This is a genomic window from Streptomyces sp. LZ34, assembly GCF_053890475.1.
Window position 1 is genome coordinate 5,259,973 of the sequence record NZ_CM132680.1, and the last position, 57,671, is coordinate 5,317,643.

At 72.4% G+C, this 57,671-nt stretch carries 48 protein-coding genes and 1 pseudogene (1 of these 49 running past the window's edge); 18 read left to right on the forward strand and 31 right to left on the reverse strand.

The genetic code is table 11. The features are described from left to right. Positions 1-115: 115 nt before the first annotated feature. Together ACWY4P_RS20975 and rsmI are read right to left on the reverse strand one after the other, a co-directional pair. Positions 116-550, reverse strand: a complete 435-nt coding sequence (locus ACWY4P_RS20975) for a hypothetical protein (protein ID WP_456212078.1) — start codon at positions 548-550, stop codon at positions 116-118. A gap of 161 nt (positions 551-711) precedes the next feature. Beyond that, positions 712-1,599, reverse strand: a complete 888-nt coding sequence (gene rsmI, locus ACWY4P_RS20980; protein WP_456212079.1) for a 16S rRNA (cytidine(1402)-2'-O)-methyltransferase — start codon at positions 1,597-1,599, stop codon at positions 712-714. 131 nt (positions 1,600-1,730) lie between these two features. Between rsmI and ACWY4P_RS20985 the strand changes: the two genes are divergently transcribed. From ACWY4P_RS20985 to ACWY4P_RS21000, 4 genes are all read left to right on the forward strand, one after another. Then, the gene (locus ACWY4P_RS20985; RefSeq protein ID WP_456212080.1) at positions 1,731-3,509 is read left to right on the forward strand and encodes a dolichyl-phosphate-mannose--protein mannosyltransferase; all 1,779 of its coding nucleotides are present in this window, start codon (positions 1,731-1,733) and stop codon (positions 3,507-3,509) included. Between the two features lie 105 nt (positions 3,510-3,614). Beyond that, the gene (locus ACWY4P_RS20990; RefSeq protein ID WP_456212081.1) at positions 3,615-5,255 is read left to right on the forward strand and encodes a penicillin-binding transpeptidase domain-containing protein; all 1,641 of its coding nucleotides are present in this window, start codon (positions 3,615-3,617) and stop codon (positions 5,253-5,255) included. A gap of 203 nt (positions 5,256-5,458) precedes the next feature. Further along, complete coding sequence (locus ACWY4P_RS20995; protein ID WP_456212082.1) at positions 5,459-6,652, forward strand: FAD-dependent monooxygenase; 1,194 nt, start codon at positions 5,459-5,461, stop codon at positions 6,650-6,652. A gap of 168 nt (positions 6,653-6,820) precedes the next feature. Then, the gene (locus ACWY4P_RS21000) at positions 6,821-9,502 is read left to right on the forward strand and encodes a caspase, EACC1-associated type (RefSeq protein WP_456212083.1); all 2,682 of its coding nucleotides are present in this window, start codon (positions 6,821-6,823) and stop codon (positions 9,500-9,502) included. Positions 9,503-9,535: 33 nt separating this feature from the next. Here the strand turns inward: ACWY4P_RS21000 and ACWY4P_RS21005 are convergent, their stop codons facing one another. From ACWY4P_RS21005 to ACWY4P_RS21040, 8 genes are all read right to left on the reverse strand, one after another. Further along, complete coding sequence (locus tag ACWY4P_RS21005; protein ID WP_456212084.1) at positions 9,536-10,318, reverse strand: SDR family NAD(P)-dependent oxidoreductase; 783 nt, start codon at positions 10,316-10,318, stop codon at positions 9,536-9,538. A gap of 67 nt (positions 10,319-10,385) precedes the next feature. Further along, positions 10,386-11,507, reverse strand: a complete 1,122-nt coding sequence (locus ACWY4P_RS21010; protein WP_456212085.1) for an AAA family ATPase — start codon at positions 11,505-11,507, stop codon at positions 10,386-10,388. 83 nt (positions 11,508-11,590) lie between these two features. Further along, positions 11,591-11,911 carry a hypothetical protein gene (locus ACWY4P_RS21015; RefSeq protein WP_456212086.1) on the reverse strand — a complete coding sequence of 107 codons (321 nt, stop codon included), beginning with the start codon at positions 11,909-11,911 and terminating at the stop codon, positions 11,591-11,593. After that, on the reverse strand, positions 11,908-12,414 hold the full coding sequence (locus ACWY4P_RS21020) for a hypothetical protein (RefSeq protein ID WP_456212087.1): 507 nt from the start codon (positions 12,412-12,414) through the stop codon (positions 11,908-11,910). The genes ACWY4P_RS21015 and ACWY4P_RS21020 overlap by 4 nt, the downstream gene beginning before the upstream one ends. Positions 12,415-12,601: 187 nt before the next feature. Then, the gene (locus ACWY4P_RS21025) at positions 12,602-13,552 is read right to left on the reverse strand and encodes a sigma factor-like helix-turn-helix DNA-binding protein (RefSeq protein ID WP_456212088.1); all 951 of its coding nucleotides are present in this window, start codon (positions 13,550-13,552) and stop codon (positions 12,602-12,604) included. A gap of 36 nt (positions 13,553-13,588) precedes the next feature. After that, on the reverse strand, positions 13,589-15,040 hold the full coding sequence (locus tag ACWY4P_RS21030) for a hypothetical protein (RefSeq protein ID WP_456212089.1): 1,452 nt from the start codon (positions 15,038-15,040) through the stop codon (positions 13,589-13,591). Between the two features lie 215 nt (positions 15,041-15,255). Beyond that, the gene (locus tag ACWY4P_RS21035; RefSeq protein ID WP_456212090.1) at positions 15,256-16,092 is read right to left on the reverse strand and encodes an ABC transporter permease; all 837 of its coding nucleotides are present in this window, start codon (positions 16,090-16,092) and stop codon (positions 15,256-15,258) included. Beyond that, on the reverse strand, positions 16,089-16,997 hold the full coding sequence (locus ACWY4P_RS21040; RefSeq protein ID WP_456212091.1) for an ABC transporter ATP-binding protein: 909 nt from the start codon (positions 16,995-16,997) through the stop codon (positions 16,089-16,091). Before ACWY4P_RS21040 ends, ACWY4P_RS21035 begins: the two co-directional genes overlap by 4 nt. Positions 16,998-17,130: 133 nt before the next feature. Between ACWY4P_RS21040 and ACWY4P_RS21045 the strand changes: the two genes are divergently transcribed. From ACWY4P_RS21045 to ACWY4P_RS21060, 4 genes are all read left to right on the forward strand, one after another. Further along, positions 17,131-18,375 (forward strand): sensor histidine kinase, encoded by a 1,245-nt coding sequence (locus tag ACWY4P_RS21045; RefSeq protein ID WP_456212092.1) that lies wholly within the window; start codon positions 17,131-17,133, stop codon positions 18,373-18,375. Further along, entirely contained in the window at positions 18,372-19,034 is a 663-nt protein-coding gene (locus ACWY4P_RS21050; protein WP_456212093.1) for a response regulator transcription factor, read from the forward strand. The genes ACWY4P_RS21045 and ACWY4P_RS21050 overlap by 4 nt, the downstream gene beginning before the upstream one ends. Positions 19,035-19,120: 86 nt before the next feature. After that, entirely contained in the window at positions 19,121-19,321 is a 201-nt protein-coding gene (locus ACWY4P_RS21055; protein WP_456212094.1) for a hypothetical protein, read from the forward strand. A gap of 1,659 nt (positions 19,322-20,980) precedes the next feature. After that, positions 20,981-23,296: an MMPL family transporter gene (locus tag ACWY4P_RS21060; protein WP_456212095.1), complete on the forward strand. Its 2,316-nt coding sequence runs from the start codon at positions 20,981-20,983 to the stop codon at positions 23,294-23,296. A 4-nt stretch (positions 23,297-23,300) separates the two neighbouring features. Here the strand turns inward: ACWY4P_RS21060 and ACWY4P_RS21065 are convergent, their stop codons facing one another. The 7 genes and pseudogenes from ACWY4P_RS21065 to ACWY4P_RS21095 all read right to left on the reverse strand — a co-directional run bounded on the left by ACWY4P_RS21065 (position 23,301) and on the right by ACWY4P_RS21095 (position 30,974). Then, positions 23,301-24,503 (reverse strand): serine hydrolase domain-containing protein, encoded by a 1,203-nt coding sequence (locus ACWY4P_RS21065; protein ID WP_456213006.1) that lies wholly within the window; start codon positions 24,501-24,503, stop codon positions 23,301-23,303. A gap of 73 nt (positions 24,504-24,576) precedes the next feature. Further along, positions 24,577-25,365, reverse strand: a complete 789-nt coding sequence (locus tag ACWY4P_RS21070) for an energy-coupling factor ABC transporter ATP-binding protein (protein WP_456212096.1) — start codon at positions 25,363-25,365, stop codon at positions 24,577-24,579. Further along, positions 25,362-26,126, reverse strand: coding sequence for a cobalt ECF transporter T component CbiQ (gene cbiQ, locus ACWY4P_RS21075; RefSeq protein WP_456212097.1), 765 nt, complete (start codon positions 26,124-26,126; stop codon positions 25,362-25,364). The genes ACWY4P_RS21070 and cbiQ overlap by 4 nt, the downstream gene beginning before the upstream one ends. A gap of 1 nt (position 26,127) precedes the next feature. After that, complete coding sequence (locus ACWY4P_RS21080) at positions 26,128-26,976, reverse strand: PDGLE domain-containing protein (RefSeq protein ID WP_456213007.1); 849 nt, start codon at positions 26,974-26,976, stop codon at positions 26,128-26,130. Further along, positions 26,977-27,747 (reverse strand): annotated as a pseudogene (locus tag ACWY4P_RS21085) (energy-coupling factor ABC transporter permease); the annotation flags it as partial. It abuts the gene before it with no gap. A gap of 217 nt (positions 27,748-27,964) precedes the next feature. Continuing rightward, the gene (locus ACWY4P_RS21090) at positions 27,965-30,217 is read right to left on the reverse strand and encodes an MMPL family transporter (RefSeq protein WP_456212098.1); all 2,253 of its coding nucleotides are present in this window, start codon (positions 30,215-30,217) and stop codon (positions 27,965-27,967) included. A 151-nt stretch (positions 30,218-30,368) separates the two neighbouring features. Beyond that, entirely contained in the window at positions 30,369-30,974 is a 606-nt protein-coding gene (locus tag ACWY4P_RS21095; RefSeq protein WP_456212099.1) for a TetR/AcrR family transcriptional regulator, read from the reverse strand. Between the two features lie 207 nt (positions 30,975-31,181). Here ACWY4P_RS21095 and ACWY4P_RS21100 point away from each other — a divergent pair, with 207 nt between their 5' ends. Continuing rightward, positions 31,182-34,637, forward strand: coding sequence for a S41 family peptidase (locus ACWY4P_RS21100; protein ID WP_456212100.1), 3,456 nt, complete (start codon positions 31,182-31,184; stop codon positions 34,635-34,637). A 49-nt stretch (positions 34,638-34,686) separates the two neighbouring features. On the opposite strand, the gene ACWY4P_RS21105 is transcribed toward ACWY4P_RS21100, so the two are convergent. From ACWY4P_RS21105 to ACWY4P_RS21120, 4 genes are all read right to left on the reverse strand, one after another. Then, positions 34,687-34,899, reverse strand: coding sequence for a hypothetical protein (locus tag ACWY4P_RS21105; RefSeq protein WP_456212101.1), 213 nt, complete (start codon positions 34,897-34,899; stop codon positions 34,687-34,689). Between the two features lie 87 nt (positions 34,900-34,986). After that, the gene (locus ACWY4P_RS21110) at positions 34,987-35,898 is read right to left on the reverse strand and encodes an SDR family oxidoreductase (protein WP_456212102.1); all 912 of its coding nucleotides are present in this window, start codon (positions 35,896-35,898) and stop codon (positions 34,987-34,989) included. Then, entirely contained in the window at positions 35,895-36,896 is a 1,002-nt protein-coding gene (locus tag ACWY4P_RS21115; protein WP_456212103.1) for an alpha/beta fold hydrolase, read from the reverse strand. Before ACWY4P_RS21115 ends, ACWY4P_RS21110 begins: the two co-directional genes overlap by 4 nt. After that, on the reverse strand, positions 36,893-38,458 hold the full coding sequence (locus tag ACWY4P_RS21120; protein WP_456212104.1) for a flavin-containing monooxygenase: 1,566 nt from the start codon (positions 38,456-38,458) through the stop codon (positions 36,893-36,895). The genes ACWY4P_RS21115 and ACWY4P_RS21120 overlap by 4 nt, the downstream gene beginning before the upstream one ends. A gap of 146 nt (positions 38,459-38,604) precedes the next feature. Here ACWY4P_RS21120 and ACWY4P_RS21125 point away from each other — a divergent pair, with 146 nt between their 5' ends. From ACWY4P_RS21125 to ACWY4P_RS21135, 3 genes are all read left to right on the forward strand, one after another. Next, positions 38,605-39,408: a MerR family transcriptional regulator gene (locus ACWY4P_RS21125; protein WP_456212105.1), complete on the forward strand. Its 804-nt coding sequence runs from the start codon at positions 38,605-38,607 to the stop codon at positions 39,406-39,408. A 25-nt stretch (positions 39,409-39,433) separates the two neighbouring features. Then, on the forward strand, positions 39,434-40,303 hold the full coding sequence (locus ACWY4P_RS21130) for a YwqG family protein (protein WP_456212106.1): 870 nt from the start codon (positions 39,434-39,436) through the stop codon (positions 40,301-40,303). A gap of 126 nt (positions 40,304-40,429) precedes the next feature. Further along, positions 40,430-41,305: an SDR family oxidoreductase gene (locus ACWY4P_RS21135; protein ID WP_456212107.1), complete on the forward strand. Its 876-nt coding sequence runs from the start codon at positions 40,430-40,432 to the stop codon at positions 41,303-41,305. 7 nt (positions 41,306-41,312) lie between these two features. Here ACWY4P_RS21135 and ACWY4P_RS21140 read toward each other — a convergent pair whose 3' ends face one another. Then, a complete protein-coding gene (locus ACWY4P_RS21140) occupies positions 41,313-42,986 on the reverse strand; it encodes an immunity 49 family protein (protein WP_456213008.1) in 1,674 nt (557 codons plus the stop codon). Between the two features lie 139 nt (positions 42,987-43,125). On the opposite strand from ACWY4P_RS21140, the gene ACWY4P_RS21145 reads away from it, so the two are divergent. Continuing rightward, the gene (locus ACWY4P_RS21145; protein ID WP_456212108.1) at positions 43,126-43,584 is read left to right on the forward strand and encodes a pentapeptide repeat-containing protein; all 459 of its coding nucleotides are present in this window, start codon (positions 43,126-43,128) and stop codon (positions 43,582-43,584) included. Between the two features lie 49 nt (positions 43,585-43,633). Here ACWY4P_RS21145 and ACWY4P_RS21150 read toward each other — a convergent pair whose 3' ends face one another. The 6 genes from ACWY4P_RS21150 to ACWY4P_RS21175 form a co-directional block, all read right to left on the reverse strand. Further along, positions 43,634-44,272: an NADPH-dependent F420 reductase gene (locus tag ACWY4P_RS21150; RefSeq protein WP_456212109.1), complete on the reverse strand. Its 639-nt coding sequence runs from the start codon at positions 44,270-44,272 to the stop codon at positions 43,634-43,636. Positions 44,273-44,360: 88 nt separating this feature from the next. After that, positions 44,361-46,553 (reverse strand): glycoside hydrolase family 9 protein, encoded by a 2,193-nt coding sequence (locus tag ACWY4P_RS21155; protein WP_456212110.1) that lies wholly within the window; start codon positions 46,551-46,553, stop codon positions 44,361-44,363. Between the two features lie 61 nt (positions 46,554-46,614). Then, a complete protein-coding gene (locus tag ACWY4P_RS21160; RefSeq protein WP_456212111.1) occupies positions 46,615-47,541 on the reverse strand; it encodes a carbohydrate ABC transporter permease in 927 nt (308 codons plus the stop codon). Further along, entirely contained in the window at positions 47,538-48,524 is a 987-nt protein-coding gene (locus tag ACWY4P_RS21165; RefSeq protein ID WP_456213009.1) for a carbohydrate ABC transporter permease, read from the reverse strand. The genes ACWY4P_RS21160 and ACWY4P_RS21165 overlap by 4 nt, the downstream gene beginning before the upstream one ends. Before the next feature lie 237 nt (positions 48,525-48,761). Beyond that, the gene (locus tag ACWY4P_RS21170; RefSeq protein ID WP_456212112.1) at positions 48,762-50,006 is read right to left on the reverse strand and encodes a sugar ABC transporter substrate-binding protein; all 1,245 of its coding nucleotides are present in this window, start codon (positions 50,004-50,006) and stop codon (positions 48,762-48,764) included. Positions 50,007-50,142: 136 nt separating this feature from the next. Continuing rightward, positions 50,143-51,192: a LacI family DNA-binding transcriptional regulator gene (locus ACWY4P_RS21175; protein WP_456212113.1), complete on the reverse strand. Its 1,050-nt coding sequence runs from the start codon at positions 51,190-51,192 to the stop codon at positions 50,143-50,145. A 131-nt stretch (positions 51,193-51,323) separates the two neighbouring features. On the opposite strand from ACWY4P_RS21175, the gene ACWY4P_RS21180 reads away from it, so the two are divergent. The 4 genes from ACWY4P_RS21180 to ACWY4P_RS21195 all read left to right on the forward strand — a co-directional run bounded on the left by ACWY4P_RS21180 (position 51,324) and on the right by ACWY4P_RS21195 (position 55,387). Continuing rightward, positions 51,324-53,465 carry an amylo-alpha-1,6-glucosidase gene (locus ACWY4P_RS21180; RefSeq protein WP_456212114.1) on the forward strand — a complete coding sequence of 714 codons (2,142 nt, stop codon included), beginning with the start codon at positions 51,324-51,326 and terminating at the stop codon, positions 53,463-53,465. 71 nt (positions 53,466-53,536) lie between these two features. Continuing rightward, positions 53,537-53,995 carry a winged helix-turn-helix transcriptional regulator gene (locus ACWY4P_RS21185; RefSeq protein ID WP_456212115.1) on the forward strand — a complete coding sequence of 153 codons (459 nt, stop codon included), beginning with the start codon at positions 53,537-53,539 and terminating at the stop codon, positions 53,993-53,995. Continuing rightward, entirely contained in the window at positions 53,992-54,234 is a 243-nt protein-coding gene (locus tag ACWY4P_RS21190; protein WP_456212116.1) for a hypothetical protein, read from the forward strand. The genes ACWY4P_RS21185 and ACWY4P_RS21190 overlap by 4 nt, the downstream gene beginning before the upstream one ends. Positions 54,235-54,304: 70 nt before the next feature. Beyond that, a complete protein-coding gene (locus ACWY4P_RS21195; protein WP_456212117.1) occupies positions 54,305-55,387 on the forward strand; it encodes a helix-turn-helix domain-containing protein in 1,083 nt (360 codons plus the stop codon). 6 nt (positions 55,388-55,393) lie between these two features. Here ACWY4P_RS21195 and ACWY4P_RS21200 read toward each other — a convergent pair whose 3' ends face one another. Beyond that, entirely contained in the window at positions 55,394-55,687 is a 294-nt protein-coding gene (locus ACWY4P_RS21200) for a barstar family protein (RefSeq protein ID WP_456212118.1), read from the reverse strand. A gap of 218 nt (positions 55,688-55,905) precedes the next feature. Here ACWY4P_RS21200 and ACWY4P_RS21205 point away from each other — a divergent pair, with 218 nt between their 5' ends. Next, positions 55,906-56,544: a hypothetical protein gene (locus ACWY4P_RS21205; protein WP_456212119.1), complete on the forward strand. Its 639-nt coding sequence runs from the start codon at positions 55,906-55,908 to the stop codon at positions 56,542-56,544. On the opposite strand, the gene ACWY4P_RS21210 is transcribed toward ACWY4P_RS21205, so the two are convergent. Next, positions 56,508-57,014, reverse strand: a complete 507-nt coding sequence (locus tag ACWY4P_RS21210) for a tetratricopeptide repeat protein (RefSeq protein ID WP_456212120.1) — start codon at positions 57,012-57,014, stop codon at positions 56,508-56,510. The two genes, ACWY4P_RS21205 and ACWY4P_RS21210, sit on opposite strands and share 37 nt — an antisense overlap. 32 nt (positions 57,015-57,046) lie before the next feature. Further along, positions 57,047-57,671, reverse strand: partial view of an exodeoxyribonuclease III gene (locus ACWY4P_RS21215; RefSeq protein WP_456212121.1) — the 3' portion only. The gene runs 173 nt beyond the window's last position; the window shows 625 of its 798 coding nt (coding positions 174-798); its start codon lies off the right edge, out of view; it ends in the stop codon at positions 57,047-57,049.

A 57,671-nucleotide genomic window follows, 5' to 3' on the forward strand; every position in this document is an offset into this window, starting at 1 on the left:
TTGGCGAAATGCGGAGAATCGCACTCATGGCGCTCATTCGGATACGGCCCGGCTCATGTGCGTGTGGCCGGACTCACATCCGGTGGTTCACTTCCGGCGGTTCACCACCGGTGGTTCACTTCCGGCTCTGGAACGGGTGCAGCAGATCCGACAGATGCCAGTGGTGACCGCGCCGCCCCCGCGGCGCCGGTGTGGCGTCGGGCGTCTCCGCGTCCGCCCGCCGGGTGCGCCGCCGGGGCTCCGTGCCCAGGCTCCGCAGAGCCGTCGACACCTGACCGGACCTCATGATGCGCACGAGGTCGGCGCCGCAGTTGTGGCAGTTGGGGCTGGTCAGCGGGGACCGTACGCGCATGCCGTCGGTGAAGTAGATGACAAACGCCCTCCCCTCGGCGTCCACGTGGTGCTCGATGTCGTACGACTGCTCCCAGCCGTGCCCGCACTTCATGCACGCGAAGGCGTACGCCTCGTGGGCGACCTCCCCGTCCGTCGCGTCGGTGGTGGTGTGGGCTATCGGGCGAACGCCGCTCGGGGTACCCGCAATTTCGCTCATGGCAACTCCTCTTGTCCGCAGGACAAGTCTTCCGGGACTGGACGTCCCACCTCCAGTGGACGCCTTTACCGGCCCGGAGTGCAGCTGCCCTTCCACCTCTTGAGGGAGATTTGGCGGCCGGATGCCTCAACGCCCCCACCACCCGGCCTAACCTTTGCTTTTCAGCCTTTCCCTTTACCTTCGCGTGGCTCGGTTCGTGCCGCGTTCTTTGCCGCCACGACGGCGTCGAACACATCCCTCTTGGGCAGCCCCGCCTCCTGTGCGACCGCCGCGATGGCCTCCTTGCGGCGCTCCCCGGCCTCCTCGCGGACCGCGACCCGGCGGGCCAGCTCGGCCGGGTCGGCGGCGCCGGGCTCCGGCTCGGCGGCGCCCTCGACCACCACCGTGATCTCGCCCCGTACGCCCTCGGCCGCCCAGGCCGCCAGCTCCTTCAGGGGGCCGCGCCTGATCTCCTCGTAGGTCTTGGTCAGCTCGCGGCACACGGCGGCCCGCCGGTCCGCGCCGAACACCTCGGCCATGGCGGCCAGCGTGTCGTCCAGGCGGTGCGGCGCCTCGAAGTACACCAGCGTGCGGCGCTCGGCCGCGACCTCGCGCAGCCGCCCCAGCCGCTCGCCCGCCTTGCGCGGCAGAAAGCCCTCGAAGCAGAAGCGGTCCACCGGCAGCCCGGAGAGCGCGAGCGCGGTGAGCACGGCCGACGGCCCGGGCACCGCGGTGACCGTGATCCCCCGCTCGACGGCCGCGGCGACCAGGCGGAAGCCGGGGTCGGAGACGGACGGCATGCCCGCGTCGGTGACCAGCAGCACCCGCGCGCCACCGGCCAGCGCCTCCACCAGCTCGGGCGTACGGGCCGACTCGTTGCCCTCGAAGTAGGACACCACCCGGCCGCGCGGCTGCACGTCCAGCGCCTGGGTGAGGCGGCGCAGCCGCCGGGTGTCCTCGGCGGCCACCACGTCGGCGGCCGCGAGCTCGGCGACCAGCCGCGGGGGCGCGTCCCGCGTGTCGCCGATGGGGGTCCCTGCCAGTACCAGCGTTCCTGTCACGCGATCCATCCTCGCAGCCCGGCGGGCGGCCCCCGAAACCCCGACGGGCGGTCCCCGGAAACCCCGACGGACGGCCTCTGATCCCCAGCCGGACGACTTGGCTCGCCACTCTCATAGTCCGCTTCCCTACGATGGGCCGGGTGACGAGTGACACCGCGACCCACGCCCAGCCGGGCCGAGCCGCCGGCCAGCATCCGCCCGCCTGGCAGCGGCGGCTGCGCCGCTTCGGATACGCGGGCCGGCCGCGGTCCGACGTACGGGAGCGGCTGGTGCCCCCCTACCCACAGCCGGGGACCCGGCTGTGGGAGGCGCTGGGCGCGGCTCCGCCGGCGGCGTCGCGGATCGCCCGCTGGACCGGCTGGGGCGGGCCGCTGCTGGTCGCGCTGTTCGCCGGGCTGCTCCGCTTCTGGCGTCTTGACCGCCCCGGCAAGGTCATATTCGACGAGACGTACTACGCCAAGGACGCCTGGGCACTGCTCCGGCTCGGCTACGAGGGCACCTGGCCGAAGAACGCCAACGCCAAGATCATCGGGGATCCCCAGCAGATCCCGCTGAGCGACGCCGCCGGGTATGTCGTCCACCCGCCGGTGGGCAAGTGGGTCCTCGCGGTCGGCGAGCAGCTCTTCGGCCTGACCCCCTTCGGCTGGCGGTTCATGGTCGCCCTGCTCGGCACGGTGTCGGTGCTCATGCTGTGCCGGATCGGGCGGCGGCTGTTCCGGTCCACCTTCCTGGGCTGTCTGGCGGGCCTGCTGCTGGCCGTGGACGGCCTGCACTATGTGATGAGCCGCACCGCGCTGCTCGACCTCGTCGTCATGTTCTTCGTCCTGGCCGCCTTCGGGTGCCTGCTGATCGACCGGGACCAGGCGCGGGCGCGGCTCGCCGCCGCCCTGCCGGTCGGCCCGGACGGCACCGCCCGCCCCGACGCGGAGATCGCGGCGCGGCTGAAGCTCGGTGTGCGGCCGTGGCGGATCGCGGCCGGGGTGTGCCTGGGCCTGGCGGCCGGCACCAAGTGGAACGGCCTGTACGTGCTGGCGGCCTTCGGTGTGATGACGGTCCTGTGGGACATGGGCGCCCGCCGCACGGCCGGCGCGCGCCGCCCCTTCCGCGCGGTGCTGCGCCGCGACACCCTGTGGGCCTTCCTCACGACCGTGCCTGTGGCGCTGGTCACCTATCTCGCCAGTTGGTGGGGCTGGTTCACCACCACCGGCCGCTACAGCGACCGGACCGGCTGGACCCACAGCGGCTACTTCCGGCACTGGGCCGAGACCCCGAAGGCGCAGGGGGGCGGCGGCTACAGCGACCACGGGCTCTGGGCCTGGCTGAACCCGCTGCGCAGCCTGTGGCACTACGAGAGCGAGGTCTACAAGTTCCATGTGAAGCTGGACGACCCGCACCCGTACCAGTCCAATCCGTGGAGCTGGCTGGTCCAGTCCCGCCCGGTCTCCTACTTCTACGAGTCCCCGTCCCCCGGCGAGGCCGGCTGCCCCAAGGACGCGACCGAGAAGTGCGCCCGCGAGGTGCTGGCGCTGGGCACCCCGCTGCTGTGGTGGGCGGCCTGCTTCGCGGTGGTGTATCTGCTGTTCCGGTGGGCGCTGCGGCGGGACTGGCGGGCGGGCGCGATCCTGTGCGGCCTGGCGGCGGGCTATCTGCCGTGGTTCCTGTACCAGGAGCGCACGATCTTCTCCTTCTACGCCGTGGTCTTCGTGCCGTTCCTGTGTCTGGCGGTGGCGATGATGGTCGGCGCCATCGTGGGGCCGCCGGGGGCCTCGGACAACCGGCGGGTGGTGGGCACGGTCGGCGCGGGAGTGCTCGTGCTGCTCATCATCTGGAACTTCATTTACTTCTTCCCCCTCTACACAGGTCAGACCCTGCCGATAGACCAATGGCGGGCCCGGATCTGGCTCGACACCTGGATCTGACGGCCCCGCAGGGCGCAAGGCCGCCGCGCTCGATGCCGGTAGAGTGCCCGGACCACGACCTCCATCGAACGGTGGAGGCCTTCGAGGGACTGTGGGGGTTCTGCAATGCGGAGTGGCGCGAGAGCCGCGGTCATCGGTGCGGTGTTCGCCGCCATGGTCGGGGTCGCCGGTTGCGGTGGCGGACAGGACAGCTCGACCGGTTCGAAGGACGGCGCGGACACCGGGGCGAGCGACGACAAGCCCGTGGTCAAGAAGGTGAAGACCGGCCCGCCCAGCGCGGCCGAGGTCAAGGCCACGGCCCGGGACTTCCTGGCCGCCTGGTCCGCGGGGCAGACCGCGAAGGCCGCCGGCCTGACGGACGACGACAAGACCGCCACCACCGCGCTCACCGCCTACCGTGACAAGGCCCACATCGGCAAGGTGACGCTGGCGGCGGGGCAGCGGACCGGCCGGACGGTGCCGTTCACGGTCAACGCGCAGATCTCCTACGGCGGGCGGCAGGTCCCCTGGACGTATGAATCCTCGCTGACCGTCACCCGCGACAAGACCAGCGGAGCGGCGGTCGTCGACTGGAAGCCGTCGGTCGTGCACCCGAAGCTCCAGGCCGGGGACGCCCTCAAGACGGGCCCGGCCGACACGCCCCCGGTCAAGGCCGTCGACCGCGACGGCGCGGAGCTGCGCGCCGCCGACCACCCGACGCTGAAGGCGATCCTGGACGGCCTGCGGGAGCGGTACGGCAAGAAGGCGGGCGGCACGGCGGGCGTGGAGACGTGGATCTCCCGCGCCAAGGGCTCCAAGTCCCCCGACGAGACGCTGAAGGTGCTCTCCAAGGGCAAGCCCGGCACGCTCCACACGACGATCGACGCCAAGCTCCAGGCCACGGCCGAGCAGGCGGTCAGCAAGCGGTCCAAGGCGGCGGTGGTGGCGGTCAAGCCCAGCACCGGCGAGGTCCTCGCGGTCGCCAACTCCCCGGCCCAGGGGTTCAACACCGCCTTCCAGGGGTCGTACGCGCCGGGCTCGACCATGAAGGTCATCACCTCGGCGCTGCTCATCGACAAGGGCCTGGCGGGCTACGGCAAGCCGCACCCGTGCCCGAAGTACTTCTCGTACGGCGGCTGGAAGTTCCAGAACGACGACAAGTTCGAGATCAAGGGCGGCAGGTTCGAGCAGAGCTTCGCCCGCTCCTGCAACACGGCCTTCATCAGCCAGGCGCCCAAGCTGGCCGACGACGACCTCACCAAGGAGGCCCGGGACGTCTTCGGCATCGGGCTGAACTGGCAGACCGGCATCGCCTCCTTCGACGGCGCGGTGCCGGTGCAGTCCGCCGCCTCCAAGGGCGCGTCGCTGATCGGGCAGGGCGGGGTGCGGATGAACCCGCTCAACATGGCGTCGGTCTCGGCGACCGTCTCCAGCGGCGTCTTCCGCCAGCCCTACCTGGTCTCCCCCTCCCTGGACGGCCGGACCCTGGCCAAGGCCGCCCGCGCCATGAAGCCGAGCACCCGGCAGCAGCTGAAGAGCCTGATGAAGCTGACCGCCACCGCGGGGACCGCCGCCCAGGCGATGTCCGGGATGAGCGGTGACTTCGGCGCGAAGACCGGCTCGGCGGAGGTCGACGGGCAGAAGCAGCCCAACGGCTGGTTCACCGCCTACAGCGGCGACCTCGCGGCGGCGGCCGTGGTCCCGCAGGGCGGCCACGGCGGTGACTCGGCGGGGCCGATCGTGGCCTCGGTGCTGCGCGCGGGCTGACCCGGGCGGCACCGTCCGACGAACGACTGACGCATGACCGACTGACGCATGAACGACGCGGCGTCGGCGCGGCCTCAAGGGCCGTGTCGGCGCCGCGTCGGCGTTGGCGTGCGGGTGTCGGCTCCGCGTCGGTGGCGCGTCGGCGGCCCGGACCAGCATCGGGTTGTCCGACCAACCACTCGATGCACCGATGGGGAGCCACCATGCGTCAGAAGAAGCGTCAGCAGAGCGTTCTGATATCGGGGGCCGGCATCGGCGGGCCCACGCTCGCCTACTGGCTGGACCGGTACGGATACGACGTCACGGTCGTCGAGCAGGCCGCCGGACCGCGCCCCGGCGGACACGCGATCGATGTCCGCGGCCCCGCGCTGGAGGTGGCCGAGCGCATGGGCGTACTCGACCGGATCCGCGGGCTCAGCACCGCCCTGCGGGGGATGTCGGTGGTCGACGACGCGGGCCGGGAGCTGTACCGCACCACCGAGCGCACCGTCAGCGGCGGCGACCTCGACAGCCCCGACGTGGAGATCCTGCGCGACGACCTCGCCGCGATCGTCGCCGACGCGGGCGGAGCCGGGATCGAGTACGTCTTCGGCGACTCCATCGACCGGCTGGAACAGGACGCGGACGAGGTGCGGGTGGTCTTCCGCGACGGTACGAAGCGCGGCTTCGACCTGGTCGTCGGCGCCGACGGGCTGCACTCCGACACCCGGCGGCTGGCCTTCGGGCCCGAGGAGGACTATCTGCACCACCTCGGCACCTCGCTGGCCGTGTGGACGGCGCCCAACTACCTCGGCCTCGACCGCTGGCAGGTCATCTACCGGATGGACGGCAAGCTGTGGGGCGGGATGGTGATGAGCGTCCGCGACAACCAGGAGGTCCGCGTCTACGTCGGCTTCGACTGGGACGAGCCGCCGGCCGAGTCCCACTCCCGCGACCCGCGCGCGCAGAAGCGCCTGGTCGCCCGGGAGTTCGCCAAGGCCCGCTGGGAGATGCCCCGGCTGCTGGAGCACATGTGGGGCGCCCCGGACTTCCTCTTCGACTCCATGGCCCAGATCCGCATGGACTCCTGGTCCCGCGGCCGGGTGGCGCTGCTCGGCGACGCGGGCTACTGCGGCTCGCCCATGTCCGGCCAGGGCACCAGCATGGCCCTGGTCGGCGCGTACGTCCTGGCGGGCGAGCTCAAGGCCGCCGACGGCGACCACGAGGCCGCCTTCGCGGCGTACGAGCGGGAGCTGCGCGGGTACGTGACCGCCAACCAGGAGCTCGCGCTGACCAACAAGGCCGTGATGGACGCCCGGGAGGCGATGGACCTCGGCGAGGTGGAGGGGGAGGAGTTCGCCGCCGATCTCCGGTCGGACCTGGACATCGCCAACTCCTATCCCCTCAAGGACTACTGACGGTGCACGCCGCTCGGGCCGTCCCGGCTGCCCTTGAGTAGTGCAGAATATGAGACCGTCGTCACTCAAAGGGGGCCCGTTGCGTATCGGCGTTGAGGCGAGCGGTGCTGGGCAGGGGCAGAGGCGGCTCATCGCCGCGCCCGCCGGTGCGAAAGAGGGGCGGCAGCGGTGACGGTCCTGCCCGACGCGGCCACTTCACGGGCGGTGCTCATCGGCACCGGCCGCTACGACCACATGGAGCCGCTCCCGGCGGTGGCGAACAACCTCCGCGCGCTCGCCGCCGCCCTGTGCTCCCCGCATTCCTGGGGGCTCGCCCCCGAACACTGCACGGTGATCGAGGACCCCCAGGCCGCGGTCGAGGTCCTGGACGCCGTCCGGGCCGCGGCCGAGGAGGCCACCGACACCCTGCTGGTGTACTTCGCCGGCCACTGCCTGGTCGAGCCGCGCCGCGGTGAGCTGGTCCTCGGTCTCACCGGGTCGCTGCGGCAGCGGTCCTATACGGGACTGCCGTACGGCACCCTGCGCGACCTCGTGCACGACGGGCGGGCGAACCGGCGGGTGATGCTGCTCGACTGCTGCCTCAGCGCTGAGACGCCCGGCTTCGTGGACGGGATCGAGGCGGTGGTCGACCGCGCGGAGATCGAGGGCGCCTGTCTGCTGGCCTCCGTCCCCGACAACAGCTTCGCGCTCCACCCGCCCGGCGGACCCCACACGGCGTTCACCGGCGAGCTGCTCAGGCTGCTGAACGAAGGGGTGCCGGGCGGGCCGGAGTTGCTCGACCTGGACACCGTCTACGCGCAGGTGTACGCCGCGCTGGGCGCGAAGGGGCGGCCGCTGCCGCACAAGCGCGACCACGGCGGCACGGCGGGCGGCCTCGCCCTGGCGCGCAACGCGGCGCCCGTCATGCCCGTCTTCGGCCCCCCGGCCCCGCCGTACGCGCCCGGCGCCACCCCTCCCCCGCCGCCGTACGCGCCGCCCCCGCCGCCCGCCTGGCCCCCGGCATACGCCCCGGCACCCGGCAGCGGCGGGCCGGGCAACCGCCGGCTCCTGGTGCGCTCCGCGGTGGCGGTGGCGGTCGCCGCCGGCCTGCTGGCCGCCGGCATCCCTCTGGTGAACAACTGGATGGAGGACGACTCCCCCAAGAAGCCCGTGGCGAAGCCGTCGCCGACGGCGAAGAGCACCCCGACGAAGAAGGCCCCCGCCCCCGGCCCCGGCGACGCCACCAAGGGCGTCGTGAACGCGTCGAAGACCAGGGGCGGCACGCTGAAGTTCGTCGGCAGGAGCGACGCCGACTCCTGGGATCCGCAGCGCAGCTATTACGGCTTCGCGTGGAACTTCTCCCGCTACTTCACCCGTCAGCTGGTCACCTACGCCCCCAGGCCCGGCGAGGACGGCTCCGAACTGCTCCCGGACCTCGCGGCGAGCAGGGCCAAGGTGAGCGAGAACGGCAAGACGTACACCTACACCCTGCGTGACGGGATCACCTGGGAGGACGGCTCGCCCATCACCTCCGAGGACGTCAAATACGGCATCGAGCGGGCCTGGGCCCCCGATGTCATCTCCGGCGGCCCGACCTACCTCAAACAGGTCCTCGACCCCGGCGGAACGTACAAGGGCCCCTACAAGGACGACAAGCTGGGCCTGAAATCCGTCGACACCCCCGACGACAAGACCATCGTCTTTCATCTGGCCGAGCCGAACGGCGACTTCGAGCAGATGCTGGCGATGCCGGCCGGCTCGCCCGTGCCGAGCGCGAAGGACACCAAGGCCAAGTACACCGAGCGTCCGTTCTCCTCCGGGCCGTACAAATTCGACTCGTATACGCCGGGGAAGTCGCTGGCGCTGGTCCGCAACACGGAATGGAACCAGAGTTCCGACCCGGTCCGCGCCGCCCTGCCCGACCGGATCACGGTCGACATCGTCCCGGACGACACGGCCAGAGGCCAGCAGCTCCTCGGGGGCGCCTACGACGTGGACCTCGACCCGACCACGCTTTCCAAAGAGGCCAGCGCCAAGGCCCAGGCCAGCCAGCTCAAGGCCCAGCTGGACGACCCGTACACCCTGGGCCTCCGCTATCTGGCCCTGCCGCGGACCGTCAAACCGCTGAACAACATCCACTGCCGCAAGGCAATCGTCTACGGGACGGACCGGCGGTCCGTGCAGACGGCCCTCGGCGGCCCCGTCAGCGGCGGTGAGATCGCCACGAACATGCTCCCACCGGGCATCGAGGGAGCGGACCCCACCGACGACCCGTACGACGTCCTCGCGAACGGCGGAAAGGCGGATGTCCTCAAGGCGAAAAAGGAACTGGCTGCCTGCGGCAAGCCCAACGGCTTCCGGACCACCCTCGTGGTGCGCGCCGGCCGGTCCGACGACATCTCCGCCGCTGAGGCGCTGAAGTCCTCGCTGTCGTCCATCGGGATCACGATCACCATCGAGCAGATCGAACTCAGCAACTACTACACGGCCGTGGGCTCGCCCTCGACCGTCAAGAAGAAGGGCTACGGCATCATCCTCGGGCGGTGGCTCCCCGACTTCCCCACCGGCCAGGGATTTCTGCAGCCCCTGGCCGACGGCCGCTTCATCGTGCCCTCCGGCAATTTCAATTTCGCCCAGGTGGATGACAAATCCATCAACGGCCTCTTCGACAAGGCGATCGCCGAGCAGGACCCCCAGAAGGCCGGGGAGACCTACGCGCAGATCAACAAGAAGGTCTCCGACACCGCCGGCTATGTCCCCCTGCTCTTCCAAAAGGGCTACAGCTGGCGCGGCACCCGGCTGACCAATGTCTATACGACCAATGCGTATTCGGGCAGTTACGACTTCGCGTCGCTGGGTGTATCCCCATAACCGGGGAGGACCCGTCGGCCTCGAGGTGGCCGGTCACTCGCCCGCGAAGGCGGCCCGCAGGCCCAGGTTGCTCATCAGCAGGCCGCCGTCCACGGGGAGGGTGACGCCCGTGATCCAGGCGGCGTCGGTGGAGGCCAGGAAGGTGATGGCGGCGGCGATGTCGGCGGGTTCGCCGACGCGACCCAGGGGGTAGACGCGGGCGGCGCGGTCGAGGGCGTCTTCCCTGCCGTCCCAGTTGGGGGTGCGGATGGTGCCGGGGGCGACGAGGTTGACGCGGACGCCACGGCGGGCGGCGTGCCCCGCGAGGGTGCGGGTGAGGCTGGCCAGGCCCGCCTTGGCGGCGCTGTAGGCGTGGTTGCCGAAGTCCTGCTCGCCGTTGACCGAGCCGACGTTGACGATGGCGCCCCGGCCGCCCGCCGCGGCCAGGTGGGGCAGCGCGGCGCGGGCGCAGCGGAAGGCGCCGGTCAGGGTGATGTCGAGGTCCTGGTGCCACCCGTCGTCCGGCTGGTCCTCGAAGAGCGGGGTGTCGGGGGTGCAGGACAGGGCGTTGTTGACGAGTACGTCGAGCGCGCCGAAGCGCTCCACGGCGTGCGCGACGGCGGCCTCCACCGCCGTACGGTCGGCGACGTCGCAGGCCAGCGACTCGGCCTCGGCGCCGTCGGCCCGTATCGCCGCGGCCGCCTTCGCGGCCCGCTCGCCGTCGAGGTCGGTGATCAGCACCCGGGCGCCCTCGGCGGCGAAGCGGCGGGCGGTGACCTCGCCGATGCCGCGGCCCGCGCCGGTGAGTACGACCGCATAGCCCTCGAACCGCCGCACCTTGTGCTCCTTCCGACACCGGGCCAGCACCCGTGACGCGCCCCGCGGTTGCGGGGCGTCGTCATGGTCACTGCCCGGTCGGGGGCGGGTGCAGTCGTCCCGGTGGCGCCGGGGGTGTCTCCAGGGGCTGAACGGACGCCGGGCGCTGGGGACGGCTCGCCTTGACCCGTTCCACCGCGGCCAGCAGATCCGCCTGGCCGACCCGGCCCCGCCCCGTCAGCAGCGCCTCCGCCGCCGCGTCGATCACCGCGCGGCGGATGTCCCGCCCGGTGACGTCGGCGACCCCGGCGAGGACCTGCGGGGAGACGCCGGCGGCCAGGGGCAGCGTCTCGGGCAGGTGACGGCGCCAGATCTCGGCGCGGGCCGCCTCGTCGGGGACCGGGAAGCGGACATGCCAGACGCGGCTGTCGAAGGCGGTGTCGTAGCTGGACACCAGGTTGGTGGCGAACACCGCCAGCCCCTCGAACCGGTCGAGTGCGGTGAGCAGTTCACTGCGCATGGCGTTCACCGCGTACTCGGAGCCGTGGCTGGTGGTCTCGAAGCGGGCGGACATCAGCCCGTCCGCCTCGTCGACGAAGAGCACCGCGCCCTGGGTCCTGGCGGCGTGGAAGAGCGCGTCCAGGTTCTTGGGCCCCTCCCCGTGGTACTTGCTCTCCAGCTGTGAGGCCCGGGCGGCGATCAGCGGGCGGCCCAGCCGGTCCGCTATGGCGTGGGCGGCCATCGTCTTGCCGGTGCCGGGCGGGCCTTCGAGGTTGACCGCCGAGCTGGGGTGCGGCTGGATGGTCCGCAGCCCCCACTCCTCGAACAGGGTCCGGCGCCGCTCCACGATATGGATCGCGCGCAGCAGTTGCTCCCTGGTCCGGTCGGGGAGCACCAGCCGGTCGAAGGTGTACAGCGGGGCGGCGGCGGTGAAGTGCTCGGCCCGCTCCGCCACCGACGGGCTGTCCGCCACCTCCGTCTCCGCCCTCGCGGGTGGCCGGTCCGCGGGCCGGTTGGTGATGGTGACGGTGAGCGGCTCCGGCCCGTGGCGGCCGCCGAAGGCGTCCACGGCGGCGATCAGGCGGCTGCGCAGCAGGGCCGCCTCGACCTCGTCGGTGCCGCCGGGGATGCCGGTGACGGCGAAGGCGGTGCGCGGCGCCGCTCCGCCGGGCCGTACGGGGTGGCTCTCGGGCCTGATGTTCCTCTTCACTGCGGTCCTCCTCTCGCCGCGTGGACGGCGGGCGTCGGCAGGCGTCCGCGGTCGTCGGCGGTCGGTCGGCGGTCGGTCGGCGGTCAGCCCCAGACGGCGACCTGGTGGGTCCGGTGGGCGCCGCGCACCCGCTCGTCGGCCCGTTCGCCCTTGACCCGGCGGCTCTCCACGAACTGTTCGCGCGAGGTGTCGAAGACTCCCTGGATGTAGCTGACCTTGCCGTCGCGGATGGACTCCGCGACCGTGACGCACCGCAGGTCGGTGTCGAGCTGTAACCGCTCGCTGCGGGCGCGGAACCAGTCGGCGAGGTACTCGATGGTCACGATCACCACGTACACCACCGCGATGGCGCCCAGCCCGCCGAGCCCGAGAAGGACGGTCGTCAGCAGACTCAGCACGGTCACGCCTCTCCCTCGAAGACGATCAGGTCCGTGTCGCCGAAGGCGGCGGCCAGCTCCTCGTCGAGCCGCTGGGCCCGGCAGACCCAGACCGGGACGTCGGCCGCCCCGGTGCCGCGCAGCGGGGCGCCGTCGGCGTCCAGGTAGAAGGTCTGCACGAGGTATTCGCGGCCCCTGCGGCGCCGGAGCACCGCTCCCCCCGCCGCCTCCGGCACCGCGGCGCGGTTGCGCACCAGGAAAGCCACCACGTCGGAGTAGCCGAGGACCGGGTGGAGCGGCACCCGCTTGGCGCTGAGGCCGCTCCTGGCGTCGTCGACCCGGTCGCCGAGCTCGACGAGCCGGATGATCCGGCGGAGCATCCGGTCGGCGGTCTCCAGCAGCCGGTCACCCTGCGCCGCCCCGACCGGCGCCCCGACCGCGGCCCCGCCTGTCACCCCACCTGTCACCCCACCTGTCACCCCGCCCGGCGCCCTGCTCCGCGTCCCTCGGACGGCCTTCTCGTCGGACATGCGTGTCTCCCCCCGGCTCCCCGAACCCCCGCACCCCGCGGGGGCCTGCCTCGATGCTCCTCGCTGTGCCTGTCACTCTTCGTCCCCCGGGCGGGCGGGCAATCGCGCCTGCCCGTGTCGTCCTCCGATACGACAAGGCCCGGCTCGGATAGGACGGAATCCGACGCGCCGCCCGGTCGCCGCCCGGTCATCTCTCCGCCGTGAGCTTCCGGGGCGGGTGCGCGCCCAGCGCGTTGAGCCTGCGCAGCAGTAAGTCGGGGTTGGTGTGCCGGGAGCACACGTACATCGCGAACATCATCCGGATGTCGGCGGGCTTCGAGCTGATCCCGCACGCCGTCATCGCCCGGTCGATCTGCGTCTTGACCGTCGAGACCTTCACATTCAGCGCGGCCGCGGTCTCCTCGTACGAGTAGCCGTCCGCGTACCACTCCAGCACCCGGACCTGGCCATCACTCAAGCCGGCCGCCCAGTCGGAGAACACCACGGGCTCGCGGGGCGGCGCCTGTTCGGCCGACGCGGCCATGTACAGGGCGTCCAGCAGGGTGAGCTGGCCGAGGCCGGCCTGGACGCACTGCTGCCGGAAGTCGGACAGGTCTTTGCGGTACTGGTCCTCCTCGACGCCCAGCTCCTCCAGGATCCACGGCACGCGTCCGCCCCGCGCCGTCTGGACCAGCACCTCGGCGAGGTACGGCGGGAGGGTCAGCCCGCACTCGCGCACCGCCGTCTCCAGGGCGGAGGCCAGGTGGGGCTTGAGCCAGTACGGGTGGTGACGGGCGTCCCAGACCGCGTTGGCCAGCACGGCGGGCCCCACGGTCTTGCCGAACACCGCCTTCGCCCCGCATACCCAGGGGGCCACCCGCTGGCGCCACTGCTCGGCCGCGGTGCACACCACCACGTCGGAGCGGCGCACCAGCTCGGCGAACTCCTCGGCCGTCGCCACGCCCATCAGGTCGGCCACGCACACGTCGTACTCCGCGCCGCTGATGCGCAGTTTCCTGACCGAGTCGACCTCGCTGACGACGGTGAGCCGCGGGTCGTCGTTCAGCGCGTCCACCAGGCCGCGTCTGGTCATCTCGTGGTCCTCGACCACCGCCACCTGGAGCGGCTGCCGATCGTCCCGTTCCGCTTCCAACGCCATACGGATCCCCCTTGTTCGACTGGCTCGACATGTGCGCTATGCCTTCTTCCGGGCGGCCGACGCGATCGGGAGGGTGAGCGTCACCTGCGTGAGCCCGCTGACCGACCGCACTCGCAGCGCCCCGCCCCGCTCCCGCAGCAGCCGCTCGTGGACGGCGAGCGACCTCATCCGGCTGACCCCGGCCGCCATCACCTCGGCCGGGAACCCGGCGCCGTGGTCGGTGACCACCAGCTCCACCACATCGCCGCCCTCCCCGCCTTCCCCGGCTTCCCCGACCTCCCCTCCCGCCTCGCCCTCCGGCCCGGGCATCACATCCACATGCAGCACCGCGTCATGCACCCCCGCGCTGCGCGGCACGTTGATCAGCAGCGCCCGCAGGGCGGGCTCCAGCAGCTCCACCTCCGACGGCGGGATCCGGGCCGCCGCCTCGACCACGCGGTCGGGGATGATCGGCTCCACGGTCAGCCGGTCGTTGGTGGCCAGGGCGACCTGTCGGTGCACCATGCCGATCAGCGGCACCGACTCGCTGAACCGCCCGGTGGCGATGAAGGTGGCCAGCCGCTCCCGGGCCACCACCGCGGACTTGCGCAGCGAGTCGAGCTGCCCGGGGTCGGTGATGTCGACCCGCTGGAAGGCGTTGAGGGTGTGCCCGAGGTGGTTGTGCAGCTCGATGGCGAGCAGTTTCCGCTGCTCCTGTTCATGCAGCTGGAGGCTCATATCGCCGAGGTCGGCGGACAGTTGCAGCAGGAAGATGCCGCCGCGCCGGATGAGATAGGCCAGCGCCACATAGCCGGTGAGCCCGATCAGCACATCGGAGCGGCCCAGCGCCGACGGGTCGCCCAGGGCGATGACCGCGGCGTACGAGGCGGCGATGGCGGCCGTGCCGCCGACGAGCACGCGCAGTCGCTGGCCGAGGGCCGAGCCGACGCCCGCGCCGGAGATCTGCTCGGTGGTCAGCACCAGCAGCGGGGCCATGTCCGCGGCCCGGTTCTGCCCCACGATCAGGGCACAGGCCCATAAGAAGACGACGGCGGAGCCCAGTTCGACGGCCGCCGTGGTGGAGTCGTACACCGTGGGCCCGTGCGCCGTCGTTCCGTGCTCCGTCGGTCCGGCGGGCCGCGCCGCGTCCGGCTCCCCGCCGGTGTCCCGCGCGAGCACCCGCCGATGCTTCCGGAAGATGTGCTGGGCGAACCACAGGGACTCGGCCACCACCGCGAGCAGCAGCGTCAGCGCGCGGCCGCGGTGCTCGGTGTGCCCGGCGATGCCGGGCACGGTCACGGCCAGCTGGATGCCGTGCATCAGCCGGAAGATCAGCAGGATGCGGAGCATCTGCCATTCCATGTCGCGCCAGGCCAGCCGGTGCCGGTCGGCCGGCGGCGCGGCGCCCGGCCCGCGCCGCCGGTACGGCACCTTCGCGCCGGGCGCACGACGCCCCTCTTCCAGCCGCTCTTCCGGCCGCGCAAGCGACCGCCCCCGATGCAGAGCCACGCGGTTTCCCCCGCTTCCCCCGAACCCCCCTGCCCCCGGCGGCCACACGGCCCGCGAGGGCGCCGACCAGCCGGAAGGCCTTCCAGTGTGGAGAAGCAAGTGGCGGTGGCATAGGGACCCTTGGCCCCTGGAACCCGCTTGTGCGGGTGCCCGGCGGCGCGCGGAGTCAACAGGGGGCGTACGGCGCATTCACCGCGCGCCGGTCACGCGTGCGCTCACTGGTCGCGTCGGTGCACACTGCCGACGGTGATCGCGGCCGCAGCGAGCGCCCACACCGCGTAGACGGTCCAGGCTCCCCCGATGGTCCACGGGTAGTGCAGCACCTTGTAGTCAACCGCCACCAGCCGACGCCACGCCTGGAGGACCGTGGCGTGTGAGGCGGTCGCCGACCAGTGGCGGCCGTCGGTGAGAACCATCGGCAGCACCAGAAGGACCAGGAAGGAGGCGATCATGGCGCCCGCGGTCTGCCGGACGACCGTGCCGAGCGCCAGGCCGGTGAGTGCGCTCACCGGCGCGAGGAGCGCGGATGCCACCACCACGCGCAGCGCGCCCGGGTCGGCGATGGAGACCCCCGCGCCCCGCTGGTCGAGGATCGCCTGGGTCGCGGCGAACGAGAGCACCGCGACGAACGTGCCGAAGACGGCCGTGACCGCCGTGACCACCACCGCCTTGGCCGCCATCACCGAACGGCGGGCCGGAACGGCCGCGAACGTCGTACGGATGGTGCCCGAGGCGTACTCGCCGACGATCGCCATGGCACCGAGGGCACCGAGCGCGAGCATCATGACCGTGGCGGCGTTCGTGGTGAAGGCCTCGTCCAGCGGAATCCCGGCCCGGATGAAGCCGGCCCGCGCCGCCGCGTCCTGCTTCGACCAGTAGCGGTAGGTGTCGTAGGCGGTGCCCACGTTGAACGCGATGACGGCCAGGGCGGTCGCCCCGTATCCGAGCCAGGTCGAGCGCAGCGACCGGAGCTTGATCCACTCGGCGGCGACCAGATCGCCGAACCGGGCCCGGGGCTCTACGAGATGGGCGTGCGCGGCGGTCGCGGTCATCGGGACTCCCCCGCGAGGTACTGGACGCTGTCGGCGGTGAGCTCCATGAACGCCTCCTCCAGCGAGGCGGACCGGGCGCTCAGGTGATGCACCGGGACGCGGTGCACCAGGGCGATCTCACTGATCCGGGCCGCGCTCAGCCCGGTCACGGTGAGCATGTCGCCCTCGGCGCGCACCGCCGCGCCCTCGGCCGTCAGCAGGTCCCGCAGGACCTCGGCGTCGGGCGTGCCCACCGTCACACTCTGCCGGGTGCCGCGGGCCGAGAACTCCTTCAGGCTCTCCGCCGCGATCAGCTCGCCCCGGCCGATGACGATCAACTGGTCGGCGGTGTGCTCCATCTCGGACATCAGATGGCTGGAGACGAACACGGTGCGGCCCTCGGCGGCGAGCCCCCGGAACAGCTCGCGCACCCACTTCACGCCCTCCGGGTCCAGGCCGTTGAGCGGCTCGTCGAAGAGCAGCACCGGCGCGTCCCCGAGCAGCGCGGACGCAATGCCGAGCCGCTGCTTCATGCCCAGCGAGAAGCCGCCGATGCGGCGCCCGGCGACCTTGTCGAGGCCGACCTGCTCCAGCACCTCGTCGACCCGGCGCCGCGGGATGCGATTGCCGCGCGCCAACGCGGACAGATGCGCCACCGCGCTGCGCCCGCCGTGCACCTCCTGCGCGTCGAGCAGCGAGCCGACGTGGCGCAGCCCGCGGGGGCGGGAGCCGAAGGGGCGGCCCTCGACGGTGACGCTGCCGCTGGTGGGCTCGTGCAGGCCGAGGATCATCCGCAGCGTGGTGCTCTTGCCCGCGCCGTTCGGCCCCAGGAACCCGGTCACCTGACCGGGATCCACGGTGAAGGTCAGGTCCTTGACGGCCGTCGTGCCGCCGTATCGCTTGGTGAGTTGGTTGACTTCGATCACGGGGGCCACGGTGCCGGTGAGCGGCCCCGCGCGTCGTCGGACCACCGCTGACAATCGCGGGCACGGGTGTCGACCCTGGTTGTACAGCCGTGGTCCGATGCCCGGCCCCAAGCCCCGTGGTTACGATCTGGCCATGTCCGCCTCACCGCCGCTGCCCCTGCTCAAGCGCATACCGCCGGGCCTGTGGGCGGGGCTGGTGTGGTTCGCGGCGGCGTTGGGCCCCCTCGTGAAGTACGTCCTGATGTCCCCGCGGCGGGAGTACTCGCTCAGCTACCCCCGGCAAGGTCTGGACCCGCTGTCCGCCAAGCTGCTGCTCGCCATCGCCTTCGCGCTGGTCCTGGCCGGAAGTGCGCTGCTGCGCCGCAGGACTTCGCTGGGGTACGGGCTGCTGCTCGCCGGCACGGTCGCCTCGACGCTGGCGTGGCGCCAGGACGAGATCCCGCCCGCGCAGTACCTGGGAGTGGACGTCGCCCTCTGCTACGTCGCGGCCACCCGCCCCCGGCGATCCTCGCTCAGCGCCGCCGCGGCGGCGCTGGCCACGCTGCCCTGCTATGTCGTCCTGAGGTTGGGCCTGGGCATCCAGGACAGTGGTGTCATCCCCGAGCCGTACATCGCCCTGACCGTGGTCATCGGCTGGCTCGTCGGCAATTCGGTGCGCCAGTCCCAGGTCCACACCGAGGAGTTGCACGCCCAGGCCGCCGCCCAGGCCGTCACCGCCGAACGGCTGCGGATCGCCCGCGAGATGCATGACACGGTGGCCCACAGCATCGGCATCATCGCCCTTCAGGCCGGCGCCGCGGCCCGGGTCGTCGAAACCCAGCCGGACAAGGCCCGCGAGGCGATGCTCACCGTGGAGAAGACGGGCCGCGAAACACTGTCCGGGCTGCGGCGGATGCTGGGCGCGCTGCGCGAGGCCGACCGGGCGCAGGAGCCCGCGCCGTCCCCGCTGCGGCCGGCCGCCGGGCTCGCGGACATCGAGCGGCTCGCCGCGACGACCACGGCCGCCGGTGTCCGCGTCGAGGTGTGGTGGCAGGGCAGGCGCCGCCCGCTGCCCGCGGACATCGACCTCGCGGCGTTCCGCATCGTCCAGGAGTCCGTGACCAATGTCGTACGGCACTCGGGGGCCGACTCCTGCCAGGTGAGCGTCGACTACGGCGAGGACGAGCTGGCCGTCGAGGTCAGCGACCGCGGGACGGGCGGCGGGGCGTACGGCTTCGGATACGGACTGGTCGGCATGCGCGAGCGGGTCGCCCAGTTGCACGGCGACTTCACCGCCGGGCCCAGGGCCGGCGGCGGCTTCCTGGTGGCGGCCCGGCTGCCGCTCCCGGCGGCGACCGCGCCGGCGATCGAGACGAAAGCAGAGGCCACAGCCGGATGACCATCCGTGTCGTACTGGCCGACGACCAGCCCCTCGTCCGCGCCGCCCTGCGGATGGTCATCACCGACATCCCCGACCTCGAGGTCGTCGGCGAGGCCGAAGACGGCGCCGAAGCGGTCCGGCTGACCGGCGAACTCACCCCGGACGTCGTGGTGATGGACATCCGGATGCCCGGCATGGACGGCATCGAGGCCACCCGGCTGATCACCACGGGCTCCGGCCCGACCCGCGTGGTCGTCCTGACGACCTTCGACGACGACGATTACGTCTACGGGGCGCTGCGCGCCGGCGCGTCCGGGTTTCTGGTGAAGGACATGGCCCTGGACGACATCCTCGCCGCGGTCCGTGTCGTCGCCGCCGGGGACGCGCTGATCGCACCGGGCGTCACCCGCCGACTGATCAAGGAGTTCGCCGCCCGCCCCACGGCGACGCCCCCGCGCCGGGCGGAGCTGGGCGGCATCACCGAGCGGGAGCGCGAGGTGCTGACCCTGGTCGGCAGCGGCCTGTCCAACGCCGAGATCGCCGACCTGCTGTGCATCAGCGTCGCCACCGCCAAGACCTATCTGACCCGGCTGCTCGCCAAACTCGACGCCCGCGACCGGGTGCAGCTGGTGATCCTCGCCTACGAGGCGGGCCTGGTGGCCCCGTCGGGATCCTAGGCGCGCACATCACGTCCGGGAGGGGTCCCGGTGGCGCTCGCGGATGATGTGCCGACAGTCACCGAGGTGGAACAAGGAGATCCGCGATGACGCCCGTGCAAGTTGATTGGCTGTCCCTGGTGCTCGGTCCCATCGTCGTCGTCACGTTGGCGATCGCCTTCTTCGCCGCCCGTTCGGCGTCCAAGAGGGGCGAGCCGATGCCCGGCTGGGCGAAGGCCGTCCAGGGTGTGGGGATTGCCGGCGCACTGTTCGTGGCCTTCATCAACATGACCGGGGGCGGTTCGTAAGACCGGAAGCGAGAGGTGCTGCCCCTGGTCGGCGGTCCGTCGGGGGCCTGGAGGCGGCTATCCACAACGACGCGATTGCATAGGCGGCCGACCTGGTGCCCCGATTCCTTGGCCCAGCGGGTGGCTGGGCTCCAGACAGGCTCCGCTGCGCTGCGCCGCGACTGCTGCCGCGCGGTGGCCGACCGGTCAGCCCAGCGGTGCGCTCGACTGGAGACGCGGGAGCGCGACGAACGGGCCAACGCCGCTGGACGGCATGGCCCGGTCGCCGAAAACAGGCATCATCTCGCGCCTTCGGCGCAACGCGGCCAGCAGCGGGAAGGGGAGGGGGTGCCAGAGGCATCGTAGCCGTCCCGCCCACGGGGTCGTCACCGGTTGGCGGGCGGGGGAACGGTAGATGGTCGCCCCGGAGCGGTAGACGCCGGTCCGGTTAAGGGCCTCCCTCCACCCCCTCTCAAAAAAATGCTTGCTCTACATCAAGCGCTACATCAAACGTTTTTCCATGAGGGGGTGGGGGAGGCCCGATCCCGTCCGGTAGCTCGCCCGTCCGTCGTACTCCCACGCCCCGACTCCGCGCACCGCTGGACTGACAGACCGGCCACCGCGCGGCAGCAGTCGCGGCGCAGCGCAGCGGAGCGTGTCGTGAGCCCAGCCACCCGCCGGGCCAAGGAATCGGGGCACCGGGCCGGCCGCCCCCCCCTTCCCCCTTCTCGCTGGCGCTTTGGACCCGGAGGGTCCGAGACGAAACCCGCACCCGCGCGAGCCGAATGGCGCGAGACGGCGCATAGGCACAGCGAAGCGAAGCGCAGCCACCGCGCAGCGAAGCGCACCTGCACCCGCGAAGCCCAACGCAGCGAGCCGCACCCACCCCCGCCAAGCACACCCGCACCCGCATCGGCTGCAGATCGGTGGCCGCTCAGACCTGACCGTCTACACCATGCCGCAGGATGCGGAAAAGTTCGCACGCTTCCTTGCCGGGGAGAAATCCCCGGACAACTAGACCTCGGCCTGGATGGACTAGGTGCAGCAATGAGCCGGGCGGGGGTTCGAGCGGGACCTCCGCCGACGCCTCGAAGGGGCGAGGCCAACGACTCCGAGGATCTGTACTGGGCGCGTCCATGAGCGGGCCTCCTACGCCACTCCCGACCTCGGCGAGTTCGTCGCCACCCTGGAGGCGTGGATGTGGGTGATCACCCAGCGAGGGAAGCTCCCCAAGTCGTGAGCCGGTCCTCCGGAGAATCTCCCAGCGCGGTGTTAGTGCCGCATCAGGCGGCTCGGCCCGAGGGGATCCGGCAGGCCGTTGCCGGGTCCCCTCGGGATTTGTGGTGGATGCCGAGCACCGCCCGCTGGCCGTTCAGCGTTTCATCGTCTCCGCGGCAGGCGCCGGGCGCCAGTTCGTTCACTGGTTGCGCCGAGCCGAAGGACCGCGGGTTCGGGACCGCGGGGTCGGGCCGCACAGCGGGCGTCTGCCCTGCGGAAAACCGGAGGGTCGGGGCTGCGGCGCACACCGTCCAGCTGGACGGCAAACCTCATACCGCTGCTGAACTGCGGTTTCTAGCGTAGCCCGGGAAGTCGGGGCGCTCGCCCCGCGACCGGACCGCCGTCTTGGAGACCCCCCATGCGCCGCGCGGACCGTTCGGACAGCGAGGGAAGGAAGCAAAGGTGCGCAAGAAACCGGCAACGGTACGGATGGCGCGGTGGAGTGCCACGCATCCGTGGTCCGCGATGGGTCTGTGGATCGCCTTCGTCGCCTTGTGTCTCTTCCTTGGCGGGGCGGCCGGTACCAACGCGATCAGCGACGAGGAGTCGGGCGTCAGGGAGTCGGGCCGCGCGGGCAAGATCGTGCACTCGGGGGACTTCCCCGAGAAGCCCGAGGAGAACGTCCTCATCACCGCCGAGTCCGGCGGCAGGCTGGATAAGAATGCCGCCGGCCGGGCCGCCGCTGATGTGGCCAGGCGGATGAAGACGCTCTCCGGCGTGGAGAGCGTGGGAGAGCCGGTCGCCTCCCCTGACGGCAAGGCGCTGCTCGTCCCCGTGACGATGAAGGGCGACACCGAGAACGCCGACACCCGTGTCCAACCGCTGCTGGACGCCAGCGCGGCGGTTGAGAAGGCCCATCAGGGCCTCAGGGTCGAACAGGTCGGCACGGGTTCGACGGCCAAGGGCCTGACGGAGACGCTGGGCGAGGACTTCGAGAAGGCGGAACTCATCAGCCTTCCGCTGACGCTGCTGATCCTGCTTGTCGTGTTCGGCGCGGTCATCGCGGCCGGTGTGCCCGTGGTGCTCGCCCTGTCGTGTGTGGGGGCCGCGATCGGCCTTTCGACGCTCGCCTCGCATGTTCTGCCGGAGACCAGCGCGGTCAGCAATGTCATCTTGCTGATGGGCATGGCAGTGGGCGTGGACTACTCGCTCTTCTACCTCAAGCGGGAACGCAAGGAACGGCAGAAGGGCAGGTCCCACATCGACGCGATCGAGATCGCGGCGGAGACCTCAGGGCATACGGTCGTGGTGTCCGGCACCACCGTCATCGTGTCGATGGCCGGGCTCTACCTGGCCAACGAGGCCACGTTCGCCTCGCTCGCCACCGGCTCGATCATCGTCGTGGCCGTCGCCGTCCTGGCTTCCCTGACCGTGCTTCCCGCGCTTCTCGGCAAGCTGGGCCGCTGGGTGGACCGTCCGCGGGTGCCGTTCCTGTGGCGGCTGACGATGCGGTCGAACGAGTCCCGCCTGTGGCCCGCGCTGCTGCGTCCGGCGCTGGTGAAGCCCGTGGGCACGCTCGTCGTCTCGGTGGGCGCGCTGGTCCTGCTCGCGCTTCCCGCGCTGGACATGCAGTTGAAGCAGCCCGGTTCGGACGACCTGTCGCGGGATATCCCGGTCGTACGGTCGATGGACCGGCTGACCGCCTCCTTCCCGAGCAAGGGCACGGTGCATCAGGTGGCGGTGCGGGCCCCCGCGGACGAGGCGGGGGAGGTCAAGGCCGCGCTGAAGGGCCTGCTCGCGCGCACGGCGGAGAACGACCTGTTCGCGCACGACCAGACTCCGGCCATCAAGGAGTCGGGGGACCGCAAGGTACACACCGTGGACGTGGGCACCCCGTACCAGCCCAAGAGCGATGGCGCGAAGCGGTCCCTGGACGTCCTTAGGAGCTGGGTGCCACAGGCTCTGGGCGACGTACCGGACGCGGAGGGTGCCGTGGGCGGCAAGGTGGCCCAAGGCGTGGACTTCACGGGGCATCTGGAGGAGCGCATGCCGTGGGTGGTGGGCTTCGTCCTGCTCCTCACCTTCGGCATGATGGCCGTGATCTTCCGTTCGCTCGCCGTGGCGATCTCCGCGATCTTCCTCAACCTGCTCTCGGCCGCCGCCTCCTTCGGCGTCCTGGTGTCCGTCTTCCAGCACACCTGGGCGGAGGACCTGCTGGACTTCCACAGCTCGGGAGCGGTCGTCTCCTGGCTGCCGCTGTTCCTCTTCGTGGTGCTGTTCGGCCTGTCGATGGACTACCACGTGTTCGTCGTCAGCCGGATCCGGGAAGCCGCGCTCGGCGGCGCGGACATCAAGGACGCCGTCCGCGAGGGCATCACGCGCTCGGCGGGCGTGGTGACGAGCGCGGCGATCGTGATGGTCGGCGTGTTCTCGATCTTCGGCACGCTGAGCATGGTCGAGTTCAAGCAGCTCGGAGTGGGCCTCGCGGCGGCGATCCTGCTCGACGCGGTGGTGATCCGGATCTTCGTCCTGCCGGCCTTGATGGCGGTGCTCGGTACGTGGAACTGGTGGCCCGGGCGCGTCTCCGGCTCCGGAAGCCGCCGCCGACCGCATGCGGTCCCTGGCCGGGACGGCCTGACCCCGGCGCACCACCAACCGGCCCCGGCGCACTACCAACCGTCGTACGGGCCGCAGCAGGGCCCATGGAGCGCGCAACCGCCGGTGCGCGGTACCACGCGATCCGACTACCCCCGGGACCCCCGGGGCCCCCGGGAGTAGCGCGTCACCGGAGAGCCGCCCGCACCGCCCGCACCAGCGCCTGCGCCCGCGGGTCCGCCGTGACGCCGCGCTGCATCCCGTTGGTGACATAGCCGAAGCCGATGCCCGCCTCCGGGTCGGCGAAGCCGAGGGAGCCGCCGCGGCCCGGGTGGCCGAAGGAGCCGGGGGCGAGAAGCGGAGAGGCCGGGCCGTGCAGCATGTAGCCGAGCCCGAAGCGGGTGCCGACGACGAGCACCTCGTCCGGCCCCGCGGACTCCTCCGTACGGGCCTGGGTCACCGTCGCGGGCGCGAAGAGGCGGCCGCCGGACCGCAGGGGGCGCGCCGAGGACTGTGGGCCCGAGGGCAGCGGGCCGATCAGCGCCGCGTAGAAGCGAGCCAGCGCGTCGGCGGTGGCGACACCGCCCGAGGCGGGCAGCTCGGCGGCGAGATAGGCGGGGTCGTTCTCGTCCGGCATCGGGCTGATCGCCCCGAAGGCGCGCCGGGTGAGCGAGTCGGGGTTCTGATACGCCTCGGCGACCGACCGCTTGGGCCGCAGCCGCGGACCCTGCGCGGCGGGCACGGGCGGGGCCTCCACGGGCCCGATCCGGCCGACGCGGCCGCGCTGCCCGTCCGGCAGCCCGAGCCACAGGTCGAGCCCGAGCGGCCGGGCTATCTCCTCGGCTATCCAGCGCCCGATGGTCCGCCCGGTGACCCGCCGGACCAGCTCGCCGACCAGCCAGCTGTAGGTCTGCGCGTGGTAGCCGTGGGCGGTGCCCGGCTCCCATACGGGCTGCTGGGCGGCGACCGCCCGCGGGCCGTGGAAGCCGTCGATGGCCTGGACGGGGGCCAGCGGGGTGTCCAGCACGGGCACCCCGGCGCGGTGGCTGAGCAGATGCCGTACGAGTACCCGCTCCTTGCCGTTCGCCTTGAACTCCGGCCAGTACGTGCCGACCCGGCCGTCCAGGTCGAGCTGGCCGCGCTGGTGGAGCAGCAGCGGTACGGCGGCGGCGACGCCCTTGGTGACGGACCGGACGACCTGCGCGGTGTCCTGGGCCCACGGCTCGCCCTCACCGTCAACGTCCTTCGTGCCACCCCACAGGTCGACGACCTTGTGGCCCTCCCGGTACACCACCACGGCCGCACCGCGCTCGCCACGCCGGGCGAAGTTGTCCACGAAGGCGTCCCGGACCGGTTCGAATCCGTCCGCCACCGTGCCTTGGACGTCCACCACTGATCCGTACTCCCACCATGCCGAGGGCGAAGTGTGCTCCCCCCATGGTGCATCGCCCCCGCCGGACACCTCAGACCGGGGCCGTCACCGAGCGGGGGTCGAAACCGAAGGGCAACTCGAGTCGATGTTCCCGCATCAGGGCCTCGTCGCACAGCAGGTCCTGGGTACGGCCGTCGGCGGCGATCACCCCGCCGCTGAGCACCACGGAGCGCGGGCACAGCTCCAGCGCGTACGGCAGGTCGTGGGTGACCATCAGCACCGTGACGTCCAAGGAGCGCAGGATATCGGCCAGTTCGCGGCGCGAGGCGGGGTCCAGGTTGGAGGAGGGCTCGTCCAGCACCAGGATCTCCGGCTCCATGGCCAGGACGGTCGCGACCGCCACGCGCCGCCGCTGCCCGAAGGAGAGGTGGTGCGGCGGGCGGTCGGCGAACTCCGCCATGCCCACCCGCTCCAGGGCCTTGACCACCCGCTGCTCCAGCTCCGCGCCGCGCAGCCCGGCCGCGGCCGGGCCGAACGCGACGTCCTCGCGCACGGTCGGCATGAACAGCTGGTCGTCGGGGTCCTGGAAGACGATGCCGACGCGGCGGCGGATCTCGGCCAGATTCCGCTTGGAGACCGGCAGCCCGGCCACCGTGACCGTCCCCGCGCCCGCACCCAGGATCCCGTTGAGGTGCAGGACCAGGGTGGTCTTGCCCGCGCCGTTGGGCCCGAGCAGCGCGACGCGCTCGCCGCGGGCGACGGTCAGGTCGACGCCGAAGAGGGCCTGGTGGCCGTCGGGGTAGGCGTAGGCCAGGCCGGACACCTGGAGGGAGGGCGGGGCGGTCTCTGGAGTGGCCTCCACGGGAGACGAGCCGGTCATATCAACATCCATCCGGTCAGGCAGACCACCAGCGCGGTCAGCGGGAGGGCCGCGGCGGACAGCCACTGGGCCCGGGTCGCCGTCATATCGTCGATCACCGGCATCGCGCCCGCATAGCCCCGGCTGATCATCGCCAGGTGGACCCGCTCGCCGCGCTCGTACGAGCGGATGAACAGCGCCCCGGCCGACTTGGCGAGCACGCCCCAGTGGCGCACCCCGCGCGCCTCGAAGCCGCGCGACTGGCGGGCGATCCGCATCCGCCGCATCTCGTCCGTGATGACGTCCCCGTAGCGGATCATGAACGACGCGATCTGGACCAGCAGCGACGGCATCCGCAGCCGCTGGAGCCCCAGCAGCAGGGCGCGCAGCTCGGTCGTGGAGGCCAGCAGCACGGACGCGGCGACCCCGAGCGTGCCCTTGGCCAGAATGTTCCAGGCGCCCCACAGGCCGGGGCGGCTCAGCTCCATCCCGAGCACCGCCACGCGCTCGCCTTCCGCGACGAACGGCATCAGCACGGCGAAGGCCACGAAAGGGATCTCGATCAGCAGCCGCCGCAGCACATACCCAGCCGGGATCCGCGCCACCGCCGCGACCGCCGCCAGCGCCGCCGCGTACACCCCGAAGGCCCACACGGCCTCGCGCGGGGTGGAGACGACGACCAGCACAAAGCAGAGCACCGCGGCGATCTTGCATTGCGGGGGCAGGGCGTGCACCGGCGAGCGGCCCTCCCGGTAGAGCTTGTGGGCGTGGCCCGCGCCCACGTCAGACCGTCTCGGAGTCGTGCGCGGACGGGATGGCGGCGGGCGACGTGGCGGCGGGCCCGGCGGCCTTCTTGGCGCGGCGCCGTACGACGACGAACAGCCCGGAGCCCACGGCGAGGGTCGCGCCGACCCCGATCACCCCGGCCAGGCCGCCGGAGAGCCGGGCGTCGGTGATGTCCTTGACGCCGTAGTCGGCGAGCGGGGAGTCCTTGGTGGCGTGGTCCTCGGTCTTCTTGTCGATGCCGTTGTCCTGGGCGACCTTCTCCAGGCCGTCCGGGCTGGCGGACGCGTAGAAGCTGACCACCCCGGCACACAGCAGCGCCGCCGCGACCCCGACCGCCCACACCCGCCGCGTCGCCCGCCGCGCGCCTGGCGCCGGGGCCAGGCCCCCGGCGCCCAGCGGGGTTGCGACGCCCCCCGACGCCGCAACCCCTGCTTCCGCAGCGGTGCCGAGCGCCGTCGCCGCGGAGGCCGCGTCCGCCTCCGCCCCGGGCCCCACGCCCGGCGCGGCCGTCGCGGGTACGGTCGCCGCTCCGAGGCCGGGCGCCGCCGCACTCCCCACCTCACCGCCGGTGCCCCGGCCGGCCGCGGGCGCCCCGGCCTCGCCACTGAATCGCGCCGCCCGCCCGGCGGCCTCCCCCACACCGGCAGCCGCCGACGCCGGGCCACCCGGCGCGGCGCCCGCCTCCTCGTCGCGTTCAGAGACCCGAGCCGCGACGCCGCCCGCGACCGACGCTGCCGTCGCCGCGGAGGCCGCGCCCGAGGGGGCCGACACCGCGTCATCGGCGTCCGCTCCGGGCCGCGCCGACCCGGGCGCGCTCGGCGCCGCGCCCGGCGCGGCCGCCGACACCGCCGTCGCCGCGAGGCCCGGCGTCGCCGGGGCGGCCACCGCCCCGGCGCGGATCTCCAAGGTGCGCGTCAGCCCACGTGCGCCGTACACCAGGTCGGGGCGTACGGACGCCACCGCGCTGACTGTCAGGGCCGTGATCACGGCCTCGCCGATGCCGATCAGCACATGGACGCCGACCATCGCGGTGAAGACCTTGCCGAGCGAGACATGTGTCGTGCCGCCGAGCGCGTAGATCGCGGTGAAGGCGACGGCCGCGGCCGGTACGGAGAGCAGCGCGGCGGCGAAGGAGGCGACGGTCACCGAGCTGCGCCGTCGGGGCGCGAGCTTCAGGATGCCGCGGAAGACGGCGTACGCGACCACCGTGGTGACCACCGCCATGTCCGTGATGTTGACGCCGAGCGCGGTGAGGCCGCCGTCCGCGAAGAGCACGCCCTGCATGAGCAGCACCACGGAGACGCACAGCACGCCCGTGTACGGGCCGACGAGTATCGCGGCCAGCGCCCCGCCGAGCAGATGCCCGCTGGTCCCGGCCGCGACCGGGAAGTTCAACATCTGTACGGCGAAGATGAACGCGGCGACGAGACCGGCCAGCGGCGCGGTGCGCTCACCCCCCGAGCCGACCGAGTCGCCCATGCCGCCCGAGCCACCCGCGCCCCCGGCCTCCCCCAGCTCTCGCCGGGCGCCGCGCAGGCTGACGGCGACCGCCGCCGCCGCGACCACACCCGTCGCCACGGACACCGGGGCGTCGATGAATCCGTCGGGGACATGCATGGCGGGGCTCCGCTTCTACGCCGGGGGTGTCCGCTTCATCCGCGGAATCCGCCAATCCGGTGATCCGCCCGATGATGGTAACCCGTTATTGCAACCAATTCGCAAGAGCGCTCTACCCGCGAAAACCACCGCACACACCCGCCCCACACACCCACCGCACACACGACGGCGGCCCTCCGCGCACTCGCGAAGGGCCGCCGCAACACCGGGGCCGGGCTTACACCCGGGTCAGATCCGCGTCGGGATCCCGCTCGTCCACCGCGTCCCGCTCCTCACGCACCGCGGCGCCCGGGTCGAGCTGCTTGCGCAGTCCCTCGCCCTCCACGTCCACGTTCGGCAGCGCCTTGTCCAGCCAGCGCGGCAGCCACCACGCGGACTTGCCGAGCAGCGCGAGCACCGCCGGCACGATGGCCATTCGGACGATGAACGCGTCGAAGAACACCGCGATGGCGAGGCCGAAACCGATCATCTTCACCATCGACTCGGACGAGCCGATGAACCCGGCGAAGACGCTGATCATGATGACCGCGGCCGCGCTGACCACCCGGGCCCCGTGCCGGAAGCCCGTGACCACGGCCTGCCCCGGCCGCTCGCCGTGGACGTACGCCTCGCGCATCCGGGTCACGAGGAAGACCTCGTAGTCCATCGCCAGGCCGAAGACCACACCGATCATGAAGATCGGCATCATGCTCATGATCGGGCCGGGCTCCTCGACGTTGAACAGGCTCCCGCCCCAGCCCCACTGGAAGACCGCGACGACCGCGCCCAGCGCCGCCACGACGGACAGCAGGAAGCCGAGGGCCGCCTTGAGCGGCACCAGCAGCGACCGGAAGACCACCATCAGCAGCAGGAAGGCCAGCCCGACGACCAGCCCCAGGTAGGGCAGCAGCGCGTCGTTCAGCTTCTGCGAGACGTCGATGTTCATCGCGGTCTGCCCGGTCACCAGCATCTCGGCGCCGGTCCCGGACTTGATGGACGTGGCCTCGTCCCGGATGTGCTCCACGACACGCTCGGTGTCGACGCTGCTCGGCTTGTACTTGGAGATCACCGTCAGCGTCGCGGCGTCACCGGGCTTGTTGAACTGGGGCTTGCTGACACTCGCGACGCCGTCCACGTCGTGGATGGTCTTGCGGACCTCCTCGGCGGCGCCCTTGGGGTCGTCGCTGCCCTTGGTGTCGACGACCACCATCAGCGGCCCGTTGAAGCCCGGGCCGAAGCCGTCGGACATCAGGTCGTACGCCTTGCGCTTGGTGGTGCTGGTCGGCTGCGAGCCGTCGTCGGGCAGGCCGAGCTCCAGGCCGGCCGCGGGGAGCGCGGCGGCGCCGAGGCCGAGCACGCCCACCAGCAGCACCGTCACCGGACGGCGCAGGACGAAACGGGCCCAGCGGGTGCCCGCGTTGGGCTTCTCCTCGCCCGCGCCCTGGCCCGCCGCGCCCTCCTTGGCGGCCTTGCGGACCTTGCGGGGGAGCACCTTGCTGCCCGCGAACCCCAGCAGGGCCGGGATGAGGCTGATCGCGATGAGGACGGCGATGACCACCGTGCCCGCCGCGGCGAAGCCCATCTTGGACAGCATCGGGATGTTGACGACCGCGAGGCCGGCGAGGGCGATGACGACGGTGAGCCCGGCGAAGACCACCGCGGATCCCGCGGTGCCCACCGCGCGCCCGGCGGCCTCCTCCCGCTCCTGCCCCTCGGCCAGTTCGGCCCGGTAGCGGGAGACGATGAACAGCGCGTAGTCGATGCCGACCGCGAGGCCGATCATCATCGCCAGCGTCGAGGTCGTACTGGAGAGCCCGAGGGTGGTGGCGAGCGCGGTGATCCCGGAGATGCCGATGCCGACCCCGATGATCGCGGTGAGCAGCGGCAGTCCGGCGGCGACCAGCGAGCCGAAGGTGATGAGGAGGACGACCGCCGAGATCGCGATGCCGATGACCTCGGTGGCGCCGGTCTCCGGCATCTCCTGCAGCGCGTCACCGCCGATCTCGACCGCCAGCCCCGAGTCGCGGGCGTCCTGGCCCGCCTCCTTCAGCGCGTCCCGAGTCTTGTCCTCCAGCTCCATGGCGCTGACCTTGTAGGAGGTCAGGACGTACGCCGTGGTCTTGTCCTTGCTGACCCCGCCCGTCTTGTACGGGTCGGCGACGGAGGCGATCTCGTCCGAGCTCGACTCGAGTTCGCGGACGGTCTTCTCGACCGCGGCCTTGTTGGCCGCGTCGGTCATCTTCTCGTCGTCCGGCGCCCGGAAGACCACGCGAGCGGTGGCACCCTGCGCGTTGCCACCCGGGAAGCGCTGCTCCAGCAGGTCGAAGGCCTTCTGGGCCTCCGTGCCCGGGATGGAGAAGCTGTCGTTGGAGGGTGGTGAGGCGGTGGCGGCCCCGACACCGGCGACCGCGAGGAGCGCCACCCATATCAGGGCGACGAACCGGCGTCGCCGGAAGGCGAATCGGCCGAGTTTATAGAGGAACGTGGCCACGAGGAGAGGTGCTCCCGTCGAGTAGGCGTTACTGGGCAGGGGTGGGGAACCAGACGGCGACGAGAGCGGCGCGCCGGCTGGAGCTCTATGAGGTTGTGGGGTGCGGGGGGGGGAGTGCCCTGCGAGTGGGGAAAGGGGAGGGAGGGGTGCCTCAGGGGGAGGCTGGGGACCGGACGCCGAGGGCGGGGAGGATCACGGCGTCGATGTAGTCGAAGAGATAGGCGGTGTCCGGCTCCTTGGCCTCGACCAGAGACCGGGTGGTGAAGGCGCCGAGCATCAGGTGCGCGGTGTATTTGAGGGCGGGGCGGTCCGGAGCGACCTCACCGCGGTCGACAGCGCGCTTGAGCAGCGCTTCGAAGGCGCCGAGCTCATGCGTGATCATGAGCTCGCGCAGCGCCTCGAGCAGATCGGGGTTGTGGTGGACGGCCAGGGCCAGCCCCCGCATCAGGGCCGCGTCCCGCTCCCGGGCCTCGTCGCCGCACCGCACCATCTCGCGCAGATCGCCGCGCAGCGAGCCGGTGTCGATGTCCTCGACCGAGACGGGCTTGGTGTGGCGCAGCGCGGTGGCGACCAACTGCGGCTTGCTCTTCCACTGCCGGTAGAGCGTGGCCTTGCTGGAGTGCGTACGGGCCGCGATCGCGTCCATGGTCAGCGCGTCGTAACCGACTTCGGTCAGCAGGTCCATGACGGCCTCGTACAGCTCGCGCTCCCGCTCGGGGGACAGCCTGCTGCGGCGTCGGTCCAGTGCCTGCATCATGCCCTCCTTCCGAACCTGGGAGCCCGAACGAACCCGGGAAGCCCGAAGATGGGAGCCCGAAGAACGTCTTCGCGAACGAAACGGTTTCGTACACAACAAGGGTAAGCGCAGTTCTGTTCGACGCCACACGAAACGGGCTCGTTTCGCTCGTGGTATGCGTCACAAGACCGAGTTGCCCTGAAGAGGCCGCCCCGGAAGGATGGTCAGGTGAGCGATGTTCTGTCGAACGCGTCGGGCCCAGGCGACGGCGCGTATCTCCGGTTTCCGCACCTGCACGACGACTTGCTCTGCTTCGCCGCCGAGGACGACTTGTGGGTGGCGCCGCTGACCGCGCCCGGCGAGCCCCCCGGGCGGGCCTGGCGGCTGACGGTCGACCGCACCCGCGTGGGGCACCCCCGCTTCTCCCCCGACGGCTCGCACATCGCGTTCACGACCTGGCGCAGCCTCGACCCGGAGATCCATCTCCTCCCGGTCGACGGCGGCGCGACGCGCCGCCTGACCTACTGGGGCAGCACGGACGCCCGCGTCTGCGGCTGGACGCCCCCCGACCAGGACGGCACCTCCCACATCCTGGCCGTCTCCTCCCACGACCAGCCGCTCTCGCACTTCTCCTGGGCGTACAGCCTGCCCACCGACGGCAGCCCCGGCGGGCGGCTGCCCTGGGGCCCGGTCTCCGACATCGCGGTCGCCGACGCCGACGGCGAGCGCCGCACCCTCCTGCTGACCGGCACACCCCCGCACGAGCCCGCCTCCTGGAAGCGCTACCGGGGCGGCGCGACGGGCCGACTGTGGCTGCACGGCACGCGCCTGGTGCCGGAGTTGAACGGGCACCTGGACTCGGCGATGTTCGTCGCGGGCCGGATCGCGTTCCTCTCCGACCACGAGGGCATCGGCAACCTCTACTCCTGTCTGCCCGACGGCTCCGACCTGCGGCGCCACACCGACCACGCCGACTTCTACGCCCGCCACGCCTCGACCGACGGCTCGCGCGTCGTCTACCAGTGCGCCGGCGACCTGTGGCTGGTCGACGACCTGGGCCCGCGCGCCGAGCCGCGCCGGCTGGACGTGCGGCTCGGCGGGGCGCGCACCGGGCGCCGCCCGTACCAGATCCCGGCCGCGTCGCACGTCAACTCGCTGTCCGTGGACACCACGGGCCGGGCGAGCGCGGTGTGCGTACGGGGCAGCCTGTACTGGCTGACCCACCGCGACGGCCCCGCCCGCACCCTCGCCGACACCCCGGGCGTACGGGTCCGGCTGCCGGAGATGCTGGGCGACAGCGGGCGCGTGGCGTATGTGACGGACGCCGAGGGCGAGGACGCCATCGAGATCGCGTATCTGCCGCGCGCGAGCGGTCCGGAGGAGCGGCGGCGGCTGGCGGTGGGCCGGCTCGGGAGGGTGCGCGAGATGGTCGCGTCGCCGGACGGCACGCGGCTGGCGGTGGCGGCGCACGACGGGCGGCTGCTGTTGGTGGACACCTCCCCCGACGACGCAGCTGACGCCTCCCCCGACGACGCACCCGACACCTCTCCCGACGCCGCATCCGACGACGCACCCGACGCCTCCCCCGACGCCTCTCCCGACGACGCATCCGACACCGCATCCGACGCCTCGGAGGGCGAACCCCTCGACGAGGTCAGCGAGTTGGTCCGGTCGACGAACGGCCCGGTGCGCGAGCTCGCGTTCTCCCCCGACTCCGCGTGGCTGGCCTGGTCGCACCCCGGTATCGGCCGCTCGCTGCGCCAGATAAAGATCGCGCGACTCGCGGACCGCACGGTCGTGGACGTGACCAGCGGCCGGTTCGAGGACGAGGAGCCGGTCTTCACGCGCGACGGCCGGTATCTGGCGTTTCTGTCCTGGCGCGGCTTCGACCCCGTCTACGACGTGCACACCGGCGACCTGTCCTTCCCGCTGGGCTGCCGCCCCTACCTCGTACCGCTGTCCTCCGCGACCCCGTCCCCCTTCGCGCTCTCCCCCGAGGGCCGCCCGGCGGCGGGCGGCCTCGACCTGGACAGCGCGTACCCGGGCGGCGACAGCGGGGACGGCGAGGCCGAGGGCACGGTCACGATCGAGGTGGAGGGCCTGCCGAGCCGGGTCACGGCCTTCCCGGTGGCCGCCTCGAAGTACTCGGCGCTGTACCCGGTCAGCGGCGGCGGCCTGGTGTGGCTGCGCTGGCCGATCTCCGGCGCGCTCGGCGAGACCTTCGCCAACCCGGCCGAGACCTCCTCCCGCCCCACCCTCGAACACTTCGACCTGGTCAAGGCCAAGCGCACCGAACTCACCAGCGACCTGGACTGGTTCGCGGTCAGCGGCGACGGCACCCGGCTGGTGGTCAACGACGAGGGCGATCTGCGGGCGGTGCCCGCCACGGAGACCGCCGACAGCGACGCCACCGTCCACATCGACATGCGGCGCATCCAGCACACCGTCGACCCGGCCGCCGAGTGGCGGCAGGCCTATGACGAGGCGGGCCGGATCACCCGCGCCTACTACTGGGAGCCGGGGATGTGCGGCGTCGACTGGGACCGGGCGCTCGACCAGTACCGCCCCCTGGTCGAACGGGTCGCCTCCCCCGACGAGTTCGCCGACCTGCTGCGCGAGGTGCAGGGCGAGCTCGGCACCTCGCACGCGTACGTCATCGCGGCCCGCCGCAACGAGGGCCCGGCCCACTACCAGCGCCCCATCGGCCTGCTCGGCGCCAACTTCGCGCGCACGAAGGACGGGCGCTGGACCGTCTCCCGCATCCTGCCCGGCGAGTCCTCCGACTCCCGGGCGCGTTCGCCGCTCGCCGGCACCGGCATCCGCGAAGGCGCCACGCTCACGCATGTCGACGGCCGCCCCGTGGACCCGGTGGCCGGCCCCTTCCCCCTGCTCACCGCCGCCGGCGGCACGACGGTCGAGCTCACCTTCCAGCCCGCCGGGGGCGAGGGCCCGCCGCGCCGCGTCGCGGTCCAGCCGCTCATCGACGACCGGCCGCTGCGCTATCAGGACTGGGTGGCCAAGCGGCGCGCGGTGGTGCGCGAGTTGAGCGACGGGCGGTGCGGCTATCTGCACATCCCCGACATGGGCGGCTCCGGCTGGGCCCAGTTCAACCGCGATGTGCGCAGCGAGGTGTCGCTGCCCGCGCTGATCGTGGACGTACGGGGCAACGCGGGCGGCAACATCAGCGAGCTCGTCGTCGAGAAGCTCACCCGCACCATCATGGGCTGGGACCTGACCCGCCACGCCGAGCCCGTCTCGTACACCAGCAACGCGCCGCGCGGCCCGATCGTCGCGGTCGCGGACGAGGCGACCTCCTCCGACGGCGACATGATCACGGCGGCGTTCAAGATCCAGGGCATCGGCCCGGTGGTGGGGTTGCGCACCTGGGGCGGCGTGGTCGGCATGACCGGCCGCCACCGGCTCGCGGACGGCACGTCGATCACGGTGCCGATGAACGCCGCGTGGTTCGACGCGTACGGGTGGGGGGTCGAGAACTACGGCGTGGAGCCGGACATCGAGGCGCTGCGCTCGCCGCTGGACTGGGCGGAGGGCCGCCATCCGCAACTGGGCGTCGCGGTGCGTACGGCGCTCGACCTGCTGGAACGCCACCCGGCGGCGACGCCGCCCGACTACTCGGACGTACCGGACCTGCGGCGCCCGAAGCTGCCGCCGAGGAGCGGCTGAGCGCAGCGAGTGGGGCGCACCCATGGCTTATGGGTGCGCCCCACCGAGGTCACTTCTCCTCGAAGGGCTCCTGTTCCTCGATCCCTTCCTCCCGGTCCCGCAGCGGGAGCTCATGGGTCTCGCGCGGCGGCCGCTCGCGCGGCGGCTGCTCACGCCGCTGCTGCTGCGGCTGCCGACCGGGCTGCGCGTTCTCGCCCCGGTCGTCCTGCGCCTTACGCCTGTTCTGCCGGGCCTTCTCGTTGAACTGGTCCTTGCTGGCCATGGGTGTCACTCCTCATGGGGTGGCGGAGGACGGGCCCGACCAGCGTGACATGCGGGAACACACCCCGCATGTCGGCCGCGGAGCGGATCATTCCGTCCGCGCCCGGTCATCCGCCTCGCCGCCCGCCCGGTCATCCGCCTCGCCGCCCGCCCCCGCCAACCCGCCCCGCCGCTCACGCGTCGCCGCGAGCCGGCTCTCGAAACGGCGCATGTCGCGCTGCGCGAAGGTGCCGATCAGCGCGGGCAGGGCGCCTCGTACTGGCTGCATGCCGCGCAGCCACCACTGCCCGTACACATGCGCCGACCGGCGCTCGATCCCGGCCACCAGCCGGTCTGTGGCCGGGCCGAGCGGACAGACGCGGCTGACGGGCCAGGGCAGCCGCCGCCGCAGCTCCCACAGCACGTCGTCCCGTTCGAAGCCGCGCACCATGTCCGTGTCGGTGAAGCTGAGGTAGGCCACGCCGACCCGTACGCCGCGATGGCCCACCTCGGCGCGCAGACAGTGCGCGAACGCCTCGACTCCGGATTTGGACGCGCAGTACGCGGACATCATCGGCGCGGGCGCGATCGCGGCCAGCGAGGCGATCTGGAGCAGATAGCCACGGCGCGCGACGAGCGCGGGCAGGAACGCGCGGGCGGTGGTGGCGCTGCCCACCAGATTGACCTCGATGACCCGCCGCCAGGCCGTCTCGTCGGTGTCGGCGAACGGACCGGCCTGGGCCACTCCGGCGTTGGCGACGACGATGTCCACGCCGCCGAAGCGCTCGGTGACCTCCCCGGCCACGCGGGCCATCGCCTCGGGGTCGGTGACGTCGGCGTGCCAGTGCGCGGCCTCGGTCCGAAGCCCCGCCGCCACCCGCCGCAGCTCGTCGGGTTCCAGGCCCACCAGCGCCACCCTGGCGCCCCGCGCGGACAACTTCCGGGCCAGCGACTCCCCCACGCCCCGCGCCGCGCCCGTCACGACGGCGACCCGGCCTTCCAGACTCCCGCGCGCTCTCATGTCGTCGGCTCCTCGACGGTGTCGTCCGTGGCGCCCCGCGCCGTCCGCGCCGTGCCCCGCGTGCCCTCCGTGCCCCGCGCTGTGGCCTCCCGCCCGTACGCCGCCACCAGCCGGCGGATCACCCCGCTCACCGCCACCGGATCCTCCACCGGCGCCATGTGCCCGAGCCCGTCCAGCTCCGTGAGGCCGACGCACCGCGGCAGCCGGGCCGACAGCGCTCGGGCGTGGTCCAGTGGGGTCAGCCGGTCGGCCGTCCCGGCGAGGACGGCGGTGGGGAGGGCCAGCCGGCCGACTTCCGCGTCGAGATCGAGGTCGCTCATGACCCGCGCCCACGCGGCCCGTACCGCGCGTGGGCAGGCGTGCACGATGCGCGCGCACGCCTCCACCACGGCGGGGCCCGCCGCCGGGCCCATCGTCACGTACTTCAGCAGGCGTTTGGAGACCGGTGTCACCGGCCCGAGCGGGGCGCGCGAGCACAGGAGCGCGCGCTGCACCCGCGTCCGCAGGCGCTCGCCGCGCAGCGGCACGACGCGGCCCCGCGCGATCAGCCGCGAGGCGCCGGTGTTGCACAGCAGCACGGCCGCCGCGCGCTCGCGCAGCTGCGGCCGGTCGGCGGCGGCCATCAGCGTCATGCCGCCCATGGAGTGACCCGCGACGACGGCCCGCTCCCTGGGCGCGAGCGTCTGCTCGAGCACCGCCGCCAGGTCGTCGGCGAGCGCGTGCGTGCTGTAGCCGCCGGGGCCGACGGCCGGGCTGCGGCCGTGGCCGCGCTGGTCGTACAGGACGATCCGGTGGTCGGCGGCCAGTTCGCGGACGATCGGCGCCCAGAAGGCCGTCGAGCAGGTCCAGCCGTGCACCAGCACGACGGCCGGGGCGCCCTCGGGCCCGTGCAGTTCGGCGTGCAGACGGGAGCCGTCGGCGGAGATGACGGTCAGTTCGCTCACGGCGGCGGGCGGCGCGTACGGCCCCGGGGCGAGCCGCGCCGGACGGCGGCTCACCGGGCACCCCGCCCGGCGCCGGAGCCGACACCCGCACCCACCACGTCCGGTGGGGCGCCGGCCCCCTCCCGCCCCGGGCGCAACACCCGGTACTCCGTGACGTCCACCCGCCGCGTCACCCGGCGGAACTCCGTCGTCGTCCCCGGCCACACCGTCGTATTGCGCCCTTTCTGCAAGTACCAGCTGTCGCAGCCGCCCACGTTCCACACCGTACGGCTCAGCCGCTCCTGCATCCGGTCGGTCCAGGCCCGCACCGCCGACGGCCGGGCGTCCAGGGCCACCTTCCCGCCCAGCACGTCCAACTGCCGCATGAAGTCCACGAGGTACGCCAGCTGCGCCTCGATGATGAGGATCATCGAGCTGGTCCCGAGCCCCGTGTTCGGCCCGATGATCGTCAGGAGGTTCGGAAAGCCCGCCGCGCTCGTACCGCGCAGCGCCGCCATGCCGTCCCGCCACTCCTCCGCGAGCGTCGTCCCGTACGCCCCGGTCACCCGCCGCGCGATCGGCATGTCGGTCACCTGGAAGCCGGTCCCGAAGATGATCGCGTCCGCCTCCGCCTCCGTGCCGTCGGTGGCGACGAGCGTGGCGCCGCGTACCTCCTTCAACCCCGCCGCGACGACCTCGACCTGCGGCTGGGCGAGCGCCGGGTAGTAGTCGCCCGACAGCAGGATGCGCTTGCAGCCGATGCGGTAATCGGGCGTCAGCCTGGCCCGCAGGGCCGGGTCCTCGATGGCCCGCCGCATATGGCGGCGGGCCATCCGCTCCACCAGCCGCAGCGCATCGGGCCGCTTGGTGAAGGCCCCGGTCTGCAGCTCCCGCACCCCCCACAGCACCGCCCGCCGCAGCGCGCCGGTCGCCGGGACCCTGGTGTGCAGCCAGTGTTCGACGGCCGAGATACGGCGGTCCATGCGCGGCAGCACCCAGGGCGGGGTGCGCTGGAAGAGGGTGAGCCGGTCCACCTCCCGGTGGATGGCGGGCACGATCTGAATGGCCGAGGCACCGGTGCCGACCACCGCGACGCGCTTGCCGCGCAGGTCGTAGCCGTGGTCCCAGCGCGAGGAGTGGAAGACCTGGCCGGGGAATCCCGCCAGGCCCGGGATGTCCGGGATCTTCGGGTCGGAGAGCGGCCCGGTGGCGCTCACCACGACATCGGCGGTGAGCGGACCTGACCCGGTGTCGATCTCCCAGTGCAGCGCGCGCGAGTCCCAGCGCATGGCCCGCACCTCGGTGTCGAGGCGAAGGTGCGGCCGCAGCCCGAACGTGTCGGTGACCCGCTCCAGATACGCGCGGATATGCGGCTGTCCGGAGAAGTTGCGCGGCCACTCGGGGTTGGGCGCGAAGGAGAAGGAGTACAGGTGGGACGGCACATCACAGGCACAGCCCGGATAGGTGTTGTCCCGCCAGGTGCCCCCGACCGCCCCGGCCCGCTCCAGGACCACGAAGTCGGTGATCCCCGCCCGGCGCAGCCGTACGGCCGCCCCCAGCCCGCCGAATCCGGCTCCGATCACCGCCACCCGTACGTGCTCTCGCGTCACCTCAGCGCCTGCGCCAGCGCCAGTCATACGGCCGCCTCTCGCAACACTCGGAACGATGCCAGCAATCACTGGCATGGTTTGAGCGTAGGACAGGGTGCTACCGAGCGGTAGGGGCCGGGCGAGGGGAAGTTACCGGCGGTTCACCCCCTCCGGCACGGGCATAGGCTGCCGACGTGGCGACGAGCGAAGAACCCAGGGATCCGGACGGCCCGGACTCGGACGGCCCGGACTCGGACGGCCCGGACTCGGGCAGCCCGGAGGAGACCCGCGAATACCGCATCGCGGAGCTGGCCGAGGAGGCCGGCATCACCGTGCGCACCCTGCGCTTCTACCGGGAGCGCAAGCTCATCCCGCCGCCGCGCCGCGAGGGCCGCATCGCCTGGTACAACGGCCACCACCTCGCCCGGCTCCGCACGATCGCCGCCCTGCTGGAGCGCGGCCACACTCTCGGCGGCACAGCCGAACTCCTCGCCGCCTTCGACAGCGGCGCCCGCGACGTCGCCGAACTCCTCGGCCTGCCCGCCACCCCCGTCCCCGTCCCCGCCTGGTCACAGGAGACCCCGGTCCGGCTCACCCCGGAGGCCCTGGCCGACTACTTCCAGGGCCAGGCGACGCCGGAGAACCTCGCCGCCTCCCTCGACCTCGGCTATCTCGCGGTCGACGGCGACCAGTTGGTCCACGTCAGCCGCCGCCTTCTGGACACCTCCCGCGATCTGGTCGACCGGGGCCTCCCGCTCGCCGCCGTCCTGGAGGCGGCCCGGGACGTACGCCATCACGTGGACGCGATCGCCGAGGTCTTCGCCGCCCTCCTGCGCACCACGGTCCTGGCCGAGCCCGCCTCCCGGATCGGCACGACGCTGGAGGAGCTGCGGCCGATGGCCAAGGGTGTCGTGGAGGCCGAACTGTCGATGGCCATGGACCGCCGCATCCGCGCGGAGCTGGCGGCGTGGGCCGACGGAGACCAGGACCGGAGGTGACAGTGGCCCCTGGCATCATCGGCCCATGCTCAGCCTTCCCCTCCTCAGCGAGTTGGCGCACGAACGGCTCCCCTCCGGTCTCGCGGACCGGTTCTGCTCCCTGCTGGAACCGAGAGGTCAGATCCTCTCGGCCGCCCGCCCCGGAGACGAACACGTCGGCGTACTCGGCGGTGAACCCCTCCTTCCCGAGGCCGTCGACTGGCCGGTGTGGGAAGGACACGGCCCCCTGTCCTTCATCGCCTCGCTCGACTGCGGACCGCTGTCGGCCGCCGCCACCGGGCTGACTCTGCCGACCGACGGGACCCTGCTGTTCTTCTACTTCGACGGACAGGCCGACGACCACGAGGCGTGGGTGAGCCCCTCGAACCCCGAGTCCGGTCCCGGGTCCCGCGTCCTGTACGTCCCCGCCGGCACGCCCGTCCTGCCGCGTCCGACCCCGGCCCCGCTGAAGCCGTACCGCCGCGTACCGCTGCGCACCGACCCGGCCGTCCACCTGCCGCAGCTCACCAACCCCGAGCTCCACATACCGCTCGGCCTCGACTACGAGACGGTGTCCACCGATCCCGTGTACGTCGCCCTCCAGGACGCCGTGTGGAACCTGCGCCGCGTCCGCCACCAGGTAGGCGGCGAATCCGACGGCGTCCAGGGCGAGGTCGAGTACGAGGTCGCCGACTTCCCGGACGACTGGGACCTGGACGAGTTCGATCCCGACAACCCCCACTACGACGACATCATCGCCGAGGCGGCACGGTGGCGGCTCCTTCTCCAGATCGCCTCCGACGACGACGCCGACATGCTGTGGGGCGACGCGGGCGCCCTCTACTGGCTGATCAGCCGCGAGGACCTCGCCGCCCGCCGCTTCGACCAGGTCCGCTTCACCTGGCAGTGTCACTGACGGCATCCGTCAGGTCGAGCGCATCGATGACGGTTTCCTGCACCTGAGGCCCACTGGCTGGCACCGCTCTCCTGGCATGCCGATCGTGAAGCCGTCGGAACGGACGTACAGGCAAGGAGAGCGCAGATGGCTGCCGAGAGGACGATCCTCGTCACGGGGGCGACCGGGAACGTGGGGCGGCAGGTGGTGTCCCAACTCATGGCCGCACACGCGGGCGAGGTACGGGCGCTGACCCGCGACCCCGGCGTGGCCGCCCTGCCCGGCGGGGTCGACGTGCGCCAGGGCGACCTGGCCGACCCGGCCGCGCTGGAGGCGGCGTTGAAGGGAGCGGACGCGGTGTTCCTGATGTGGCCCTTCCACGGCACCGATCCGGCCCCCGCCCTCGTGGACGCGATCAAGTGGCATGCCGGCCGGGTGGTGTTCCTGTCGTCCGGCGCCGTCCAGGAGGGCATGGCGCCCGAGCGGCAAGCGCACCCCGTGGGCCGGTCCCACGCGCGCGTCGAGCAGCTCATCGAGGGGTCCGGACTCGTCTGGACCCATCTGCGCCCGTGCACCTTCGCCGCGAACACCCTGTGGTGGGCCGGCCAGATCCGCGCCGGGGACGTCGTGCGGGGCGCGTACGGGGCCGTGCCCATGGCCCTCCTCCACGAGGCGGACATCGCCGCCGTGGCGGTGCGGGCCCTCACCGGGGACGGCCACGGCCGCGCCGCCTACGCCCTCACCGGCCCCGAAGTCCTCACCCAGGCGGAACAGGTGCGCACCATCGGCGAGGTGCTGGGCCGCCCCCTCCGATGGCAGGAGCTGCCCCGGGAAGAGGCACGTCAGCGGCTTCTGGCCGACGACTCCTTCCCCGACTCCTTCGTGGACCCGCTCCTCGACGGCTACGCCGCGATGCTCGACGCCCCGCCCCCGGCCACCACCTCAACCGTCGAGGCGGTCACGGGCGCACCGGCCCGCACCTACCGTGCCTGGGTGTCCGACCACGCCGCCGACTTCGGCTGACCGGACTTCAACCGACCAGCAGACGCGGCGGCAGGTAGGGGGAGACGACCCGGATGTTCCAGCCCCGGCGGCGGGCGTGGCAGGCCAGGGCCAGGATGTCGAGGTCGATGGCGGCGTCGGAGTCGTCGGCGCGGTCGGCGACCTGGTAGTGGTCGCGGTGGGTTTCGAGGGCGTCGATGAGGGCGAGGTTGAAGCTCTCCTCGTCGCCCTCGACGAGCTGGGAGAAGAGGACGGCGGGCGGCGGGAAGAAGCCCCAGGTCCTGGCCTTCTCGCAGTCCTCCAGGGCACGGTCCGTGGTGGGTTCGGGGTCCACGCCCCGCAGATAGTCGTGGAGCGCCTGGCGGTACGAGGCGAAGGCGGAGCCGTCCCCCTTGAGGCGGGTGGAGCCGCTGAGGACGAGCGCGGCGATGTGCTCGCGCCGACCGCTGATCAGGGCGAAGTTCATGGCGGTGTGCCAGGCTCCGGGCCCGGCCTGATCACCGTGGTAGGCGGGGAAGCTGAGCGTGCTGCCGTTGACCGTCACCTCGACGTCCGTACCGGGCTCGGCGAGTGTGACGCGGAACAGCGCCGCGCCCAGCTCGGCGGCGAGGCGCAGGTTTTCGAGCTGCTGGTCCGTGACGTCGGCGGAGAGCGCGGCGCGGCCCTTGAACAGGAGCTCCTGGTAGCGCTCGGCACGCGACAGGTTCCAGGCGGAGAGCGGCTCTCCGTCCTCCGGTGTGAGGGCCTCCCTGGCGTACTCCTCGAACAGGGCCTCGCCGTCCGGGTCCATCGTCTGAGGGGCTTCGGGCCGCTCGACCACCACCGGCCCGGCGGCCAGCGCGGCGACCGCGTCCGGGCGCCGCGTGCGGCCGTACGCCACGACCCGTGGCCCCGAGGTCGCGAACCCCGTCACCAGCGCCCGCGGCAGGTACCCGGTGTCGATGGACGGCTGCCAGCCCTCGCGGCGGTAGGCGAGCGCGGCCAGGGCCAGCGGCAGGAGCGGTAGCAGGGTGCGGGGCCTGGCGCCGGGCCCGGGCAGGGCGCTGTACGGGAGCAGCAGCTTGGCCAGCGCGGTGCGGAAGGAGTCCTGGTCGCCGGTGGTCAGGGCGCGCAGCGCGCGGAGCGCGACGGACTGCGGCTGGTCGAGGAGGCCGCCTTCGCCGGGCGCGGCGTCGAGGGTCCGTATCCGGGCGAGCGCGGCGTCGATCGCGGCGAGCTTCTGTTCCCTGGACGGCGGGTAGTCCGCGTCGTCGTCTCCCGTGTCCCCGATGACATACGCCATGAAGCCGTTGATCAGCTCGACGGCGGGCCGCCCGGCCCCGTCCTTCTCGAACGGCTTGCGGGCGAAGTGGAACGCCTCGCCGTGCCATGAGGCTTTGTCGGCAAGAACGGCCAGGCAGAACGCGTCGAGCCAGTGGTTCGCCGAGATGGACTCCGGGTCCCCCTCGGCCCCGCGGTCGTAGCTCATCCCGAAGTTCACATAGTCGAGGAAGACCTGGAAGTGGTTGGTCGGGTAGTACGCGGCATACGCCACAGCACCGGCGGCGGCCTCGGTGGCGTTGTCGAGGACGGCCTTGGCCTCCGGGGTGTCGAGGTCGGGGGCCGCGACGGAGAGAGCGCCCAGATAGTCGAGGAATTCCTCCGCGATCAGCTCCCACTCGTACGTGGAGATCCGGCCGGCCTTCGACATGGAGTGGACCATCGAACCGATCCTGTTGGCGAAGTCCTCACGCGCCGCCGAAACCGCGGCCTCGCCCACCTGGTGTCGCTCTATCCGCACTGCTTGCCCCGCTCCCCGTTCACGTGTTCTGGCCGCAGCCTACGCGGACGCGGGGACGGCGGTGACCGCCGAGTCCGGCTCTGGCACGATGTCCGGCATGGGCCGACTGGTGACACCGAGGGACATGCTCGCGTCTCTCCGTCAGCACGCGTCCGTTGGCCGGGAGTCGTTCGACGGCCGGGATCTCACTTCGGTGCGCTTACGGCCGTTGTGGTTCTCGCGATGCACATTTCGCGGGGCCGATCTCCGCCATGCCACCCTCGACGGATGCCGCTTCAAACTCTGCGATTTCCGCGGGGCGAACCTGAGTGGCGCCTCGATGAGAGGGGTCGGGCTGGCGGGCTGTGATCTGACCGGCGCTGATCTTCGGGCCGCGGACCTGACCGGGGCACGGTTCGGCCGGGTCCTCACCGGCGCCCCGCCCCATGGACTGACCAATGCCACCGGGGTCAAGCTGGACAACGCTGTTCTGCGCGATGTCGAGCTCGATCAGGTCATCGGCTGGCCCATCACCGGGTAGCAACCACGCCGACGGACCGTGGAGTTGCCTGCCAGGAGGCAGGCGAGGCCTACGCCGCCATGGGCATCGGAAACGCGAACCGCGGCTCCGTACCCGCCAGCCACGCCCCGATCGCAAAGGCCGCCGTCGCCTCGATGTACGCCGCGCGGACGAGCCCGCCGCAGGGGATGGGTGTGCAGCCCATCGAGGTGATGAGCGCGGCGGTCAGCTCGAGGGCGCCTGGGTCGTCGCCGCAGAACGGGACGGCCAGCGGGGCGCCCTCGAAAGTCGGGCGCGGCAAGGTCCAGATGCTGTCGTGGCAGAGGTTGAACGCCTTGACCACATGGGCGTCCGGCGCGGCGTCCGCCATCCGCCGGGCGATGGAGGTCGTGGCGCCGGTGGACAGCGTCAGGCCGTCGTCGGTCGGCACGATGGGGTTGGTGCAGTCGATCACCGTACGGCCGGCGAGGACGTCCGCGAGACCCTTGACCAGCTCGGGCGCCACGTCCGCCGGGACCGCCGCCAGCGCGACCTCGCCGTACGCCGCCGCGTCGGCGAGCGTGCCGTGCCCGGCGGCGCCGATGCGCCCCGCGGTGGCCTCAGCCGCCGCGCGGTCGCGCCCGCCGACGAGGACGTCGTGCCCGGCGCGGACCCACGCGCCGCCCAGTGTCGTGGCCATCCCGCCCGTGCCCAGAATGCCGATGCGCATGGGTGCTCCCGTCTCTGCAACCGTGGTGACGACCGAGACTTTAGGGAGACCGATGCACACCGCGCGGTGTGCATCGGGTCGGGCAGGATCAGGAAACGCTCTGGTCGGCCGCGAACGAGACGACCCACGACAGCGCCGAGTTCCAGTTGATGGCGACCTCGTTGGTCGACCACGACTGGATGTCGTCGAGGTAGCACAATTGCGGCGCGGGCCGCCGGGGCGGATCGACCGTGCGGTCGATCAGCACCCTGCTCGCCTTCGGATCCTCCAGGCCGACGTTCGGGCCACCGGCGATCGAACCGGCCGGGGGCTCGGGAGACGTCGGATCGAGCTCGTGGCTGTAGATGCGGCTGTGCTGGTTGTGGGAGCTGTGTTGGCCGTACCCCGTCACATAGGACTCGTTGAGGGCGTTGCGGCCCAAGATGTAGTCCAGCCCTTCCAGCACCCCGTCGCGGTAGCGCTGGTCGCCCGTCAGGTCGAAGGCGGTCGCGATGACGGCGAGCTTGTTGAGCACCAGGCTGTTGGAGCCCCAGACATACTCGCTGTCCGCGAGCGGCATGCCGTACGCCTGGCCTTGTGCCGCCTGGAGGTATCGGTCGGCAGCGGCCACCACCGAAGCGCGGGCGGCGTTCCTGTCGGCGTCCGGCAGCGGACTGGGCACGGTCGCCAGGTCGAGCCGGCCGAGCGCGGCGACCTGCTGCCAGCCGAACCCGGACGGCGGGAACGGATCACCGGTCGCATGGGGCGAGGTCCGCAGGGCGTCGAGGAAGGTCTGCTCGCCGGTGGTGATGAAGAGCTCGGCGGCCGCCCAGTAGAACTCGTCGGTGACGTCCGTGTCATCGTACGGGCCGCCGCCGACCGCGTCGGCGTTGCTGGCGTAGAGGTTCTGGTGGGCCTGCGCCGACGCCCAGGCGCTACGGGCGGCGATCAAGCAGCGCTGGGCGAAGACCTGGTCAAAGGGCGCATACAGCCGGGCGCCCTGGGCGGCGGTCGCGGCCAGGTTGAGCGTCGCCGCCGTGGACGGCGGGTGCAGATGGCGCGGCTGCGGGTCCAGGTCCGGAGGCATCGGCAGCTCGGTCCAGCTGTCGTCGTGCACTTTGTGGTGGGCCATTCCCGCGAGGGGCACTCCTGCGGGAACCTGCATCCGCAGCAGGAACTCCAGCTCCCAGCGCGCTTCGTCGAGGATGTCCGGTACGCCGTTGCCGTGTTCGGGAAGGCGCAGGTCGCCGTCGCCCGGCGGGCCCAGGCGCCCTCGGGGCGCGGTCAGCGTCCGTTCGTACAGGCTGAGGAGCTGGTAGGTGGCGATGCCGCCGTTGACCACGTACTTGCCCTCGTCACCGGCGTCGTACCAGCCGCCGCTCACATCCAGCTGATAGTCGCCGGCATCCGGCTGGCAGGGCACGCTGGTGTCGCCCAGGTTGGGGGTGACACCGATGTGTCCGGCGGGCCGCGCGTATCCGGGCGCCAGCGCGTCGGTGATGGGGATGCCGCTGCGCTGGAGGTAGAAGAAGTGCAGGGCGTCGGAGCGCAACTGGTCATAGGCGGTGACGGTGATGTCGAACGGGTAGCTGGTCTGCCCGTCGACGCTCAGCGTGTACCCGGTGTCGGCCTGCGTCACCGCGCTGAAGTCCACCTTGTGCACCTGCTGCCCGGAGGACGTGTCCATCCCGGCCGGCGTCGAGGTGCCGGATGCGACGGTGGCCCCGGCCCCGTCGTTCACCTGCCAGGGGATCGGTCCGGGCGCTTCCGTCACCACGGTCGCATGTTTCGGTGCCGACGGCAGGTAACCGACCTGGTTGACCCGCACCCTCGGGCCGGTGTCCGGTACGTAGGGGGGCACCGGGTCGCCGCCTATGAGGGACACTCTGCCCACGCAGAACTCCCAGGCCGCGGGGGCGCCGCCGAGCTGGAACAAGACCTGGCCGTGGTCGGTGTCGAGGGTGGACGTGAACGTGAGCGTGTGCGGCTGTTCCGGGCCGAGCACGATGTTCTGCGAGAACGTGGCGGGGTAGTCCGGGGGCTGGTCGAGCTGGACCCGGGCCGTCACCGTCGACTGCGGGCTCGCCGAGGCGGTGAACGCGAAGGTGTACGACTTGCCCTGTTGCAGCCAGATGTCGCTCTGCCCCACGATGACGTCGGGCGGGGTCTGTGTGCCTCCCGGTACGCCGACGCACAGTTTCCCGTCGGCGACGGAAACGGGGGCGGCCCGCACAGTGAACCAACCGCTCATGCCTTCACTGAAATCCCCGTTGAAGACCTTTTCTCGTGGATCCTGTGCCATATGTCCAGCGTGCGCGGCCTTCACCCGGTATGCCACTCAGGCAGCCCCCGAACTCCGCGCGCTATTCCTTGACGGCCCCCGCGTTCGCCCCCTGCACGAAGTAGCGCTGGAAGCAGAAGAACAGCGCCGCCACCGGCACCGTCGCGAGCAGGGCCGCCGCCAGCTTCAGCGGGTACTGCGTACCGCCGCCCAGCCCGCCCGAGACGAACCGCGCGAGCCCGGTCGTCAGCGTCTCGTACTGGCCGGACTGCGTGGCCACCAGGAAGTGCGTGAACTCGTTCCACGAGCCCTGGAACGACAGGATCGTCAGGGTGATCAGCGCGGGCCGGGCCATCGGCAGCACCACGGACCAGAAGGTCCGGAACACCCCGGCGCCGTCCACCCGCGCGGCCTCCTCCACCTCCCTCGGGACCGACTCGAAGAACTGCTTCATGATGAAGATCCCGGCCGCGTCCACCATCAGCGGAAGGATCATGCCGGTGTAGGTGTCGAACAGCCCGAAGGTGTTCAGCACCAGGAACTTCGGGATCAGCAGCGCCACCCCGGGCACCGCCATCACCCCGAGGACGAAGCCGAACAGCAGCGCGCGGCCCCGGAAGCGCAGCCGCGCCAGCGCGTACCCCGCCATCGAGTTGAACAGCACCCGCCCGGCCGTGACCAGGACCGCGACAAACGCGGAGTTGCCCAGCCAGCGCAGGAACGGCACCCCGTCCCCGGCCTGGCTCAGCCCGAACAGCCGCTGGTAGGCGGCGGTCGTCGGGGTGGTGGGCAGCAGCCCGAGGGGGTGCGCCGCCGCGTCCGGGTCCGTTTTGAACCCGGTCACCAGCTGCAGCACGAACGGCAGCAGATACAGCAGCCCGAGCCCCACCACCAGCGCGTACCCCAGCGCCCGCAGCGGCCGCGGGAACCGGCCGAGCACCGGGCGCCCCTGCGCCGGGGCGGCGGCCCCGGCCTTGGCCTTCGCCTCGGCCTTGCCCTTGGCGTTCATCGGTTCCTCCCGGGGCGGGGGCCGCGCTCCCGCAGCGCCCAGCGCTGCAGGGCGGTGACGCACAGGATCAGGGCGAGCAGGATGAAGGCGATGGCCGCGCCCTGCCCGAAGTCGGCGCCGTCGAAGGCGGTCGAGTACGACAGGAAGGCCGGGGTCAGCGTGGTGTTGCCCGGGGCGCCCTGGCCCATCACATACACCTGGTCGAAGACCTGCCAGGTGGCGATCGTCCCCAGGGTGAGGACGAGGAAGAGCACCGGCCGCAGCGCGGGCAGCGTGACGTAACGCAGCATCTGGCGGCGGTTCACGCCCTCGATGGCGGCCGCTTCCTCCAGCTCGCGCGGGATGTCCTGGAGGGCCGCGAGGAAGATCAGCATGAAGGTGCCGGAGGTCGTCCACACGGCGAGCAGGATGATCGTGCACATCGCGATGGACGGCCCGGACAGCCACTCGTACCAGGACAGCCCCATGAAGGAGTGGTCGGCGAGCATGCCCGAGGGGTGGTCGGGGTCGACGATCCCCAGGGCGCCGAGCAGGAGCGAGAGCACCCCGCGCGAGTCGGCGAACCAGTTCGGGCCCTTCATCCCGATCCAGGACAGCAGCGTGTTGACGGCCCCGCTGCCCTGGAAGAGGAAGAGGAAGACCGTGGAGACCGCGATCGAGCTGGTGACGGACGGGAAGAAGAACGTGGTGCGCAGGGCGCCCCGCGCGCGCAGCAGCCGCTGGTTGACGATCAGCGCCAGCACCAGGGCGAGCCCGGTCTGCAGCGGCACGGTCAGAGCCACGTAGTAGACGTTGTTGCGCAGCGAGGTCGCGAAGAGGGTGCGGTCGAGGCCGTCCTCGGTGAGCAGCGCCCGGTAGTTGTCCAGGCCGACGAACTTCGCCTGCCCGCTGAACGGGTTGGACTGCCCGTCCCAGTCCAGCAGGCTCACCCACAGGGCCATCAGGATCGGCAGCACCAGGAACAGGCCGAGGATCAGCACCATGGGGCTGACGAACAGCCAGCCCCAGGCGCCTTCGCCGCGGCGGCGCCCCGCGGACGGGGTGTTTGGGGTGCGGGGCGCCGCCTTGGGGCCGGGCCCGCCGGGCGCGTCAGGTGCGCCCGGCGAGCCGGCCGTACGGGGACCCCCACCCTCGGCTGGAGGGGCCGGGCGGGGGCCGGACGACGCGCCGCGGGTGATGCGGCGCGCCGTGCGGGGGGTGGTGCGGAAGGGCATGGCGGCTCAGTTGCCCTTCGCGAGGGCCTGTTCGCCGTTGCGCTGGAGGTCGGCGAGGATCTTCTTCGGGTCGGTGGTGCGCAGCGACTGCAGTTCGGTGTTGAACTGGCTGAGCACCTTGTCGAACCCGGCGATGGTCACCGGGCCCTGGGCGTAGGCGTTGGCGTCGACCCAGGCCTTGGCCTCCGGCTCCTGCTTCGCGTACGTGGCGAGGGCGCTGTCGCGCGAGGGCATCACGCCGAAGGCGTCGGCGAACTTCAGCTGCTGCCCGCCGGAGCTGAGGTACTTCACCAAGTCCACGGCCGCCGACCGGTGGGCGCTCTCGGCGGCCACGCCCCAGCAGTTGCTGAAGGCGAGCGTGCCCTTCCCGGCCGGTCCGGCGGGCAGCGGGACCACCTTGTACTTCACGTCCGGGTAGTCGAGCTTCATGCCGCCGGTCAGCCAGTTGCCCTCGATGGTCATGGCGGCCTTGCCCTTGCCGAGGGCCTCGCCGCCCCAGCTGGTGTCGACCTGCTTGGCGTACTTCATCGAGCCCGAGCGCAGCAGGGACTTCACGTAGCCGAGCCCTTTGGCGTTCTGCGCGCTGTCGGCGGTCATCTTCGTCTGCCCGGCGTCGGTGATCCACCCGCCCGACTGCTTCATGAAGACGCCGAGCCGCTGGTACTCGTCGCTGGTGACCAGGCCGGTGACCCCGTCCCCGGTCAGCTTGTCCGCGACCTTGCGCAGCTCGTCCCAGGAGGTCGGGTAGTCCTTCTCGGTCAGCCCGGCCTTCTTCCACAGGTCGGTGTTGATGGCGAGGGCGAGGGTGGAGGTGTCCTTCGGCAGGCACACCAGCTTGCCGTCGTAGGTGAAGGAGGAGCGCAGCTGCTCGGCGAAGTCGTCCGCGTCCTTGATCTTGTCGCCGTACGCGTACAGGGAGCCGCCCTTGGCGTAGTTCGCGAACTGGTCGGAGTTGACGTAGAAGACGTCCGGCGGCTTGTGCCCGGCGAAGGACTGGGCCAGCTGCTGGTTCATGTCCTTGGCGGCCTCGACGGTCACCTTGTTGCCGGACTGCTTCTCGTACGCGGCCGCCGCCTCCTTGACCGCCTTGGTCTCGGCGTCGCCCGAGGTGGCTATCAGCACCTTCAGGTGCTGCTTGGCGCCGGTGTCCTGCTTCGTCTCCTTGTCGCCGCCGAAACTCGACGAGCAGCCGGTGGCGGTCAGAAGCGCCGCGCAGGTGACGAGGGCGGCGGCGGCCGTGCGGGGGACCATGATTCCTCCGTGGGTTCGGGGTGGTACGTGCGGCTCGAGGGGGGTGGAGGAGAGGTGATGTTCGGGGCGCGGTGCGTCAGGACGCCGGTGCGTCAGCCGGTGCGTCAGGACGCCGGTGCGTCAGGACGCGGGTACGTCAGGACGCGGGTACGGAGACGCTGTCGCGGACGACGAGGGACGGCTCCAGCAGGACGCGCTCCGGCGGCGCGGCCGGGTTGGCCATCCGGGCCAGCAGCAGCCGTACGCACTCCCGGCCGACCGCCTCCAGGGGCTGGGCGACCGTGGACAGGGAGGGCGAGAGGATCCCGGCGGTCGGCGAGTCGTCGAAGCCGACCACGGTGACGTCGCGGCCCGGGGCGGCGCCCCGCTCGCGCAGCGCGTGGTAGCAGCCGAGCGCCAGCATGTCGCTGGCCGCGACCACGGCCGTGGCGCCCGCGTCCAGTAAGGGCTTCACGGCGATACGAGCCTCCTCGACGTCCCCCACGCTCTCCGCGCGCCGCCCGCGCGTCGGCAGCCCGTGCCGGCGCATGGCCCGCTGCCAGCCCTCGGCGCGGTCGTCACCGACGCCGGAGCCGCGCGGCCAGCCCAGGAAGGCGATCCGGCGGTGCCCGAGGGCGACCAGGTGCTCCACGGCGGCGTCCGTGCCCGAGGCGCCGTCGACGTCGGCCCAGTCGCCGATCTGCCGCCCCGACCACATCCGGCCGAAGCCGACGAACGGCACGCCCCGCTTGGCCAGCCACGCCTGGCGCGGGTCCTGGCGGGCGGTGTTGCTGAGCACGAAGCCGTCGACGTCGTGCTGGCCGAGCAGTTCCTCGTACCCCTCCAGGCTCGGGCCGCCGGGCGGGCAGGCGAACAGCAGGATCCGGTAACCGGCCTCATCGGCCGCCTGGGACAGGGCGTGCAGAAAGCGGTCCATGACCGGGGCCGTGTTGCCGCCCGGAGCGGGCTGGATGCCGTAGCCGATCAGCTTGCTGGAGCGGGTGCGCAGCGTCTGCGCGGCGCGGCTCGGGCGGTAGCCCATCTCGTCGATCGTCTGGCGGACCCGCTCCAGGGTCTCGGGGCGCAGCAGGTCCGGCGAGTTGATCGCGTTGGACACGGTCTGCGGGGAGACACCGGCCCGGCGGGCGACCATCGCGAGGGTCACCGGGCCGCCCTTGGGCGAGGGACTGCTGGTGGAGCGGGGCATACGGGTCTCCGGCGTACGAGGGCCTAAGCCCGGTCCTACGGCTTGATTTGAGCGTTCCAAAGGCATTGTCATCGCTCTGAAGAGGTCGTTAGTGTCTTTGGAACGATCTAACGCTGAGAGGTTCTACTCTTTTGGACACCACTGTCAAGGCCCAGGACACCAATGACTCGGTCCCGGCCCCCACTTCGGTGGCCGCGGATCTTCAGCCGTTCCTGCACGACGCGGTCGTCACGCTGTACGCGCCGAGCTTTGTGATCTCGCGCGCGGACGGGCAGCTCGGCGGGGGTGCGGACGGCTTCTACCACGGCGACGGCAGGGCGCTGTCCCACCTGGCCGTCACGGCCGGGCCCATCACCCTGGCGCCGGTCGGCGGCGGGCTCAGCGGGGCCGACCGGGCGGACTTCCGGGCGATCCTGCGGGGGCTCGGCGAGGTCACGCCCGACCCGGCGGTCGCCCTGCACCGCCGCCGGACCGTCGCGTCCGGGCGGTTGGAGGAGAGCTTCGAGGTCACCAACGCGGGCACCCAGCGGGTCCGTTTCCGGCTGACGGTCACGGCCGGCACGGACCTCGCTCCGATGGAGCGGGTGAAGTCGGGCCACGTTCTGGAGCCGGTACCGGCACGGGCCGCGAGTGATGGACACGGTCTGGCGTGGTCCCGCGACGGGTTCGCCGTACGCCTGGTCAGCGAGCCGGCGCCGGACGCGCTGGAGGCGCCGGAGGGCAGGCTGTCGTACGACGTCGAACTGGCCCCCGGCACCTCGTGGACGGCGACGCTGCGCTGCACGGCGGCGTACGCGGACGGCGACCAGTTCCCGGCGGCCCCGGCAGACGCCGTACCGTGGCGCACCCCGGCGCTGCGCAGCGCGGACCGCCGCTTCGACCAGTGGCTGGACCAGTCGGTCGCCGACGCGGACCGGCTGCGCCTGATGGATCCGCGGTCAGACGAGGGGCGCGCGGGCGGCACGGGCGGCGTGGATCAGTTCCTGGCCGCCGGTGCCCCGTGGTTTCTGACCCTCTTCGGCCGCGACTCGCTGTGGGCCGCCCGCATGCTGCTCCCGCTCGGCACCGACCTCGCGGCCGGCACGCTGCGCACGCTCGCCCGCCGCCAGGGCGCGGCCGCCGACCCGGCCACGGAGGAGCAGCCGGGCAAGATCCTGCACGAAGTGCGGCGCGGGACCCAGGACTTCACGGACACGTTCTCCCTCCCCCCGGTGTACTACGGCACGGTGGACGCGACCCCTCTGTGGATCACCCTGCTCCACGACGCCTGGCGCTGGGGCCTGGCCCCGGAGGAGGTGGAACAGCTGCTGCCGCACGCCGAGTCGGCGCTCGCGTGGCTGCGCGACCAGGCGGCCGCGGGCGGCGACGGCTTCCTCAAGTACGTCGACCGGACCGGCCGGGGCCTGGCCAACCAGGGCTGGAAGGACTCCGGCGACGCCATCCGCCACCGCGACGGCCGCCTGGCCGACCCGCCGATCGCGCTGTGCGAGGTGCAGGCGTACGCGTACGAGGCCGCGCGGGGCGGGGCGGCGCTGCTGCGCGCGTTCGGGCGGCCGGGCGCGGACGCGTGGGAGGAGTGGGCGGAGGGGCTCGCCGACCGCTTCCGGAAGCGCTTCTGGGTGGAGGACGCGCGGGGCCCGTACCCGGCGGTCGCGCTGGACCGCGACGGCCGGCCGGTGGACTCGGTCACCTCGGGCTTCGGCCACCTGCTCGGCACGGGCCTGCTGAACCAGGAGGAGAGCGCGGCGCTCGCGGCCCGGCTGGCCGGCCCCGACCTCGACTCGGGCCACGGCCTGCGCACGCTGAGCGGCGACTCGGTGGGCTTCAACCCGTACGGCTACCACATCGGTTCGATCTGGCCGCACGACACCGCGATCGCTGTGCACGGCCTGGTCAGGGCCGGTTTTCCGGACGCGGCGGCACCGCTGGCCGCGGGCCTGCTGACGGCGTCGGCGGCCTTCGACGCCCGGCTGCCGGAACTCTTCGCCGGCCACGGCGCCGAAGCGGGCCCGCGCCCCGCCCCCTACCCGGCGTCCTGCCGCCCCCAGGCGTGGGCGGCCACCTCCTCGGTCCTGGTCCTCCGCTCGGCCCTCGGCCTGGACGCGGACGTCCCGGGCGGCACGGTCACGGTGGCCCCCACCTTCGCCCGGGCGTACGCCCCGCTGACGGTGACGGGGCTCCAGGTCGGCGGGGGGCGGTTGGACGTCACGCTCGCGGCGGACGGGGCGGTGGGCGTGACGGCGCCGGAGGGGCTGGCGGTGGTCACGGCCTGACGCGGCGGCTGAGGTTCCCACAAAGCCGATGCACACCACACGGTGTGCATCGGACCGGGCAGGATGCGCCCATGGAGCAGCAGCCGACCTGCCCGCGAGACGCCGCGCACGAAGACGACGCGTCCATCGCGAACACCGCGGACGCCCCGTACACCGCGGACTGCCACGCGCGCCTCGCGTTCGAGGTGCTCGCCAACCGCTGGGACAGCGTCGTGGTCTACACGCTCGGCGCCAACGGCCCGATGCGGCCTCGGGCGCTGGTCGCGGGCATCGGCGGGATCAGCCCCAAGGTCCTCAACGACGCGCTGCGGCGCCTGGAGTACAACGGCCTCGTCGAGCGCCGTACGTACGCGGAGGCGCCGCCGCGCGTCGACTACGCGCTCACCGGGGCCGGCACCGCCCTGCTCATCCCCATGCGGGCGATGGGCGTGTGGGCGAGGCACTACACGGACGAAGTGCTGGCCGCGCAGGAGCGGTTCGAGAACTCAGGTGCCCGGGCCGCGCGTCGCCGGTACCGTAACGAGACATGACAAAACCACTGTCACCGGACGAGGCCTACGAGCTCCTCTACGAGTTGTGCGTCGACCTCGGTTTCTGCCTTCCCCCGCAGGAGTCGCGCCGTCTGCGCGAAGCGCCGCCCGCCGACGTGGACGAATTCACCGATGCCGTCTTCAGGGCGGAAGGGTTGGACCCGAGCGGCGAAGACGGGTGGCTACGGCTTCGGGTGCGAGACGTCGTCGAACGGCACATGCGCGGTGAGCGGCCCTGATTCTTCGCGAGCCCTTAAGCTGCGCGGGGAGAATTGAGCTCCAACACAACAAAACATACGGGGGACCGAGGTGGACGGAAGGATTCCACAGCCGCACGACGTCGAGGACTCCGCGCAGTTCGTCGCGGTGATGCGGCAGCTGCGTCAGTGGGCGGATCTGAGCTATCGCGAGTTGGAACGCCGGGCCGGGGCGGCAGGGGACGTACTCCCGCGCGCCACGCTCGCCGGGGCGCTGAACAGGCAGGAGCTGCCCCGGGAGGAGTTGGTGGCGGCCTTTGTCCGGGCCTGCGGCGGGGACAAGGACGTGGTCGAGGCGTGGGTGGGGGTCCGCAAGCGCCTGGCCGTCGAGCTCGAGGAGGACTCCCCCGGGGCCGTGGAGCCGGACCGCGAGGACGGTCCCGAGAGCGCGGTCGCGGAGGTGGCGGAGGAGGCCGACGAGGCGGGCGGATCCGCACAGCCTGTCGCTCGCGCGGAGGCCTGCGACACGACGGTGCCGTCGCCCACGGTGGAGACGGTGTCGGTCGTCGAACCCGAACCCGAACCCGAGCCCGAACCCGTGACGGTGGCCGAACCCGTGGCCGTGGTCGAACCCGTGACCGTGGTCGAACCCGTGGCCGTGGTCGAGGTCGCGGTGCGGGAGAGTTCTCCCCTCGCGCCGCCGTCGGCGGACCCCGCGCCGAAAGGGCTGAAGTCCGCCGGGCGCCGCCTCCGGCGACCGGGCGTGGTCATCACGGCCACGGCCGCGATCGTGCTCCTGACCGCCGCGGCCACAGCGATACTGCACCCCGGGGACAAACCCGGCGAGCCGCGAGAGAGCAGCCGGACGGAGGCGCCGGCGGCCGCGACCTCCTCGGGCGCGCCCAGCCGTCCCTCGGACGGTGCCACCTCCAGCGGCGCCGACGCCGAACCCGTCAAGGACGACCCCACGGTCACCGAACCGCGCGAGACCTCGTCGCCGGCCCCGTCCCAGAAGACGACCGCCTCCAAGAAGCCGAAGCCCACACGGAGTTCACCGACATCGGAGTGGACCCCGTACGACCCGCCGTCGCTCCCCGACGACCCGCCGCCCTCGACGGACACACCGCCTCCGTCCGACGGTGCCGATCCCTACCCGACCGAGACCTGCTGGGACGTCACCAACGACTGCACCTGAGGGGGCTCAGTCCCGGAGCCGCACTTCGACCCGGCCGTCCCTCAGGACCTCGAGCACCAGGTCGAAGTAGCTGTACGGCTCCCCTTGCCAGTCGAGGACCCGCCCGAGGCTCCGCCGCGCGATCCGCGCGTCGCGCCAGACCAGCGTGCACGGCGTGGTCACCCCGAAGCCTCCGCCGAGACAGTCGTCCAGCGCGTCGGCGTTCCAGCCGAAGTAGCCGCCGGGGCCGCGCATGGCCTCGCCGAGCGCGAGATAGAGGCCGGGCACATCCGTGACATGCCGGCCGTCCAGCTCGTACACGCGCCCGGGCGGCGCGGCCGGGGCGGACGGGCGGATGCCTCGCTCGAGCGCACAGGCGAGCCAGAGCCCGCGATCGCGGGTCCCGTACCCGGCCCACAGGTTCGGGGCCGTCGGCGGACCGTCGTACCAGCGCTGCCAGATGGGGCGGGCCCGCGGGGGCGGCGGGTCCCGGCCGCGAGGGCCGACCGGAGCCGCTTGCCAGGGGCGCAGCCGAGGAGGTGCAGCGAGGCGTCCGGCGGCTCGCCGTCCGGCGCGACGATGTCGGAGAAGTCCGCACAGGTGCCGAGGTGTTCACGGCCGTTGTGCAGCAGCAGGCCCGCCGCGAGGTACGGATCGTCGGGCGGGTCCGGGTAGCCGTCGGCGCCCTCGATGAAGACGTCGGTCAGGGAGGGGTCGCCGGGGTGGGGGCGGTGGCCGGTGACCCGTGCGTCGTCCAGCCGCCACGGGTCGAGCCGCTCCGAATCCTCCGGGCACCGGTCGTCGCCGATGGGCCGCAGCCGGAGGTCGCCCAGCGCGTACGGCTCGTACGGCCCCTCGCCGCCCGCACGCAGCGCGTCGCGCAGCGGGCCCGCGGGGGCGCAGGCCAGGAGCTGATAGGGGCGGCCGGGTGGGGCGACGAACAGGCCCGAGACATCGGCGCAGACGCCCCAGACGCTCTCGTCGTCGGAGCCGGAGCCGGAGCCGGAGCCGGAGCCGGAGTGGGCGTCGGAGTGGGCGTCGGGGTCGGCGTCCGCGTCGGTCAGGGCGAACGCGGGGGTGTCGGCCCGGCCGGACCCCTCCGGCCAGCGGTGGACGCGCGCCCCGCCCGGCGCCCCGCCGCTCAGCGACCGGCTCCGCCCGCGAGCTCCTCGGCGTAGTGCGTCAGCGAGCGGCTGTACATCGGCAGATGGCGGGACAGGGCCGACAGCGCGAGGGCCACCGCCTCCCGTTCCCGCCCGGCGTCGACGAGCGCCAGCGCGAGGAACGCGGCCACGGCGTCGTCGAGCTCGTCGGATTCCGCTTCCCGTTCCGCGGTGAGCAGCGCGACGCCCTCCTCGGGCCGGCCGAGGTTGCGCACCGTGCTGGCCAGCTGGATCACCGCCTGGCGGCGCCGCGAGCCGGCGAGACCGGCGTCCAGGGCCTCCCGGTAGAGCGGGGCGGCCTCCGCCTCGTGGTCGGTGGCGTCGTACGCCGAGGCCAGCTCGAAGGACGCCACGGGGTCGCCGGCGGGGAGTTCGGCCGCCAGCGCCGTCATGGCCGACAGGAAGTCGGCGGGGTCATGGTCGTCGAAGGCGGTCCACAGGTCCGCGACCCGCTGTTCCCAATTCTCCGCTGCCGCAGTGCTCATCGGCGCAGCATCTCAGCCCGGGGCCGCCGGTGTCAGCCGCCGAAGACCGCCGTCACCGGAGCGTGGTCGCTCCACCGCTGGTCGTAGCTCGCCGCACGCTCCACGTGCGCCTTCACCGCCCGTTCGGCCAGCCCCGGCGTGGCGACGAGCAGGTCGATGCGCCACCCCGCGTCGTTGTCGAAGGCCTTCCCGCGGTACGACCACCACGAGTACGGCCCCTCGACGTCCGGGTGCAGCTTGCGCACCACGTCCACGTACGCCGCCTCGTCGTACACCCGGCTCAGCCATGCGCGCTCCTCGGGGAGGAACCCGGCCTTCTTCCGGTTGGACTTCCAGTTCTTGAGGTCCGCCTCCCGGTGCGCGATGTTCCAGTCGCCGCACACCAGCACCTCGCGCCCGCCGGCCGCGGCGCGCTCCCGGAGCTCCTTCAGGTACGGCAGGAACTCCCCCATGAAGCGTTCCTTCTCCTCCTGCCGCTCCGTGCCGACCTCCCCCGACGGCAGATACAGGCTGGCGACCGTCACCCCGGGCAGGTCCACCTCCAGGTAGCGGCCGCTGCCGTCGAACTCCGCGGACCCGAATCCGACCCGTACGCCCTCCGGCTCGCGCCGCGTGTAGACGGCGACCCCGGCCCGGCCCTTGGCGGCCGCCGGGGCG

What these genes read in the sequence shown, in the direction of transcription:
- ACWY4P_RS20975 (WP_456212078.1), bottom strand. Translation starts at nt 550, where the DNA reads ATGAGCGAAATTGCGGGTACCCCGAGCGGCGTTCGCCCGATAGCCCAC.
- rsmI (WP_456212079.1), bottom strand. Translation starts at nt 1,599, where the DNA reads ATGGATCGCGTGACAGGAACGCTGGTACTGGCAGGGACCCCCATCGGC.
- ACWY4P_RS20990 (WP_456212081.1), top strand. Translation starts at nt 3,615, where the DNA reads ATGCGGAGTGGCGCGAGAGCCGCGGTCATCGGTGCGGTGTTCGCCGCC.
- ACWY4P_RS20995 (WP_456212082.1), top strand. Translation starts at nt 5,459, where the DNA reads ATGCGTCAGAAGAAGCGTCAGCAGAGCGTTCTGATATCGGGGGCCGGC.
- ACWY4P_RS21020 (WP_456212087.1), bottom strand. Translation starts at nt 12,414, where the DNA reads ATGTCCGACGAGAAGGCCGTCCGAGGGACGCGGAGCAGGGCGCCGGGC.
- ACWY4P_RS21025 (WP_456212088.1), bottom strand. Translation starts at nt 13,552, where the DNA reads ATGGCGTTGGAAGCGGAACGGGACGATCGGCAGCCGCTCCAGGTGGCG.
- ACWY4P_RS21035 (WP_456212090.1), bottom strand. Translation starts at nt 16,092, where the DNA reads ATGACCGCGACCGCCGCGCACGCCCATCTCGTAGAGCCCCGGGCCCGG.
- ACWY4P_RS21045 (WP_456212092.1), top strand. Translation starts at nt 17,131, where the DNA reads ATGTCCGCCTCACCGCCGCTGCCCCTGCTCAAGCGCATACCGCCGGGC.
- ACWY4P_RS21050 (WP_456212093.1), top strand. Translation starts at nt 18,372, where the DNA reads ATGACCATCCGTGTCGTACTGGCCGACGACCAGCCCCTCGTCCGCGCC.
- ACWY4P_RS21055 (WP_456212094.1), top strand. Translation starts at nt 19,121, where the DNA reads ATGACGCCCGTGCAAGTTGATTGGCTGTCCCTGGTGCTCGGTCCCATC.
- ACWY4P_RS21070 (WP_456212096.1), bottom strand. Translation starts at nt 25,365, where the DNA reads ATGACCGGCTCGTCTCCCGTGGAGGCCACTCCAGAGACCGCCCCGCCC.
- ACWY4P_RS21095 (WP_456212099.1), bottom strand. Translation starts at nt 30,974, where the DNA reads ATGATGCAGGCACTGGACCGACGCCGCAGCAGGCTGTCCCCCGAGCGG.
- ACWY4P_RS21105 (WP_456212101.1), bottom strand. Translation starts at nt 34,899, where the DNA reads ATGGCCAGCAAGGACCAGTTCAACGAGAAGGCCCGGCAGAACAGGCGT.
- ACWY4P_RS21110 (WP_456212102.1), bottom strand. Translation starts at nt 35,898, where the DNA reads ATGAGAGCGCGCGGGAGTCTGGAAGGCCGGGTCGCCGTCGTGACGGGC.
- ACWY4P_RS21120 (WP_456212104.1), bottom strand. Translation starts at nt 38,458, where the DNA reads ATGACTGGCGCTGGCGCAGGCGCTGAGGTGACGCGAGAGCACGTACGG.
- ACWY4P_RS21130 (WP_456212106.1), top strand. Translation starts at nt 39,434, where the DNA reads ATGCTCAGCCTTCCCCTCCTCAGCGAGTTGGCGCACGAACGGCTCCCC.
- ACWY4P_RS21135 (WP_456212107.1), top strand. Translation starts at nt 40,430, where the DNA reads ATGGCTGCCGAGAGGACGATCCTCGTCACGGGGGCGACCGGGAACGTG.
- ACWY4P_RS21140 (WP_456213008.1), bottom strand. Translation starts at nt 42,986, where the DNA reads ATGGTCCACTCCATGTCGAAGGCCGGCCGGATCTCCACGTACGAGTGG.
- ACWY4P_RS21150 (WP_456212109.1), bottom strand. Translation starts at nt 44,272, where the DNA reads ATGCGCATCGGCATTCTGGGCACGGGCGGGATGGCCACGACACTGGGC.
- ACWY4P_RS21155 (WP_456212110.1), bottom strand. Translation starts at nt 46,553, where the DNA reads ATGGCACAGGATCCACGAGAAAAGGTCTTCAACGGGGATTTCAGTGAA.
- ACWY4P_RS21160 (WP_456212111.1), bottom strand. Translation starts at nt 47,541, where the DNA reads ATGAACGCCAAGGGCAAGGCCGAGGCGAAGGCCAAGGCCGGGGCCGCC.
- ACWY4P_RS21165 (WP_456213009.1), bottom strand. Translation starts at nt 48,524, where the DNA reads ATGGTGCTGATCCTCGGCCTGTTCCTGGTGCTGCCGATCCTGATGGCC.
- ACWY4P_RS21170 (WP_456212112.1), bottom strand. Translation starts at nt 50,006, where the DNA reads ATGGTCCCCCGCACGGCCGCCGCCGCCCTCGTCACCTGCGCGGCGCTT.
- ACWY4P_RS21175 (WP_456212113.1), bottom strand. Translation starts at nt 51,192, where the DNA reads ATGCCCCGCTCCACCAGCAGTCCCTCGCCCAAGGGCGGCCCGGTGACC.
- ACWY4P_RS21185 (WP_456212115.1), top strand. Translation starts at nt 53,537, where the DNA reads ATGGAGCAGCAGCCGACCTGCCCGCGAGACGCCGCGCACGAAGACGAC.
- ACWY4P_RS21190 (WP_456212116.1), top strand. Translation starts at nt 53,992, where the DNA reads ATGACAAAACCACTGTCACCGGACGAGGCCTACGAGCTCCTCTACGAG.
- ACWY4P_RS21210 (WP_456212120.1), bottom strand. Translation starts at nt 57,014, where the DNA reads ATGAGCACTGCGGCAGCGGAGAATTGGGAACAGCGGGTCGCGGACCTG.